At 62.7% G+C, this 55,706-nt stretch carries 57 protein-coding genes, 1 tRNA gene and 2 pseudogenes (1 of these 60 running past the window's edge); 43 read left to right on the top strand and 17 right to left on the bottom strand.

The window, feature by feature from the left end:
* From DCO49_RS00305 to DCO49_RS00215, 19 genes and pseudogenes are all read left to right on the top strand, one after another.
* Positions 1–115: the 3' portion of a flagellar basal body L-ring protein FlgH gene (locus tag DCO49_RS00305; protein ID WP_116862266.1), read on the top strand. Its footprint begins 479 nt before the window's first position; 115 of the gene's 594 nt are visible here — the last part of the coding sequence; the start codon falls outside the window, past its left edge; its stop codon occupies positions 113–115.
* A 2-nt stretch (positions 116–117) separates the two neighbouring features.
* Entirely contained in the window at positions 118–1,233 is a 1,116-nt protein-coding gene (locus DCO49_RS00300) for a flagellar basal body P-ring protein FlgI (protein ID WP_243402592.1), read from the top strand.
* A 14-nt stretch (positions 1,234–1,247) separates the two neighbouring features.
* Complete coding sequence (locus DCO49_RS00295) at positions 1,248–1,616, top strand: hypothetical protein (RefSeq protein ID WP_133249364.1); 369 nt, start codon at positions 1,248–1,250, stop codon at positions 1,614–1,616.
* Between the two features lie 2 nt (positions 1,617–1,618).
* Entirely contained in the window at positions 1,619–1,993 is a 375-nt protein-coding gene (locus tag DCO49_RS00290; protein ID WP_116862263.1) for a flagellar basal body rod C-terminal domain-containing protein, read from the top strand.
* On the top strand, positions 1,993–2,286 hold the full coding sequence (gene fliE / locus DCO49_RS00285; RefSeq protein WP_116862262.1) for a flagellar hook-basal body complex protein FliE: 294 nt from the start codon (positions 1,993–1,995) through the stop codon (positions 2,284–2,286). The genes DCO49_RS00290 and fliE overlap by 1 nt, the downstream gene beginning before the upstream one ends.
* 2 nt (positions 2,287–2,288) lie before the next feature.
* Positions 2,289–3,680, top strand: a complete 1,392-nt coding sequence (gene fliF / locus DCO49_RS00280) for a flagellar basal-body MS-ring/collar protein FliF (protein ID WP_116862261.1) — start codon at positions 2,289–2,291, stop codon at positions 3,678–3,680.
* Complete coding sequence (locus DCO49_RS00275) at positions 3,677–4,126, top strand: hypothetical protein (protein WP_133249363.1); 450 nt, start codon at positions 3,677–3,679, stop codon at positions 4,124–4,126. The genes fliF and DCO49_RS00275 overlap by 4 nt, the downstream gene beginning before the upstream one ends.
* A gap of 226 nt (positions 4,127–4,352) precedes the next feature.
* Positions 4,353–4,799, top strand: a complete 447-nt coding sequence (locus tag DCO49_RS00270) for a FliH/SctL family protein (RefSeq protein WP_165835648.1) — start codon at positions 4,353–4,355, stop codon at positions 4,797–4,799.
* A complete protein-coding gene (locus DCO49_RS00265; protein WP_116862258.1) occupies positions 4,796–6,127 on the top strand; it encodes a FliI/YscN family ATPase in 1,332 nt (443 codons plus the stop codon). The genes DCO49_RS00270 and DCO49_RS00265 overlap by 4 nt, the downstream gene beginning before the upstream one ends.
* Complete coding sequence (locus tag DCO49_RS00260; protein ID WP_116862257.1) at positions 6,124–6,576, top strand: hypothetical protein; 453 nt, start codon at positions 6,124–6,126, stop codon at positions 6,574–6,576. Before DCO49_RS00265 ends, DCO49_RS00260 begins: the two co-directional genes overlap by 4 nt.
* The gene (locus tag DCO49_RS00255; protein ID WP_116862256.1) at positions 6,573–7,268 is read left to right on the top strand and encodes a hypothetical protein; all 696 of its coding nucleotides are present in this window, start codon (positions 6,573–6,575) and stop codon (positions 7,266–7,268) included. The genes DCO49_RS00260 and DCO49_RS00255 overlap by 4 nt, the downstream gene beginning before the upstream one ends.
* A complete protein-coding gene (locus DCO49_RS00250) occupies positions 7,258–7,686 on the top strand; it encodes a flagellar hook capping FlgD N-terminal domain-containing protein (protein ID WP_116862255.1) in 429 nt (142 codons plus the stop codon). The genes DCO49_RS00255 and DCO49_RS00250 overlap by 11 nt, the downstream gene beginning before the upstream one ends.
* Before the next feature lie 15 nt (positions 7,687–7,701).
* The gene (gene flgF / locus DCO49_RS00245; RefSeq protein ID WP_116862254.1) at positions 7,702–8,880 is read left to right on the top strand and encodes a flagellar basal-body rod protein FlgF; all 1,179 of its coding nucleotides are present in this window, start codon (positions 7,702–7,704) and stop codon (positions 8,878–8,880) included.
* Positions 8,880–9,617: a FliM/FliN family flagellar motor C-terminal domain-containing protein gene (locus DCO49_RS00240; protein WP_116862253.1), complete on the top strand. Its 738-nt coding sequence runs from the start codon at positions 8,880–8,882 to the stop codon at positions 9,615–9,617. The genes flgF and DCO49_RS00240 overlap by 1 nt, the downstream gene beginning before the upstream one ends.
* A 14-nt stretch (positions 9,618–9,631) precedes the next feature.
* A complete protein-coding gene (locus DCO49_RS00235; RefSeq protein WP_116862252.1) occupies positions 9,632–9,931 on the top strand; it encodes a FliM/FliN family flagellar motor C-terminal domain-containing protein in 300 nt (99 codons plus the stop codon).
* On the top strand, positions 9,928–10,281 hold the full coding sequence (locus DCO49_RS00230) for a hypothetical protein (protein ID WP_133249362.1): 354 nt from the start codon (positions 9,928–9,930) through the stop codon (positions 10,279–10,281). Before DCO49_RS00235 ends, DCO49_RS00230 begins: the two co-directional genes overlap by 4 nt.
* Positions 10,268–11,029 (top strand): flagellar type III secretion system pore protein FliP, encoded by a 762-nt coding sequence (gene fliP, locus DCO49_RS00225; RefSeq protein WP_116862250.1) that lies wholly within the window; start codon positions 10,268–10,270, stop codon positions 11,027–11,029. The genes DCO49_RS00230 and fliP overlap by 14 nt, the downstream gene beginning before the upstream one ends.
* 6 nt (positions 11,030–11,035) lie before the next feature.
* Complete coding sequence (locus tag DCO49_RS00220) at positions 11,036–11,791, top strand: sigma-70 family RNA polymerase sigma factor (RefSeq protein ID WP_116862249.1); 756 nt, start codon at positions 11,036–11,038, stop codon at positions 11,789–11,791.
* A gap of 287 nt (positions 11,792–12,078) precedes the next feature.
* Positions 12,079–12,207 (top strand): annotated as a pseudogene (locus tag DCO49_RS00215) (IS3 family transposase); the annotation flags it as partial.
* 756 nt (positions 12,208–12,963) lie between these two features.
* On the opposite strand, the gene DCO49_RS00210 reads toward DCO49_RS00215, so the two are convergent.
* Positions 12,964–13,209, bottom strand: a complete 246-nt coding sequence (locus DCO49_RS00210) for a helix-turn-helix transcriptional regulator (RefSeq protein WP_116862248.1) — start codon at positions 13,207–13,209, stop codon at positions 12,964–12,966.
* Between the two features lie 93 nt (positions 13,210–13,302).
* On the opposite strand from DCO49_RS00210, the gene DCO49_RS00205 reads away from it, so the two are divergent.
* The 8 genes from DCO49_RS00205 to DCO49_RS00165 all read left to right on the top strand — a co-directional run bounded on the left by DCO49_RS00205 (position 13,303) and on the right by DCO49_RS00165 (position 22,894).
* Positions 13,303–14,103 carry a hypothetical protein gene (locus tag DCO49_RS00205; RefSeq protein WP_133249361.1) on the top strand — a complete coding sequence of 267 codons (801 nt, stop codon included), beginning with the start codon at positions 13,303–13,305 and terminating at the stop codon, positions 14,101–14,103.
* Between the two features lie 82 nt (positions 14,104–14,185).
* Complete coding sequence (locus DCO49_RS00200) at positions 14,186–14,623, top strand: NIF family HAD-type phosphatase (protein ID WP_116862246.1); 438 nt, start codon at positions 14,186–14,188, stop codon at positions 14,621–14,623.
* 120 nt (positions 14,624–14,743) lie between these two features.
* Positions 14,744–15,274, top strand: a complete 531-nt coding sequence (locus DCO49_RS00195; RefSeq protein WP_243402591.1) for a hypothetical protein — start codon at positions 14,744–14,746, stop codon at positions 15,272–15,274.
* 1,098 nt (positions 15,275–16,372) lie between these two features.
* Positions 16,373–17,011 (top strand): metallophosphoesterase, encoded by a 639-nt coding sequence (locus DCO49_RS00185; protein ID WP_207776441.1) that lies wholly within the window; start codon positions 16,373–16,375, stop codon positions 17,009–17,011.
* 946 nt (positions 17,012–17,957) lie between these two features.
* Complete coding sequence (locus DCO49_RS00180; protein WP_116862244.1) at positions 17,958–19,463, top strand: SAVED domain-containing protein; 1,506 nt, start codon at positions 17,958–17,960, stop codon at positions 19,461–19,463.
* Positions 19,464–19,473: 10 nt separating this feature from the next.
* Positions 19,474–20,607, top strand: a complete 1,134-nt coding sequence (locus tag DCO49_RS00175) for a hypothetical protein (RefSeq protein ID WP_116862243.1) — start codon at positions 19,474–19,476, stop codon at positions 20,605–20,607.
* A gap of 444 nt (positions 20,608–21,051) precedes the next feature.
* Entirely contained in the window at positions 21,052–22,398 is a 1,347-nt protein-coding gene (locus DCO49_RS00170) for a ThiF family adenylyltransferase (protein WP_165835647.1), read from the top strand.
* The gene (locus DCO49_RS00165) at positions 22,370–22,894 is read left to right on the top strand and encodes a Mov34/MPN/PAD-1 family protein (protein WP_165835646.1); all 525 of its coding nucleotides are present in this window, start codon (positions 22,370–22,372) and stop codon (positions 22,892–22,894) included. Before DCO49_RS00170 ends, DCO49_RS00165 begins: the two co-directional genes overlap by 29 nt.
* Positions 22,895–23,147: 253 nt before the next feature.
* Here the strand turns inward: DCO49_RS00165 and DCO49_RS20405 are convergent.
* The 3 genes and pseudogenes from DCO49_RS20405 to DCO49_RS00150 all read right to left on the bottom strand — a co-directional run.
* Positions 23,148–23,249, bottom strand: a pseudogene (locus DCO49_RS20405) (transposase); the annotation flags it as partial.
* A 150-nt stretch (positions 23,250–23,399) separates the two neighbouring features.
* On the bottom strand, positions 23,400–24,122 hold the full coding sequence (locus DCO49_RS00155; protein WP_116862239.1) for a DUF4136 domain-containing protein: 723 nt from the start codon (positions 24,120–24,122) through the stop codon (positions 23,400–23,402).
* A 73-nt stretch (positions 24,123–24,195) separates the two neighbouring features.
* On the bottom strand, positions 24,196–24,501 hold the full coding sequence (locus DCO49_RS00150; RefSeq protein WP_116862238.1) for a hypothetical protein: 306 nt from the start codon (positions 24,499–24,501) through the stop codon (positions 24,196–24,198).
* A gap of 469 nt (positions 24,502–24,970) precedes the next feature.
* Here DCO49_RS00150 and DCO49_RS00145 point away from each other — a divergent pair, with 469 nt between their 5' ends.
* From DCO49_RS00145 to DCO49_RS00135, 3 genes are all read left to right on the top strand, one after another.
* Positions 24,971–25,399, top strand: a complete 429-nt coding sequence (locus tag DCO49_RS00145; protein ID WP_116862237.1) for a hypothetical protein — start codon at positions 24,971–24,973, stop codon at positions 25,397–25,399.
* A 1,089-nt stretch (positions 25,400–26,488) separates the two neighbouring features.
* On the top strand, positions 26,489–27,040 hold the full coding sequence (locus DCO49_RS00140; protein ID WP_064539810.1) for a 3'-5' exoribonuclease: 552 nt from the start codon (positions 26,489–26,491) through the stop codon (positions 27,038–27,040).
* A 92-nt stretch (positions 27,041–27,132) separates the two neighbouring features.
* Positions 27,133–27,235 (top strand) — tRNA-Ile (locus DCO49_RS00135).
* A gap of 3 nt (positions 27,236–27,238) precedes the next feature.
* Here the strand turns inward: DCO49_RS00135 and DCO49_RS00130 are convergent.
* Both DCO49_RS00130 and DCO49_RS00125 read right to left on the bottom strand, forming a co-directional pair.
* Entirely contained in the window at positions 27,239–27,865 is a 627-nt protein-coding gene (locus DCO49_RS00130) for an SEC-C domain-containing protein (RefSeq protein ID WP_081275030.1), read from the bottom strand.
* 42 nt (positions 27,866–27,907) lie between these two features.
* Positions 27,908–28,960: a DNA-binding protein gene (locus DCO49_RS00125; protein WP_064539822.1), complete on the bottom strand. Its 1,053-nt coding sequence runs from the start codon at positions 28,958–28,960 to the stop codon at positions 27,908–27,910.
* Between the two features lie 276 nt (positions 28,961–29,236).
* Between DCO49_RS00125 and DCO49_RS00120 the strand changes: the two genes are divergently transcribed.
* From DCO49_RS00120 to DCO49_RS00090, 7 genes are all read left to right on the top strand, one after another.
* Positions 29,237–30,817, top strand: a complete 1,581-nt coding sequence (locus DCO49_RS00120) for an AAA family ATPase (protein ID WP_074058986.1) — start codon at positions 29,237–29,239, stop codon at positions 30,815–30,817.
* On the top strand, positions 30,795–31,889 hold the full coding sequence (locus DCO49_RS00115) for a UvrD-helicase domain-containing protein (protein ID WP_074052279.1): 1,095 nt from the start codon (positions 30,795–30,797) through the stop codon (positions 31,887–31,889). Before DCO49_RS00120 ends, DCO49_RS00115 begins: the two co-directional genes overlap by 23 nt.
* A 115-nt stretch (positions 31,890–32,004) precedes the next feature.
* Positions 32,005–32,352, top strand: a complete 348-nt coding sequence (locus DCO49_RS00110) for a metalloregulator ArsR/SmtB family transcription factor (protein WP_074058985.1) — start codon at positions 32,005–32,007, stop codon at positions 32,350–32,352.
* A complete protein-coding gene (locus tag DCO49_RS00105; protein WP_074058984.1) occupies positions 32,349–32,879 on the top strand; it encodes an arsenate reductase ArsC in 531 nt (176 codons plus the stop codon). The genes DCO49_RS00110 and DCO49_RS00105 overlap by 4 nt, the downstream gene beginning before the upstream one ends.
* Positions 32,880–32,886: 7 nt before the next feature.
* Positions 32,887–33,303, top strand: a complete 417-nt coding sequence (arsC, locus tag DCO49_RS00100) for an arsenate reductase (glutaredoxin) (protein ID WP_202975289.1) — start codon at positions 32,887–32,889, stop codon at positions 33,301–33,303.
* Complete coding sequence (arsH, locus tag DCO49_RS00095) at positions 33,300–34,025, top strand: arsenical resistance protein ArsH (protein ID WP_074058983.1); 726 nt, start codon at positions 33,300–33,302, stop codon at positions 34,023–34,025. Before arsC ends, arsH begins: the two co-directional genes overlap by 4 nt.
* Before the next feature lie 17 nt (positions 34,026–34,042).
* The gene (locus DCO49_RS00090; protein ID WP_074058982.1) at positions 34,043–35,347 is read left to right on the top strand and encodes an arsenic transporter; all 1,305 of its coding nucleotides are present in this window, start codon (positions 34,043–34,045) and stop codon (positions 35,345–35,347) included.
* Between the two features lie 31 nt (positions 35,348–35,378).
* Here DCO49_RS00090 and DCO49_RS00085 read toward each other — a convergent pair whose 3' ends face one another.
* The 7 genes from DCO49_RS00085 to DCO49_RS00055 are packed head-to-tail and all read right to left on the bottom strand — an operon-like array spanning position 35,379 to position 44,090.
* The gene (locus DCO49_RS00085) at positions 35,379–35,657 is read right to left on the bottom strand and encodes a hypothetical protein (RefSeq protein ID WP_074058981.1); all 279 of its coding nucleotides are present in this window, start codon (positions 35,655–35,657) and stop codon (positions 35,379–35,381) included.
* Positions 35,654–38,851 carry a CusA/CzcA family heavy metal efflux RND transporter gene (locus DCO49_RS00080; protein ID WP_074058980.1) on the bottom strand — a complete coding sequence of 1,066 codons (3,198 nt, stop codon included), beginning with the start codon at positions 38,849–38,851 and terminating at the stop codon, positions 35,654–35,656. The genes DCO49_RS00085 and DCO49_RS00080 overlap by 4 nt, the downstream gene beginning before the upstream one ends.
* Before the next feature lie 8 nt (positions 38,852–38,859).
* Positions 38,860–39,807, bottom strand: coding sequence for an efflux RND transporter periplasmic adaptor subunit (locus tag DCO49_RS00075; RefSeq protein ID WP_074058979.1), 948 nt, complete (start codon positions 39,805–39,807; stop codon positions 38,860–38,862).
* The gene (locus DCO49_RS00070; protein ID WP_116862236.1) at positions 39,804–41,081 is read right to left on the bottom strand and encodes a TolC family protein; all 1,278 of its coding nucleotides are present in this window, start codon (positions 41,079–41,081) and stop codon (positions 39,804–39,806) included. Before DCO49_RS00070 ends, DCO49_RS00075 begins: the two co-directional genes overlap by 4 nt.
* A gap of 55 nt (positions 41,082–41,136) precedes the next feature.
* A complete protein-coding gene (locus tag DCO49_RS00065) occupies positions 41,137–41,493 on the bottom strand; it encodes a hypothetical protein (protein WP_012480228.1) in 357 nt (118 codons plus the stop codon).
* Positions 41,490–42,107 (bottom strand): cation transporter, encoded by a 618-nt coding sequence (locus DCO49_RS00060; RefSeq protein WP_005413376.1) that lies wholly within the window; start codon positions 42,105–42,107, stop codon positions 41,490–41,492. The genes DCO49_RS00065 and DCO49_RS00060 overlap by 4 nt, the downstream gene beginning before the upstream one ends.
* Before the next feature lie 24 nt (positions 42,108–42,131).
* Entirely contained in the window at positions 42,132–44,090 is a 1,959-nt protein-coding gene (locus tag DCO49_RS00055) for an FTR1 family protein (protein ID WP_116862235.1), read from the bottom strand.
* 90 nt (positions 44,091–44,180) lie between these two features.
* Here DCO49_RS00055 and DCO49_RS00050 point away from each other — a divergent pair, with 90 nt between their 5' ends.
* The 3 genes from DCO49_RS00050 to DCO49_RS00040 are packed head-to-tail and all read left to right on the top strand — an operon-like array spanning position 44,181 to position 48,880.
* Positions 44,181–44,594, top strand: coding sequence for a helix-turn-helix domain-containing protein (locus DCO49_RS00050; protein ID WP_064539840.1), 414 nt, complete (start codon positions 44,181–44,183; stop codon positions 44,592–44,594).
* The gene (locus DCO49_RS00045; protein ID WP_081275033.1) at positions 44,591–45,862 is read left to right on the top strand and encodes a site-specific integrase; all 1,272 of its coding nucleotides are present in this window, start codon (positions 44,591–44,593) and stop codon (positions 45,860–45,862) included. Before DCO49_RS00050 ends, DCO49_RS00045 begins: the two co-directional genes overlap by 4 nt.
* Positions 45,863–45,886: 24 nt before the next feature.
* Entirely contained in the window at positions 45,887–48,880 is a 2,994-nt protein-coding gene (locus DCO49_RS00040) for a Tn3 family transposase (protein ID WP_064539842.1), read from the top strand.
* A gap of 695 nt (positions 48,881–49,575) precedes the next feature.
* Here the strand turns inward: DCO49_RS00040 and DCO49_RS00035 are convergent.
* Complete coding sequence (locus tag DCO49_RS00035) at positions 49,576–49,941, bottom strand: hypothetical protein (protein ID WP_116862234.1); 366 nt, start codon at positions 49,939–49,941, stop codon at positions 49,576–49,578.
* Positions 49,942–50,256: 315 nt separating this feature from the next.
* Between DCO49_RS00035 and DCO49_RS00030 the strand changes: the two genes are divergently transcribed.
* The 3 genes from DCO49_RS00030 to DCO49_RS00020 all read left to right on the top strand — a co-directional run bounded on the left by DCO49_RS00030 (position 50,257) and on the right by DCO49_RS00020 (position 51,928).
* Positions 50,257–50,805, top strand: a complete 549-nt coding sequence (locus DCO49_RS00030; protein ID WP_243402589.1) for a response regulator transcription factor — start codon at positions 50,257–50,259, stop codon at positions 50,803–50,805.
* Between the two features lie 125 nt (positions 50,806–50,930).
* Positions 50,931–51,422 carry a hypothetical protein gene (locus DCO49_RS20085; protein WP_133249359.1) on the top strand — a complete coding sequence of 164 codons (492 nt, stop codon included), beginning with the start codon at positions 50,931–50,933 and terminating at the stop codon, positions 51,420–51,422.
* An 11-nt stretch (positions 51,423–51,433) separates the two neighbouring features.
* Complete coding sequence (locus tag DCO49_RS00020) at positions 51,434–51,928, top strand: Hpt domain-containing protein (RefSeq protein WP_116862231.1); 495 nt, start codon at positions 51,434–51,436, stop codon at positions 51,926–51,928.
* 1 nt (position 51,929) lies between these two features.
* Here the strand turns inward: DCO49_RS00020 and DCO49_RS00015 are convergent, their stop codons facing one another.
* The 3 genes from DCO49_RS00015 to fusA all read right to left on the bottom strand — a co-directional run bounded on the left by DCO49_RS00015 (position 51,930) and on the right by fusA (position 55,328).
* On the bottom strand, positions 51,930–52,685 hold the full coding sequence (locus tag DCO49_RS00015) for a SapC family protein (RefSeq protein WP_116862457.1): 756 nt from the start codon (positions 52,683–52,685) through the stop codon (positions 51,930–51,932).
* 111 nt (positions 52,686–52,796) lie between these two features.
* Positions 52,797–53,069 carry a hypothetical protein gene (locus DCO49_RS00010; protein ID WP_079221882.1) on the bottom strand — a complete coding sequence of 91 codons (273 nt, stop codon included), beginning with the start codon at positions 53,067–53,069 and terminating at the stop codon, positions 52,797–52,799.
* Positions 53,070–53,291: 222 nt separating this feature from the next.
* Complete coding sequence (fusA, locus tag DCO49_RS00005) at positions 53,292–55,328, bottom strand: elongation factor G (protein ID WP_116862230.1); 2,037 nt, start codon at positions 55,326–55,328, stop codon at positions 53,292–53,294.
* Between the last annotated feature and the right edge of the window lie 378 nt (positions 55,329–55,706).

Here is a 55,706-nt window from a genome sequence, read left to right as displayed (position 1 = left end):
GTGGTCGCACCGGATCGCCAATGCAGAGATCGAGCTGGACGGCGTGGGCGATGTCAGTGCCTCGCAGCGCCAGAGTCTGATCTATCGCACCTTGAAATGGTTGAGGTTGCTGTGACCGTGAACCGACTTCTGTGCATGGCCTTGTTGGTGGCGATCGGACTGGGCGCCAATGCCATGGCCGCTACCGTTAAGGTCAAGGACATTGCCCGCGTGGCGGGCGTGCGCGAGAACCAGCTCACCGGTTATGGCCTGGTGTTCGGCCTTTCCGGCTCCGGCGACTCCAGCCGCAACCGCGCCACTGTCCAATCGGTGGCCAACACGCTGCGCAACTTTGGCGTAAATGTGAGCGACCAGGACGTGGCGAGCCGCAACGTCGCAGCGGTGATCGTCACCGCCAAGCTGCCGGCGTTCGCCGAGCCCGGCCAGTTGATCGACGTCCAAGTGGCCTCTTCGGGCGACGCCCGCAGCCTGACCGGCGGCACGCTGATGCTGACGCCGCTGCGCGCGGCAGACGGCCGCCTGTACGCCATGGCGCAGGGTGCGCTGTCGGTGGGTGGATACCAGTTCGAAGGCATGACCGCCTCCCTGCAGCGCAACCATCCGACCGTCGGCTGGATTCCTTCTGGTGGCAGCATTGAGCAGGCGTCGCCGCTGCAGATGGACAGCGACGGGCGCTCGCTGGCGATCGTGCTGAACGAACCGGACTTCACCAATGCCACCCGCATTGCCGAGGCCATCCGCAGCATGGGCGAGATACGCTCAGCGCGGGCAGACCACGCCGGCAAGGTGAGCGTGCAGTTCGACGTTCCGCCCGACGACCTCGTAGCACTCATTGCCCGGCTGGAGAACCTCACTCTTGAGCAACAGCGCAAGGCGCGCGTGGTGGTCAACGAGCGTACCGGCACGGTGGTGGCGGGCGGCGATGTCCGCCTGGGCCGAGTGAGCGTGTCTCACGGCGGTCTGAAGGTGGAAATCCGTACCGAGTTCAAGGTATCGCAGCCGGACGGAGTCTACTACCGACCAGGCAGTGGCATCGCCTCGGTGGTTACACCCTCCACGCGAATCGACGCAGAAGAAGGCGTGGCACCGCTGGTGCAGGTGCCGGAAGGTGCATCCGTTGCCGACCTCATCAGTGCACTGCGCACCGCGCGCTTGAGCACCAGGGACGTCATTGCGGTGCTTCAGTCGATCAAAACCGCCGGCGCGCTGGATGGCGAGCTGGTGATCCAATAACAAGGGGACGATTAATGGAAGCGTCAACACTGGACGCCGTGCGGCTGTCGATGGGACTGCAGCAGCTGCGAGCCGAACTGGCCAGCGGCAATATCGCCCGCGCTGGCACGCCGGGAGCACGGGCGCACACCATCGATTTCTCGGGCATCGAGGGGCTGTTGGCCGCTTATGGCGATGGGCGCGCCTCCGGGTCGGAGCTGCGCCTTGGGCTGGCCGAACTGACCGCGTTGGTACCTCGTGAAGGCAACGAAGAAGCCGCGTCGCTCAGTCTGGACACGCAGGTCGCGGAGATGTCGGCTGCATCGATGAACTACCAGACCCTGGGTGAAGCGCTCAGCCGGCAGTTCGGCCTGATGCGCCTGGCCGTGACGGGAAGGAGCTGAGCATGGCGATTGACAGCATTCTAGATACCGTGCGCGCCGGCATGGCGCAGGAACGTATGCGACTGGATGCGGCCAGCCGCAACATCGCCAATGCCAACACCGCACTGCCGGTGGGGGTGGAAGCACAGCGCTGGCAGGTGGACGTGGGCAAAGCATTCTCCACCCATCTGCAGGCGGTGCCGGTACCGAGCCGCGAGGTCAGTGACCCCGGGCATCCCTTGGCCGATGCCGATGGCTTCGTGCGCTATGCGCGAGTGGACACGGTCCAGGAGATGACGACCCTGATGACTGCCAGCCGTGGCTACGAAGCCAACGTGCGTTCTTTCAACCTGCTGCGTGGCATGACCCTGCGCGCGCTTGAGATCGGAGCCAAGTAATGGCCATCGAAGCAATTTCCGGACTGGACACGCTGCGCGCGACGCAGTCGTTGCAAGCAACCGCCATCGCGACCACCGACTTCGGTACGGTTATCGGCCAGGGGCTGGGACATCTGGACGCGCGACTTCAGGCCGCGGACGTAACCACCCAGGCGCTGGCCAGCGGCAAGGATGTGCCGGTGCATGAGGTAATGATCGCCATGGAGCAGGCTCGCATGGAACTGACGTTCGCGGTGGAAGTGCGCAACCGCCTGCTTGAGTCTTATCAGGAACTGGCGCGGATGCAGCTCTGACCATGAACCTGCCGTCTTTCTACAAATCCCTCTCCGCGCCCGCGCGCACCGGCCTGGTCGCCGGTGGCGTCGTGGTGCTGCTTGCCACACTGGCGGCACTCTACTGGCTGCTGGCACCTCGCCAGCAGACCCTGTTCAGCAATCTGCGCCAGGCCGACGCGGCCGAGATCGTGCAGACGCTGGGCGAATGGAAGGTGCCTTACCGCTTGGCCGACGGCGGCACGTCCATCAGCGTGGACGAAAAGGCGGTCTATGACACCCGCATGCGCCTGGTCTCGGCTGGTATTCCCAAGGGTGGGCATGTGGGCTTCGAGCTGTTCAACGAGTCCGACTTCGGAGTGACCGAGTTCGCGCAACAGGTCAACTACCAGCGGGCGCTGCAGGGTGAAATCGAACGCACCATCACAAGCCTGCCAGGCGTGCTGGACGCCCGCGTGCACCTGACCATCCGCCGACAGGGGCTGTTTGCCGAGAAGGAGGATGGGTCCAAGGCCTCGGTGGCGCTCTCGTTGTCGCCCGGGCAAAGCTTGAACCGGCGTCAGATTGATGGCATCCGCAGCCTGGTTGCAGCATCGGTGGAAGGGCTCACGCCTGCACAGGTCTCTGTGCTGGATTCGGAAGGTGCACTGCTCTCCGGTGGCAGCGCCGTGATGGCCGCAGGCGGCGCCGATGAGGACGATCGTGCCGAACACAAGGCCCAGTTGGAGAAGGCGCTCGCCGCGCGCGTGGCTGCGCTGCTCGGCAAGACCATGAATGCTGGTGACTTTGCCATCTCGGTGGACGCCACCTTGAACTACGATGCGGTGCACGAAGTCAGCGAGCGTCCGGTGGCGCTGGGCGAGGGCGGCAACGGCTTGGTGCAACGTCGCCGAACCACAACCCAGGCGCAGGGCGAAGGAACGGGCAGTCCGCGCCAGGACGAGGATACCGAGTATGTGCTGGGCAGCAGCCGGCAGGAAGTCAATCGCGCACCCGGCCGCATGGAGCGTCTGTCGGTGGCGGTCGTCGTGCCGGCCCGGCTGAATGACGTCGAGCTGTTCCGGCTGCGCTCATTGGTGGCCGCCTCGGCAGGCATGGACTTCGAGCGCGGCGACCAGTTGGAGATCTCGCGCCTGGGGCAGGTTGCAGACGCCCTCGAATCACCGCCGGTCGCGGCGCCTGTGGAGCATGAGGCCGCAGCCACCACGTCACCGGCATCGGTTGCTGTGGGCGCGCCCGTCGCCGGATCACGCGCGTATGGCTGGCGAATGCTGGCGGCCACTTTGCTGGGCGTACTGGCCACTACCCTGTGGTTTGCTCTGCGCCGCCGCCAGCCAGCCCGCCTTACCGCGCAGGAGCGTGAGCAGGCACTACAGAAGATGCGTTTGTGGCTACAGGACGGCCGCACGCCATGAACGCCTTGAACGCTAACCCGGCACAACGCCGCTGCGCGCTGCTGATGGCCCCGCTGCACCGACTGGACCAGGAGCAGCTGCTGGCTGCGCTGCCTGTGCCCGACGCGACGGTGGTACGCACGCTGTTGGACGCACTGCGGACATCGAACCTGCCGGTCGATGCGCTTCCTGCCGGCTGGCTGGAAGCCGAAACCCCATCAACGGCGATGCCGTCGCAGCGTCAGTCGCCAATTGACTGGAGTGCGATGGCGGTACAGAACTCGCCAGTCTGGGTGGCGCGCGCGTTGGCGTGCATGGAGGGAGCCGAACGCGAGTTCTGCCTCGCCATGCTGGACCCGGCCGTGCGCGACGCAGTGAGCACCCAGTTGGCACAAGTGCCGACGTTACCGATCGCGCTGCAGGGTGCGGTGCGTCACCAGCTGCTGAACGTTGCGGAGGCTGGCTGAGATGCAGCGCGTTACTGTTTCGCTGGCCACACCTCAGCGCTTGTCACAGGCGCTCGCGGCGGCGCCGATGCCCACTGCGGCTGCTCCCGAGCAGGCACCCCCGCAACTGGCAGCCGCTGGTCCGACCTTGGCGCAGGAGCGCGAGCAGGTGCTTGAGGCCGCGCGCCTGGAAGGGCGACGCGAGGGCGAGGCTGAAGCGGCTTCGACTCTGCAGCAGCGGATACGCGTGGCACGCCAGGCACTGGATGATGCGCACGCAGAGCGGATACAGGCATTGGCACAGCAGCAGCAACAGCTGGCAGACCTGCTGGCGTCCCTGCCAGCGGCCCTGGAAATAGTGCAGGCCCGCGTACTTGAAGATGCTGCCGTGCTGGCTTTCGAGGCGGTCATCCGCCTTCTCGGCGATGCTGCAGCGACCGACATGCAGACGGTGTGCGCGAAGCTGCTGGCAGAACACAGCGAGCGGCCGGTGACGCTGCGCGTGGCACCGTCGCACCTGGCGGCAATCGGCGCGCTGGCTGGATCGCAGGTACGGATCGTGGCCGCCGCCGGATTGGCGGCAGGGCAGGTACAGCTGCAGACCGCTACCGGCGTGATTGATGGCGGGCTGGACGTGCGCTTGGACTCACTCCGCGCGGCTTTCGTCACTGCCCTTGGCATAAGCGACAGATGAGCACGTCACCTTCACTCGCCACCGTGGTCGAACACCTGCGTCGCGCACCGATGACGCGGCGGCTGGGACGCGTGGAGTCGTTCAACGGCCTCGTGGTGGAAGCGCTGGGTCCGGACGTGGTGCTTGGCGAGCGTTGCCTGATTGAGGGAGTTGCGGGACACCAGGTCGACGCGATGGTGGTTGGCTTCCGCGCCGGACTGACCCAGCTCATGCCTTATGGAGAGCTCACCGGGATTGCTCCGGGACACCTGGTCCGCGCACTGGGACGCGGGGTTGACGTGGGAGTGGGCGAGGCGCTTCTGGGCCGGGTTGTCAACGCTCACGGCACGCCACTGGACGATGGCCCGGCGCTGGTGTTGACCGAACGCTATCCATTGGCACGTCCCACAATCAATCCGCTGCACCGTTTGCCGATCGAGCGAGTACTTGAGACGGGCGTGCGCGCCATCGATACCTTGCTGACCCTGGGCGAGGGTCAACGCATGGGCATCATGGCCGGCAGTGGCGTAGGCAAGAGCACCTTGCTGGGCGCGCTGGCACGGCAGGTGGACGCCGACGTAACCGTGCTTGCGCTCATCGGCGAGCGCGGGCGCGAAGTGCATGAATTTCTGCAGCATTCGCTAGGCAAAGAAGGTTTGAAGCGTTCAGTGGTGGTTGTGGCCACGGCCGACGAGCCGGCGTTGATGCGTACGCAAGCTGCGCATGCGGCTCACGCCGTGGCCGAGTACTTCCGCGATCAGGGCAAGGCGGTACTGCTGGTGGTGGATTCGATGACACGCTTTGCGATGGCGCAGCGTGATATTGGCCTGTCCGTTGGCGAACCCCCTACGTTCCGTGGCTACACGCCCTCGGTGTTCGCCCAGTTGCCGCGCATGCTGGAACGCTGCGGGCGGGTCCGCGGGGGGGGCTCCATCACCGGCATCTACAGCGTGCTGGTCGAGGGCGATGACATGAACGAACCGATCACCGATCACATGCGCGCCATTCTTGACGGTCACATCATTCTGGATCGTGCACTGGCAGCACGGGGTCACCATCCGGCTATCGATGTGCTGCACAGCACGAGCCGGCTGATCAGTGCGCTTTCCACTGTGACCGAGCAGGACGTCGCGCGCCAGGCGCGACGCGAGCTGGCAGTTTATGAAGGCGCGCGCGATCTGGTCGATATGGGTGCCCACCAACCTGGTGCCAATCCGGAGTTGGACGGCGTGCTGGAGCGCCGTGCCGTCCTGGAGGCCTTTCTGCAGCAACGGCCAAACGAACGCAGCGCCCGTTCCGCGGCGCTGGCGCAGCTCGGGCGCGCCCTTGCCCGTGAGGACCGCGCATGAGCCGCCGCGAACAGGCGCTGGCGGCCATATGCCGCCTTCGTGATTTCGAGCACAGTCGGCAGGCGCTGGTCCATGCGCAGGCGCAGCAGCAGGCCCATGCAAGCGGTGAGGCGCTGCGCCGTGCCCACGCTACGCTGGCCGAAGGGCTGCGCCTAGCGGGCAGCGCCGCGTCCGGCGAAGTGCTGCAGCTGGAACGCGACCAGGCCGCCAGGAAGCTGCTGGGCCACCTGCATCGCGGTACGCAGGTGCAGCAGGAGGTACACGACGCTGCGCTGAAAGCACGTGTTTTGGCCGCGGCCGGCCACCTGGCCGCGCAGCACCGCTGCGACCACGCGGCTGACCAGCTGGCGGTTGAGCGTACACAGCAGCAGTTTGTCCGCGATGTACGCGACTACGACGCGTGCAGCGATCTGTTGCTGGCACAGCGAATGGCGTGGCCCCGCCCATGATCAACCTGCTGCTGGATCCCAATCAGATTCCGCTGGTACGTGCGCCGGAGCGTCGCGCCGTGTCCGCAGTCGGCACCGACTTTGAACAGGCTGCTGGTCTGCCGTCATCCCCGGACGTCCTGGCCGTCTTCGAGCTCGAGGTGCAGGATGCGCGCGGGACGGAACACCGCATCGCACTGCCATGGGGGCTGGCGGCCAACGACCGTCTTTCGCAGGAAACGTCGGCGGCGGGCTGGGGCACTCAGGTATTCCTGCTGACCCAGCCAGCATCCAGCACCGCCGTACCGCCATCGGGGATGCGTTCGGCCGCTGCGCCGATGCTTGGCTGCTCGCCTGCTTCGCTCGAATTGCCCACGTCAACGACGCAGCAGATACAGCCCGCGCAGAGTGCCGCGCTGCGCCTCTCGGCTGCGGTGATGGAACCAATCGACGCTGCGCCACCTGCGCGGTCGGCCGTCGAAACCGGTTCGCCGTGGCAGGCACGTTGGCAGCAGTGGCTGCGCGGGCAAGGCGAGGACCTGAAGGTCCGCCTTCGCGACTACCGTCTGCAGGAAGACGACTATCCGCAGTTGATCGCGCAGCTGCATCGATTTGCCCGTGACCAAGGACTGACCATGACACGCTTGACGGTCAATGGACGCGAACTATGGCATCTCCCCACTTCAGAATCAGGACATCGACATGGCCGTTGACGCGATCGGCAGCACGCTGGGTACCCAGCAAACCGAGCTGACCAACAACAACACGATCAACCAGGATGACTTCATTCGCCTCTTCCTGGCCCAGCTGCAGTTCCAGGACCCGATGGAACCCGTGGACAACCGTGAATTCCTGGCGCAGTTGGCGCAGTTCTCGGCCCTTGAACAGTCGCGACAGCTCAGCCAGAACACCGCAGATCAGCTGACCATGTCGGCCGCTAGCCAAGCGGTGAGCCTGATCGATCGCGAGGTGGAGATCGTCGGTGCCGGTGGCAACAGTGCGGGCCGGGTGATCGCCGTACAGTTCGGTGCCAACGGTCCGGAACTGAGTGTGCGCGACAGCAGCGGCCAGGTCAGTACCGGCGTGCGTCTTTCGCAGGTGTCGCTCGTTCAACCGACCAACACGCCCTGATCGCAGGAGACATGTATGTTCCAGGCACTATTCACCAGCCTTTCCGGTCTTTTCAGCTTCTCGCGAAGCCTCAATACGGTCTCCAATAACGTCTCCAACATGAACACGCCTGGCTTTCGGGGCAGCGATTCGTTCTTTGCCAACATCGAGGGCAACCTGGGAACAAGGATCGTGGGCGAAGACCTGCGCACTGTTGCCGGCGATGCGCGCCAAACCGGCAACGCCACTGACTTGGCCGTCGATGGCGATGGGTACTTCGTGCTGCGCGACCCACAAGGGGCACTGCACTACACACGTGCTGGCCAGTTCCGCTTCAATGACGACGGTGTGCTGGTTGACAGCGTCAACGGCTACGAGGTGATGGCGCTCGGCAGCAACGGCGCGCTGAACCCTATCTCCATCGAAGGATTGCGCACGGTGGGTGCTGTGGCCACCACTGGCGTTCACATCAGTGGCAACCTGGTACCGGTGAACACATCCGCCACGGTCCCGGCCACGCCGGTGGACCTGAATTCGATCACCGTGTACGACGCCAGCGGCACTGCCCGAGTGCTGAAGATGCAGTTCACCCGCAGTTTGAGCCAGATTCCAGGCAGCTTCGACGTGACGGTCATGGACGACACGGGTGCCTCGCTGGGCACAGGTGAAGTCCGTTTCAGCGTGCAGGGCTTACCCCAGGCTGGCTACAGCACCATGGACGTGGTGCTGAGCAGCGCCGCAGGCGACCAGACCATTACCTTCGACTTCGGTACGCCGGGAGCCTTCAACGGCATGACCTCTCAGTCGGGCACGCCTTCTGGCTTGAGCGCCAAGGTTGACGACGGCCATGGCGTGCTGCCGATCATCAGCATGAAGTTCGATGAGAAGGGCGTCCTGCAGCTGGTTTACTCAACGACGGAAAAGCGCAGCGGCGGACAGGTGGCGTTGGCGCTGTTCGCCAATGAAAGCTCACTCAAGCTCAGTGGTGGACGGCTGGTGTCCGGCGTGGACCCGTCCCAGCGCGAGCTGGGCAATCCAGGATTGGGGCGCTACGGCAAGATCGCCGGGTCCAGTCTGGAGATGTCCAACATCGACCTCACGCGGGAGTTTGCCGACATGATCATCATCCAGCGCGGCTACCAGGCCAGTTCGCGGGTGATGACCGTGAGCAACGAAATGATTGAACAGCTCTACAACAGCACGCGGGGCGGCTGATGACCGGTCTCGTTCTTCGTTGGCAAGGACCCACCCGGCGAGAATTCCTGCGCCTGAAGGTGGAGAGGCTTGTACAGGAGTGGCTGGAGGCTTGGGCTATCTCACCGGGTACTGTTGCCGTGGTACCGCTGGTAGCGGACGCGCCCCGCGATGCAGGCTGGCAATGCGCGATGGGCGCGGCCGGCGGCCAAGTATTGGCCGGGCTTCAACGTGCATCACTGGCACAGCTAGGCGGCCTGCTGGCCGGTGCGCCGCTGCAGGCTGCCGCCGACTTCAATCACGCTCTGGCCGTTGGCACGGCAGCGGGGCAGGCTTTGCTGGGCAGTCTTCTGGGGGGCGCGCCGGCCCACCATCCATGCGATGAGGCGCCACGCGGTGCCTGGTCCGAACGCCACGGCTGGGTGGGCGTAGAGGTGCGATGGGCCGGCCTCACTTTTGAGATATTGCTGGACCCGGTGTTGTGCGATCGACTGGATCCGCCGGACCATGCACCGGTTGCATTGCAGTCGCGTCGCGCTGCGCTTGCCCACTCCACGGTGGCTCTGGACGCGCGCCTTGAACTGGGCCACGTAGATGTTTCGCTAATCAGTGCGTTACGCCCGGGCGACGTGCTGCGCACCGGTATTCCGCTCGATTCGCCAGTGGCGCTTGCCGCCGGCAAGGGCGCGGCGGTCGCCTCCGGCCGTTTGACGATCGTGGACCAGCGCATGGCCATCACGATCGACTCCTCTCGTTGACAGGTAGCTATTCCATGAACTCCCTCGTATCGGCCGTTCCGGCCACTGGTCTGGCCGAAGAATTCTCAGGGCTGGGTACGTCTCATCCCGCACTGGCCCTGGTTGGCCATGTTGAAGTCAAGATGACTGCGCAGATAGGTTCGCTCACGCTCAGCATCGAGCAGCTGCTTGCCATGAAGCGTGGCGATCAGCTCACCCTCGACCAGCTGCTGGATGCGCCTGTCTCGTTGCTCCTCAATGATCGCATGGTCGCCAGTGCAGAACTGATGGCGGTCGACGATCACTACGCCGTGCGCATCCTGGAGCTGCTGTGACCACACCTGCAGAATCGGTGGCGGCCACTGCGCCAATCGCCTTCCGCGAGGAAGGTGGCGGCAGTGGTGCCGACGCTGCGCAGGCACTTGGCATGGCGGTATTGCTGCTTGCTGTGATGATGGTGGGTCTATATGCCGCGCGTCGCAGAGGGTGGTTGCAGCGTTGGCTGGGTGCCGCCGTGCTGGCACGGCCCGCGGGGGAACAGGATCTCCGCCTCGTGCATACCCTGCGGCTTAGCCCACGCACCAGCGTGCACCGTATCCAGAGCGGCCACGAGGCGTTTCTGCTGGTGGAGTCCAACGCACAGGTGCAGCTGCAGCGCGTGGAGGTTGACGATGCAGCACCGTAGTCGCTGCCACGTCGCACTGAAGGGCGTCGCCTGGCTAACGGTGGCGGTGCTGCTGACGTTCGCGCTGCAAGCGCATGCCGGTGCGCTCGACAAGGTTGCGGACGACGTCGCGCGCCAGGACTTTACTCCGGTGCTGCGGAATTTCGTATTGCTGAGCCTGTTGTCGTTGCTGCCAGTGATGATGATCGCGATGACTTCGTTCACGCGCATCGTCATCGTGCTGTCGTTGCTGCGGCATGCGCTGGGACTGCCGCAGACACCGCCCAACAGCGTGATCATTACGCTGTCGCTGTGCCTGACCTGGTTCACCATGGCGCCGGTGGCGGGCAAGATTGACCAGGATGCGCTCACGCCGTACCTCAGCCAGCAGATCACTGCCAGCGAAGCGATCGAGCGTGGCAAGGATCCGTTGCGTCAGTTCATGATTTCACAAACGCGCGAAAGCGATCTGAAAGTCGTGCTTGAGATGGCCAAGGCGCCGATGCCCACGACGGCGAAGGATGTAGCGTTCTCGCAGCTTGTGCCAGCCTTTCTGCTGAGCGAGCTGAAAACCGCATTCCAGATTGGCTTTGTAATCTTCCTTCCATTCCTGCTCATTGATCTGGTCGTCAGCGCCATCCTTATGGCGTTGGGCATGATCATGCTGCCGCCCACCACCATCAGCCTTCCCCTGAAGATATTGCTGTTCATCCTCATCGACGGCTGGGTATTGACGGCCAAGGCGTTGCTCGGGAGCTTCTGGAACTGACCCGCCATGGCGATCGATCACGTGGAACTGGACCTCTGGCGGGCACAACAGCAGGGTGACAAGCTCGCCAAGGCGTCGCTTGTTGGTCGCTATCTGCCATGGTCCGAGGCGCTGGCCGACCGAATCCACCGGCGCGTATTCAGTCTTGGCATTCCACGTGAGGATCTCCGGCAGAGTGCTTCGCTCGGGTTGTTGGAAGCCATGTCCAGGTTCAATCCAGAACGTGGCATTCCGTTTGCAGGGTACGCCATTGCACGAGTGCGCGGTGCGGTGTTCAATGCGGTGCGCGAATCGACTCGCCATCCGAGCGGAGCTGAGGCAACTGAGCGTACCCATGAGCGACTGCATTCGGTGCGAACCCGAGCGATGGATGACTCCGATTCCCTGTTTGATCAGGTGGTCGATGACATTGTTGCACTAGGCATGGGCTTCTTACTGGATATCGAGGCAGCGCAACTGCAGGCGCAGCCGTGCACCGTACAGGAGTACGCCGAGCGGAGCCTGATGAGTCGGCGCCTGCGACAGGCGATGCTACAGTTGCCGGAGCGCTCTCGGCTGTTGATCGAGGCCCACTATTTCGAACACCTGCCATTCAAGACCCTCGTCGAGCGGCTGGGTGTCAGCAAAGGGCGCGTCTCGCAATTGCACCATCGTGCCCTGTCTGATCTTCGCGCAGCCTTGTCGACACAAGCAATCACGCGATCGGAGGGGCAGGGCCCGTCATTGCTCAGGAGTACGCCCGGGCCGGCGGCTGCCGCTTGAGACTCAGATCGCCGCCCCGACGCGGTTTCGCTGCGTCGGATTGCAGCATCCTTAGCCATCTCCTTCATCGCGGTTGTCGTCGTAACCGCGTGAGTTGCGGCACAAGAGAGGCTCGCCCCTGTCTTCACGGAAACTTACGAGAAGTCCGAACTAGGCAAGAGGGACTTTTCATGTCAAAGAGTAGGAAGCTCAGTGCCGAGTTCGAGCGCGTTGCAGTTGAGCAGACGGGCCAGCCCGGCGTTACGCGTTGCCGCGATTAGTTTTCAACCAGTCTGACGTGCCGGGGTGCCAGCTTGAACCGGGTCGCGCGTCTGATGGCGAACGACGGCCTGCAGGGCTGATCCTGGCGGAAGCGTCGCGGGGTGCGTGGCATCCCTAGCGTAACGCCAATGGACGTGGTCAACCTACAAGAAAGAAGGCGAGCAGCACTGTTCTTGCTCTCGCGTCCTCATGGTGGCTAGAGCGATTAGCACTTCATTCAATTTCAGATCGGGGTGGGCGAGTTAGGGGTCATCAGTTAAGCATCGTAAAGAGGCTGGCATGCACAAGGCGCATACCTGGCACACCCTCACGGAGCATGTGCGCCAATGCTGAAGTGCCCGCTAAACGTCCGGACACTTGCGCTCGACCAACCCAAGCGTTGGCCTGGCTTGGGTCACTAAAAACGGTGTGCAACGCTCGGTAAATGCCCAACAGAAATGAAATTCGAATTAGGACCTCGCTGTTAACGAGATCCAGATCACCGCGTCGCCAAAGTGCAAGTGCAGCAGCGTCTGGCTCTCCAAGGAGAATGGACTGATCACGCTCAGAAAGAGACCATTCTTGGGCCAGGCGAAAGAATGTCCGCAGCGCCGGGCCCGCCAGCTCTTCGTAGTCTGTCATACCCATCTCAGCTCTAGTAAGAACGGGCCATCAGCCACGGCGCAAATGCAATTTGGCCGCATTCATACGCAGTCCGCGCAAGCATCTGTCCACCCGCCGCAGCGATCCAAGCGCAATGAAACGGCACCACTGGTGCGCACTGACGCCCGCACAAATTCTGAACAGGGTACTGCTTGTTCAGGGCAATGAATAGCCGATGCCAGGGCGTCAACAGGAAGGGAGGTTTCGCCACACCTGGGGTGTGAGCCTACTGGTACGGCGCAGGCATCCGGCAGGAAAGGGGGCGGTCGTCAGCTCTTGATGCGCCGTTCAAAGTCGGCGATGAGCTTTCCCAATGACAGGCCAGTCAGCCGAGCAATGTCACGTAGCTCCACGACGTCGATCCTGCGCTTGCCCGTCTCCACGTCACTGATGAACGACTGACTGCGCCCTAGCTTCTGTGAAACCTGGACTTGAGTCAGTCCAGCAGCCACGCGAGCTTCCCTGACGGCCTCAATCAGGGCAGCGTATTCCTTGCGATGGATGGACTTGGCCATGGCCGCAACGTCGTTGAGCGGCCTCAGAACCTATATCCAGTTCTCAGATATCTAAAAACCCGATATTCTGAGGGCTTCATACAAGGGGGATCCATGAACCAACAGCAGCAACGCCGCAAGGCGCTAGCCGGAGGCCGACTTGGCCTTCTTCTTGGAGTGGCGGCTCTAACGACAGCCTGCGGCGGCCCGGCAGACAAGAAGATGGTTACCAACGGAACCCAGCAAGAGTACCGAGCGTCAATCGATGCTATTGAGGCAGAACTGACTTCTCACGAGAGAGAGGCCTTTAACTGGGCGGTTGCCGGACTGGACTTGGAGAAGCTCAACCAGAGATATCCCAATGCATCCGTCAGGGACGTAGTACGGAGTCAAGTGAAGGCTACGAGGGAACAAAGCCCCAAGTCGATTCAGTCCTTGCGAGATCAGGCAAAGGCGCAGGAGCCAGTGCTCCTAGAGCTAGGCAAGATCAAGACCAGTGACGAAAAATTCGCGATCGAGAGCAGCTTCTTTGGCCCCACACCGATCATTGAAGCGCGTATCGCCAATGCATCATCACTGCCTTTGAGCGAAGTCAGCTGGCTGGCAAAGCTCTACATAGATGGCCAACCGCAGCCAGTTGCGCAATCGCGGGTGCTAAGTGACTTCCGCACTATTGATGGCCTCAAACCGGGCCACCAAGTGACTGCTCGCTTCAAGGTGGGCTTCGTAAAGGGAGATGAGACCTGGACGACGTTAGCCATCCGCCAGGCAGCTACGACGCGCGTTGAACTCAGTGTAGTTCCTGATTCCGCGTTGGACTTCAGTGATAAGCCCTATCTGAAGGTAGATCATCAGAAGGCAATCGAGCAGCTGGAGAACCAGCTGAAGCAAGCTGACGGATTCGCAGACATCTGAATCAACGGAGCCCGGTCACTGACAGCGCGCAGTGCTACCGGGCCGACTGCTGACAATTCCCCTCACGTGGAATCTGCTACCTATGCAACCGAGCATCCTTGCGCTGGACCTAGAAGGCACGCTGATTTCGAATGCGGTCAGCCAGATTCCCAGGCCCGGACTCTACCCATTTCTTGTGGCGGTCAGGGAACGATTTGAGCGCTTGGTCATCTATACGACCGTTCCCGAACCAGCATTCCGGAAGATTGCTTGGCTTCTTGTGACAGAAGGCTCAGCTCCCGATTGGTTCGCCCAGCTGCCCTATGTCGAGTGGAGAGGGGCGACAAAGGATCTGCGAAACGTCTCTACCAATCCTAGTCAGGTACTTCTCTTGGACGACCATCAAGCGTACGTCCACCCTGGCCAAGAGAAATGCTGGATTGAAGTTGAGTTGTTCGGCGCTCCATACAAGCCGAGCGACCGCGGCCTGGTTGCCGCCCTTGAAAGGATCAAAAAGCGCATGGAAGCGCCACTTAGCTAGCGAGCTTGAACACCTGCAAGAGGGGGAGGGCAGGCGGAGGAGTGACGCGCCGAAGCACCCATCCCAGCCACGGCGTAGAACACACGTACACCCTCAACCGTGTCACGACAAGGTGGCCTTATGAAGCGTCGCAACCTGCCCCCAAAGGACTGGCCACCAGAAGCCAAGGTCGACAGAGGTGTCACTCCTGCAGTCGAAGTCACTTCGGAGCAAGCGGTGCAGATCCTTCGCGACGCAGCCATGCAGCGCGAGGCGCTAGCGGCGCAGGCGCTTAGCGCCGCTCAAATCAACACAATGCTCAGCTCCCTTTCTGTCACTCTACGCGGACGGGTCGGCCAGTTGCGCCGCGAGGGCCGGTTGTTGGGCGTGTACATCACTTACCCGACGCCGAGCTATCGCTACCCACGTTGGCAGTTCCATTCCGATGGCCACCCCGCGGATCACTTAGCCGAGATCCTGGGAATCCTCCGCGACTTTGGACCGTTCCAGCGGGAACCGCATGGCCTGCGCCGCACTACCGGCTGGGGGGAGCTCGAGTGGTTTATGTCCCCGCACGTTCTGCTCGCCGGCCTCCCGCCGGCTGAAATTCTACTCACCGATCCACGACGTGTCTTACACGCTGCCCGTGTTGAGTTTGAAGCGTCTAACTGAGTGGCAGTCGCTTGCCGCTCCGGTTGGGCCTCAAGGAGTGGGCGAACCGTCCTGAGATGGTCTGCCCGCCTTGGGCCCCGCACTGGAGATGGCAGCAACGACGAGCCACACATCTTGTTCTACGCACTAGAGCCGCCAGCTATCGACAGGTTCCAACCAGTACCGTCTGCCCAATGGCAGGAATGTCTCCATCGCAACGTCCAGCATAAGCGGCTGGCGCCAGCCATGGCCTGGCAGGAAGCAAAAGTCGGTGGATGCTAGCGATCCGGACTGGGCTCGACCAAGCAGCCACCAGATCGTCTTGCTGATCTCTCGATCAAGCACACGACGGGCGAACTCTCCGTCCATGTCTGCTTGCAGGAAGTCAGGCGAAGCGTTTCGCATGCTAGCCCACAGGACGTATCTCTTTCGACCGAGGCTCAGCGCCTCCCACTCTGCCAGCCGAGTTGATCGCAAGGTATCGGCCAGTGACGGATCCAGGCGTTGCTTTCGTAGAAGGTTGGCAAGGTAGGCCCGAGCTTCGCTCCTACCAAGGGAAGCGCCCAAGCTGCGCTTTACGGCAGAGTGGCACTCTCCAGCCCATCTCGTGAGCGAACCTGTTATCAGCGCCTCCAGGTTCGCATCTGGTCGGGACCAGGATGACTGATAGCTCCAAGCCAAGGGCTCATACAATGATCGGGCTTCGGACCCAGGATCTTCAACTGGATTGCGGCGCAGCACTTGGAGCGTTGCAAGAGTGTCCAACGCATCGGAAGCCAAGGTTCCTGAAGCGACCGGCGAGCTTATGCTTCGTGAACGCTCCAGCGCACACCAAGCGCATGCGAGGAATGGGCCAATTGAACGAACAAATTCGTCCAGTTCTGGCCAAGGCGCAATGAGGGTCGGTTGGTGAACGACATAGGCCACAGAGCCCTCAAATCGCGCTTCCAGTTGTCAGGATATCAATCTGCCCATAGGCTGTCTATCTGACTTTCAGATATCCGGGGCATCAAATTGACCGCGCTCGGACCTTCCAATTCAGCCTGATTCGTTGGATGACAGGCTTGTCAGGGCGTTCCCAGTGAAGTTGAGCCCACCTAGAGCATTCAGAGCAAGCGCATGCGCATCCTCGTCCTCTCCGATCTTCATCGCGAACTTTGGAGCGCGTCAGACGCGAGCAGGAGGCACTTCCTGGAACACTCTCAGCCAGACCTGGCGACCTGCAAGCCAGACGCAGTAGTCCTTGCAGGCGATATCGACACTGGAGACCGAGCGGTTCAATGGGCAGCCAAGAGCTTTTCTGGCACGCCGGTGATCTACGTGGCAGGCAATCACGAGGGTTACGGTCACAGCATCGACAGGGTCGAGGGGAAGATCAGAGATGCCTGCTCCAAGAACCCTGGCGTCCACTTCTTGAATGGAAACCAGGTAGTCATCGACGACGTTCGCTTTCTAGGGGCCACTCTCTGGACAGACATGATGCTGCACGGCCGCGACCACTACCCAGATGTATTCCGCGCGGCGGGCCAGCAGATGAATGACTACAAGCGCATCCGGATTGGATCAGCCGGCTTCAGGAAGCTCAGGCCAGCCGACACCTGTCTTTGGCACGCCCAACAGCGGAGTTGGATAGAGCAGCGCTTGGCAGAACCGTTCGAGGGAAAGACAGTCGTAGTTACCCATATGGCACCCTCCGCCAAGTCCATCCCGACCACTACCAGCAAGAACTACTGTCTGCCGCATACGCGTCCGACCTAGAGACAACAGTCTCCACCGCAGATCTTTGGATCCACGGGCACGTGCACGACTCGGTCGACTACACCATCGGCAGGTGTCGGGTGATATCCAACCCCTTGGGCTACCCCCTCACCAACGGCCCAAGCGTCACGGCCCAGAACTCTCGCTTCAATCGAAATCTTGTGGTGACCGTCTAGCTCCAGAGCTGACGGACACAGGAGGGTAGGGCGTGGCCAGGTCGAGCCTAGGGCGGACATTAGGACGCCTGTGCTGCCTGGGGCTAAGGTCCTCCTTACCCCCAAAGCACAACCTGGCACTCGGGACTCGCGACTCGCGGAAGCGCGCTGTTGCTGAGACCAGCTGTTGATTTGATCAGTGAGGCGTGGCCGACATAGCGCACGGCGGCGAACTAGCAGGCCGGTCGAGGTACCCAACTGATCCACTTGCGTCGCCCGGATGTCCGCTTATGGCCGGAAGCAGACATCAGCACTGCGTAGGCATTAGTCCGGTGCTATTCTCCGCTTTCGACCTGAAGCGGACATTGGGCAGGGGCGCCAGGGATATCAATGGACACTCTCGTAGTAAAGGCGATCCAACGTTTCGGCGATTCAGCGGAGGTCGGCCGGGCTGGTAGAGGTTCTCGGATTCGTACTGGAACTGGACGAAATGCCCTGCACAGGCTTCGTGGAGTTCGAGTGCGCACGTCTCAGCATCTGGGATTCTTGACTGCGGGAACGTCCGCTCTTGGCCGAAAGCGGACATGCGAGCGCGGTCCATCTTCACGCCGGATCAAGCAATTCGGCGTTGGATTGCTTAGACGTAGCGGTCGAGCACGTCATCCGGTCCTTGGTCTCGTTAAATCAACAGGTTAGCCTGCATGGCCAGCGCGGCTGGACGGGGTGCAGTCGACGCGCGGCTGAGCTAATATTGTGACCGAGCGCACGGATTGCACCTTTGGGAGAGACACATGGCAAGTGCAGTAGAGCCCCGATGGCATGGCGATAGCTACCAATCTCGTTTTTTCTGGACCCATGCCGCGTTGCTGCTGGATCCCTATCAACCCCATGTAGTTGAGGTTACTTTCGAGGCCGATGGCCCCAAGGCCTTTGACGATGTTGTCGTCCGGTACAACCCTGGCCGTTCAAGGCGCTCCGGTCCGGGATACGTCACCGCCGACTATCATCAGATTAAGTGGCATGCCAACAAGGCCGGCCGGTTCGGGTTTTCCGACTTGATCAACCCCAAGTTTATTAATGCCACTGCGCATTCCATCTTAGAGCGGTTGCGAGATGCCCAAAAGATGGCCGGCGAAGGTGCGGCGTTTCACTTGGTAACCACTGATCGCATCGCCGATGGAGATCCATTGGGCAAATTGGTGGGCGGCCACGACAGCTCGTTGCGACTTCAGGCGCTCAAGGAAGGAAAGACCGACAACAGCGAAATGGGAAGGGTGCGCAAGTGCTGGCGTGAGCATCTGGGCTTGGCCAGCGACGAGGAGCTCTATGCCATTTTGGATCGGTTTTACATCCATGATGGTCAGCCTGACTTGGAAAAAATGCGTCATCAAGTAAGCACTCAGTTCCGTCTGGTGGGCTTGGCCGGTCACGAGAACGAAACTGTATTTCTCTACGACGATGCCGCCAAACAGCTGGTGAGCAAAAAAATCAATTGCTTCGACCGGGCTGGTTTCCACCAGTGGTGCACCAACGAGAAGTGGTATCTGGGTTCCAAACCGAAGCCTCGCAGAAGTGTGGCCATTGCAACCTATGACCCACGGTCGACGCCGATGCACATGGCAGACGCGGAGCCGGACAACACCCTGAACTTGGTTGACCGGTTTTCGGGTCGATGGCTAAAAGATGGACACAGCTGGGAGGAGGTGCGGGGGCAGGTGAGCGCATTCCTCAAAACCAAGCTGGCGCAGACCCCGTCCATGCGCTTGTTTCTGGAGACGCATTCGTCCATCGCCTATCTGGCCGGAGCGGCGCTACGTTTCAAGGAAGGCGCCGATGTTGAGATTGTTCAGCGCGGTGACAGGAACCCCGGGATCGTGTGGGATGCGCAAGACGGTACCGCAGGGCCGGAGCCACTAGTAGACGTGCAGATCCTGGGGGAGGGTGGCGACATCGCAGTCGCTGTTGGTCTGAGTCAGGATGTGAGCCAGAAAGTTGGAGACTTCGTCGCCGCCTATCTGCCACAGGTCGGCACGCTGATCGGCGTATCGCTTGTTGACGGCGCTGGCCCCATGACTATTGCCGGTGGCCAGCATGCTGCAGCTATTGCCCAGCACATTGCCGGGCTAGTGAAAGATGCCCGCAAGCCGGGCAACACGACGCACCTTTTCCTAGCCACCCCCAACGCTTTTGCCTTCCTTCTGGGCCAACACATCGACGCGATCGGCCGCTGCATCCCGTATGAGTACGACATGGCTGGCCAGATAGACGGGAGCTACCACTCAACTTTTGCCATTTAAGGATATCGGCATGGAACTTCGTCCCCAGTTTTATGAATTTTTGCAGGACATCCGCCCCAGCGAGAGAAATCGCGAGGAATGGAAGCGTGGCTCGAACACGCTGCGCACCCGCCTGATGGCTGACGCGGAATTGTCGCCGATCATTACGGCTACCTTCCTGCAGGGTAGCGTGCGCCGGTCCACGGCCGTACGCCCGACCGGTGGCAAACGCTCGGATGTGGATGTGGTCATTGTTACGACCATTGACTACAGCCGGGAAACGCCCTTGGTGGCGATGAAGCGATTTGAACCCTTCTTGGAGCGACACTATCACGGGAAGTGGGCGCAGCAGGATCGTTCGTTCGGTATCGAAATGTCCTACGTCGACCTGGACCTGGTAGTGACTGCGCTGCCCGTAGAGAATACCGCTCGCGCCGCATTGGAGTCGTTGTATCGAAGCCAGGCAGTGCAGCTGGATGAGTCCTTGGAAGAGCGCAGCGACTGGGTGCTCAACAAGGGGTGGGACCCTCAGCGTGCCAACGGCGGGTTGATGAATCTTGCTGAAGAAGCCTCTACCTGGCGCGATGAACCTCTGATGCTGCCTGACCGTCCTGTGCAGAAGTGGGGCCCCACCCATCCGCTGGCGCAAATCCAGTGGGCGGCAGTTAAGAACCGCAACTGCAATGGTCATTTCATCAACGTGGTGCGGTCCATCAAGTGGTGGCGGCACGAGCATGCCGACACGCTACCCAAGTATCCGAAGGGCTACCCGCTCGAGCACATGATCGGCGCGGTCTTGCCCGATCGCATCCAGAGTGTTGCGGAAGGCGTCACCTTGGCGCTTGAAGGGATTCGTGACACCTGGGCCGGCCATGCTGAAGCGGGCGTCGTTCCGTTCCTCGCTGACCACGGTGTGCCTACCCATAACGTCTTGCAGCGCCTGGGAAGGGCGGATTTCCTCGCCTTTATGGTCAAGGTAGGTGAGGCGGCCGAGCTTGCCCGACGTGCATTTAACGAAACCGACAAGGATGCAAGCGGGGCACTGTGGCGAGAGCTGCTGGGCAATAGCTTTCCCCTTCCTGGCTCCGGTGGCGGTGATCGTGGACGCGGATTCGCCGCCCCGGCCGCCCCTGCCGTGCCTCGGCAGTCTGGGCGGTTTGCCTGACCCATGCTCACCCGCTTCGAACTGGATACAGCTGTTGCCGGCTTTCCCTACGATGCCCGCCTTCAAGTACTAGGACCATGGCAACAATGGTCTGAGGATGAGTGGTCACTTCCCCTGGAGGCGCAGCTTTGCTGCGCTCCAACCCAAAATCTACCGGAGTGGACCCGATGGCACTTGGTGGTGTCTGGATCGGCGATTGATCCAGCCATTGGAATTTTTCCCGACGTTAACGGCGGCATTCGGGTTACTTTTCCTCACCAGGACCTCAACGTAAAGCTAGCCGAAGGCCGGCCTTGGCGGCTGGGTAAGCCATGTCTGGTTAGGCCCGCCTCCGTGTTTCAGCGAGCTGGATGGGCAGGGGAGCCTGAAGAGCTGCCGCAGCGGCTGAGTTGGCATGTCGGTCGGTTGTTGGAGTGGATCCAAGCGGCCGGGCAGGACACCTTGATGATCAAAGGGGATGCGCTGGAGCTGCCCACGCAGTTCGTCACGCCGCCGAGAACGATGCTGGGGTTTTCTGAGTCCGTCCACGAAATGGGGTGGATTGATGGCCTTTCGCACCCTTGGGGCTTTGCCACGGTCACGCCGGTCCAGGGGGCGTTCGATACCGCCGTTGTCAGCCGCTTCATGGACAAGCGCCTGCGCTCACTGCGGGACATCTGTTGGTCCGAGGCGATTCCCCGTCGCGATCTGGTGCCGGACGCGGTCTGGATCGCATTGCCGTCCCTGATCGTGGTAAAGCCCTGGCAAGCTCCCACAACGTGGGATCAGCTCACCGAGCTGTGCGCGCACGCCGGGCTTGATCTTCCTTCCATTCTTGCCGAGGCCGGCGGGGTGCTTCGGCGTACGCAACGCCCCAATCGCCCCTTGCCGGTCACTCTACTACTCGGTTTTCCGTTAGCCGAACTCGTAGGTGGGCCGCTGCAGCGTCTACACTGGTTGGCAGTGCGAAACATGCAGTTGTGCGGCAGGAACGAGGTCCGAAATGGTTTCCGAGCGACCTTGTCTACCCGAGGAAAATGGGATCGAGAAGCGGCGGGCGCAGATCGGCCGCTGAATTGGCGACGCACCGCAAACTGGGCGCCGGACCAGCTACGCAAGCGTGGCCAGGCCGAGCAGGAAGTTCGCGAAAAATCTATCCTCATTCTGGGGGTGGGAACCCTTGGTGCGGCAGTTGCCGAAAATTTGCTCCGAATGGGGATGAGTCGGATGGCGCTGCTGGATGAGGATACCTTGACGGTCGGCAACCTCAGCCGCCACCTGCTGACACTCTCCGATGTAGGGCAGTCCAAAGCCGAGCGCATGGCAAAGCGCCTCAATGCAGCCATGCCGGATGCGCGCGTGAAGGCGATGAACTTTTCGTTTCCACCGCTCAACGCTGCAGACGCCAGAGAACTGTCCAGCTGGGACGTCGTCGTGGATTGCACCGCATCCGATGCCGTACTTAAGGCGATGGAGGCTTTTGACTGGGGCATGGGCCGGACCTTTGTAAGTCTGGCAATGACCTGGCAGGCACAAGGGCTCTTTGCCTACGCCGCTACTGGCACCAGGTTCCCGGCGGCTGAGGCACTAGCGAAATTTTTGGCGGTAGCGCCCCCTGGAGACTTGGAGGGCTCTGGCGAAATGGAGGGCATTGGGTGCTGGCATCCGGTCTTCCCCGCCACTGCAGGCGATGTCAACCTGTGGGCGGCAGTCGGCACCAATTTCGTAAGGCGTTCCATCGTGGATCGACAAACGGTGGCGGCGCTGTACAAACAGCATGAGGATGGAAGCGTTGAACGTACCGACGCTTGAGCCGCAGGAATTCATCGCTACCGGAGACGAGGGTGCCTCGGTATGGCTAGGGCCTGCGGCCCTTCAGGGCATGATTGCGGCAGCCTCAGCGGCCGGCAAGAAGGAAACCGGTGGCATCCTCATTGGCCGCTATGGACCCATCGGATGGGTCGCTGATGTTCTGGAGGCCACGCCCCAGCCGGAGGGGTCGCTGGCAGGATGGGCATGGTTTCAACGTTCCGGCCAAGGACTGGCCGAGCTCTTGCGCCAGCGGTGGGAGGCTGGCCTGCATTACCTGGGAGAATGGCACTACCACCCTGATGCATCGCCTTCGCCAAGCCATTCGGACCTGCGCGCCATGCAGGCAATCGCAAGAGATAGATCCTATCTCTGTCCTTCGCCACTGCTGGTGATCATCGGCGGATCGCGCGCAGGCTGGCAGATTTCGGTTACTTTGTTCCGAAACGGCGCCACCACGGCATTGGTCAATTCAGGAGGCGCATTGCCTGCGGGTTGAAGCAAACGGGCAGCTTTGCACTTGTTCAAAAAAGCGACGCAAGCTTGGTCGTCCATGAATGCGAACCTCGCCCTCACCCTTCGAAAAGTAAGTAGCCGCTTTCTTTGGAAAGTCGTGTTACGCGGCCACGCGCTCTAGCTCGGCCTTCAGACCCCGGACATCAACTGATGTCGCGATTGCGTGCGTCTGCACTGGAAGATGGAGCGTCGACATTGGCCCTCACGTCTACACCCAGCTGTACATCGTGTTTCGGGATGCCAATGCGCCCCGCCCAACCCACCACCGTGAAGCCGCGCTTGATCACCTGCTTGATTGCCTCGGCCTTGAACTCAGCCGTGTATTGCTTGCTCGCCATAGACACCTCTCTCGTTACCATTGATTATGGCTCTGAGTTGTCTACGAAATCTTGGCAGATCCATCCTGCGGCCAGAAGCGGAGGTTCAACGCCTGAATTAAGCCGAGCCGCGAAGCGGATGCGCCTTGAATGAGTTGTTAGGCGCGTGTCTCATGTGATGGCCCTCAGCGCTGCAATCAGTTCTGGACCAACATCTTGCACAAACGCAATTTGAGCCGAGGTCACTTCTTCGCCGTGGATCGCGGGCGTGCAGACGGAATAGACCTCTCGAATAGCGCTTGCCATCGGAGACTCTAGCAGCTCGGCCTGGATGAGTGCACGAATGAGATGATGCAACGGCATCGGACGACGCGCCTCCGCCGTGAGTTGTCGTGCCTCACTGATACGGCGAAGCTCCTTTTCTAGGTTGTAGCGAGTGGCGAACAAGAGCGCCACATCGTTAGATACAGAAATTTGAGCTGGCGGGGGCGGCTGCCGAATCCCGTGCTCTGCCAACGCATCCGAGACTGCCGACTTGATGCGTCGCTCTATTTCGGGAAGCTGTGCGTCAGCTGCGGGCGCAGGGATGTTGAAGTGTGGACTGAACGTGGCACGGACATCGACTGCGTTCCTAACCTCGCTCTTTACTTCCGTGATCTGGTTTGCGACGTGTTCTTTAAGTTCGTCAATCTGCTGCTTGAGGGTGACCCCGAGTAGCGACACCTCGTTGAACAGCGGAGCTAGCAAAAGCGCGACCCAGATGACAAATACCACGATGTCTGCTGGAACCGCACGACCGAGCGCTAGCTCTGGGTAGCGATGCAACAAGAACGCCGATAGTAGGCCGACTAGCAGCAGCCACCAGGCGATCTTGAACCAATTTGGTAGCTTCAAAGCCTATTCCCCGTTGAGCGCCTAAAACCTGAGTTAAGCCGCGCCGCGAAGCGGGCTCGGCTTGAATGCACTGTCAGCCGCGGCCGCCAATAACTGAAGCATTTGGATTGACCTCGGTGTTCCCGCTGGGCGAGCGCAACGATCCCACGATTGTCCCCAGTACCTGAAGGTATCCTCCGTCATTGACGACATGGCCACTGACCATGCCGTAGATAATGGCCTTCCCGCCTTCTTGCACGGTGAGGTTGCGACCGCAAACGCCGTAAAGGTGCAGCTCGCCACCGTTAGTTACGACAATATTCCCCGACGCCTGTCCGTAGAGAGCGAGACCGTCCGTAAGAGTTAGATCACCCTCGATTTTCTTCTTCTCGGCACGCATATGGTCTCCTTTAGCGACAAACTATTGATTAGATGGTGATCGGACGGATCCGCAGATCCGACTATTCGCCTTACCCACAGACCATAAGATGATGTCGCGTACTGTTGACGCGGCTCGATTTTAGGGTGAGCGGCTCTGGCTAACAAGCTGACGCGTAAACGGACCGAGTGGTGGGCTCGGAGGCCGATCCAGCCATCAGCCAACAGGCGTGCAAATGTCTGCTTTTGGCCGGGAGCGGACATCACCACTGCGTAGTCGTTAGTCCGGTGCTATTCTCTGCTTTCGACCCGAAGCGGTCAGTGGTGCGGCCGCCGAGCCTGGCGCTGGGTCCGGTTATACGCCGGCTTATCAGCCGGACCCAGCGGGCCTAGGATCGAGCTGTATCAAGGACAAAGCCCCACCATAGAGTGCTTTGTGGATAAGTCGTATAACCGGACCCACGGGTCCGTCCATTAGGTAGTTGGACCGCATGACGGATCTCTCCGGCTTCAAGTACATCTGGGATGGGACTGATCCGGGCTGGGTCGTCCATCGCCGCACAGAGGATCGCGAGCACCTTTCGATAGTGTTTCCTGACGGAGCTGATCTCCTGGACCTGAAGGCCATGAGGGCCGTACTGCCGGAGCTGGCTGCTGCTTCCGCAGTCAATGTAATGGCACTGAAGGGGGCGTTGAGTTTTGACCTTGGAGAGCACGAGTCTTCCATTGCACGCCGCCTCAAGGAAATGTGCGCCTCTCGGCAGCTTACGATTCGTTCGGAGGCCCAACGATTCGTCCGTTACGGAGTTCTCAATGAACTGCGGCGGGTCTACTGCCTTATCGAAGACGATGAACTGAACCGAGCAGTGGCTGAGCATGCAATCCACCAAGGAGTGCCGGTTCGCGAGTCAACCGTGTAGGCTGCGTCCTAACAATTCATTCAAGCCGACCTCACTGCGCGAATCGGCATGATTCCGCATGCGCGACCGTCCGCTCCTGGCCGACTGCGGACGTTGATTGCGGGTGGCGCATTATGTCTGGAGGCGAATCATCTTGATCCGGACCTGTAGAGATTGCTTAGAGCCCCTCAATGGCGATCGTTGGCTATTGCAGTAGCATCAGGCGAGCTCTTAATGCGTTCGTGAGGGGGAGGGCTGTAACAGATAGATTTGACCGTAACCGGCACGTGTTACGGTTAAAAATCGATGTTACGGTCGCTTGTATGGACGACTTCCTCGCTACAAGACCATTCCGTCGCTTGACGAACGAGGCCACAGATCCCGGGAACAGGGTAGGGCAGACCCGCTCTCTCCAGACGGGCCGTAGCATTGCCCCCCCCCGCTGATTTTTGTGGCCCGCCTCAGGATAGGCTTACGCGGCGTCGAATCCTCCGTTACATCCGCCCGCTGGGTCTTGGAGCATTCCAAGCAAAGATGCAGCCGTGATCGCCGGCCTTGCGCAGGTCGCACACATCCGCAACCTCGATTTGCCTGCACCGGCGCCTGCAACTGGCAAAGCGAAGGCAGAGGAGGGCACGGTCACGCAAGCCCTCCAGACTTTCATCGCCGGTCCAAAGCATGGTCTCAAGCTTGGCCCGAGTGGTCGCGGACTTCGTGGTTGGTCACTCACCAAGCTTGACCGCCGCAGTCGGAGTCCGGCTGAGCAGGCTACGTACGCTGGGCAGTTCGCACGGGTTGGCCAAGCGCTTGAGCTTTCGAGTGTGGTGTTCCTCGAGGCCCACAGGACTCAGTCTTCACGGGGATGTCCTGAACGTCACGAAGTGGTTTTGCCGTTTGCTGGCTCTCTAGAACCAGGGGCGCCTAGAGCTTCTCTACAAGCTTCTTCATGTAGCTATCGGTAGCTCCAAGACATACCCAGACTGAGGGTTGGCAGGGAATCGTTACGAACACGGCCAGATCTTCGCTAACCGATTGATGGATCGGTGAATTCTACCCTCGGCCGCCCTTGCAGGGTCGGACCTCCCCAAGGAGCTGTGGCACCATTCAATCATGGCCACCACGTACTACTTCTTGGACACCGAATGGGCCGATGTAACGGGCAGTGAGCTAGTGAGTCTGGCGCTGGTGAACGAAGGTGGAGACCGCCTTTTCTATGCTGAGCGAGCCAGCCTGCCCGAGGCTCCCACCGACTTCGTTCGTCAAAGCGTCTACCCGCTGCTAAACCGCGGCGACGCAGCCCTGCCTGATGCCGCCCTGACTACCGAGCTGCGCGCCTTCCTCAGCGAGGTCGACGCGCCGGCAGTGATCGCGGATTTCCCGAACGATCTTCAGCTGCTGCGGTATGCCCTGGATGGGTTTGAGTTACCCGATGACCAGGTTGCCGCGTGCGGGCCCCGGCCGGCCCCGGTCATGACACGCATGTCGAAGGAAGGCCTTCCGGGATTACTGGTGGAAGATTGGTTCGCGGCCCATCCGGAACATAGGGCCAGGCGCCACCATGCCTTGGTGGACGCGCAGGCCTTGCGGATGGCTTGGCTGGTGGCGACCGACCGCATCCCTGCTCCGGCGTGGGCCCACTCCTACCGCCGCGCCCGGGGATAGCGGCATGGCGTCCATCCCCGGTATGCTTGCCCCATGAACCGCCTGAGCCAGCTCGACCCTCGAATACCGGCGTGATCGCATCGATCGATCACGCCCCTGTTGCTCATGTTGGTCAGAGCGCCGGCCTTATACCCCGGTGAGAGCACGCGCCAGATAAGCGCGTACACGTCGGTTCGATTCCGACCAGGGGCACCACCGTCAACGACGGAAGAATGCCTCTACTTGCGCGCCATGACAGCGCTTGTACTTGCTGCCGCTGCCGCACAGGCACGGCGTATGCTCGCGCAGTCCCGCACCGAGTGACTGGCCCAAAAAGTCCCTGGCTTGCAGAAGAGGCTGGATTTCATTGGCCGGCACGCTGACCTCGCCATACTGGGACGCTCGCTCGCCGCGGTTCATCACCTGGACAATCGCTTCGGACATCTGGATGAAGTGCTTGATCAGCAGGTCATCGCGTAATGGCATGCGGACGTTGTCGATGGCCAGGCCCTCGTAGCGTCTTCGTGGATCCGGCAGAAAGAGAATGCGCTTCTCGCCTTCAGGCTTTGGCGTGATGTCGATCATTTCTCCTTCGGGGCTGATCCACACCGCGTGGAATTCCGCTTCCACCAGCACGTGCGGCCATTCCCACAGCTGCCACCCGCATAGCATCTGACCACCGTCGCGCGCGACCTTGGCCTGCACGTTGGGAAAGCATTCGTGCACGATCGCATCGGCTTCCGGCTGCACATCGAGGTACACCGGTTCTGCACCGCGCACGACCGAATCGGTCAAGCGCCGCACCGCACGGCTGATTTCCGGGGGTGTGGTGGTGACTACGCTCATGACAAAGCTCCTTGCGATCGTGGCGGATGTTCCGTTTCTAGGCTATGACCCCGGCGTCTCTTCCGATGAGATCCGCTTGGTGCCTTTGCCGCCGGCACTGGCTGGCTGCAGCTGGGCCAGCAGCGGCTCCAAGGTGCTCAGGCGGACGGTGGCGCGCAGGGTCTCCGCCTCGGCGTGCTCGCGTCGTTCGCGCTCCTGGACCAGCTCGGCCCGGGCTTTCGCGAGCTCTTGTCGAGCATCTTCCAAGGACTGAGTGTCTTGGCCCCAGCGCACCTGCAGCGCCTGGTATTCGGCCGCCGTCAGGCGCAGCGCATCGAGCTCGCCCTGTTGCGTCTGGATGGTTTGGCGCAGCTGCGCCACCTCCCTTTCCAGCCGGGTGTGGCGTTCCAGCCACTGGCCGTTCTCCCGGTTGAGCTGCACCAGGTCGTGGTTCTTGGCGTTCAATACTTCGTTGGCCTGGCGCAGAGCGACCTGCAGTTCCTGCACTTGGTGCTCGTGCCGGCGTTGCTCCTGCTCACGCTGGTCTTTGACCGAGGTGCGGTAGTGCTCAAGTGCTTCCCTGGCATGCTCGTGCTTCTGCTCCAGGGAGCGTGCGTGGCTTTCGTGCTCTGCCAGCCGCGCCGTGAGGCCTACAATGCGCTCCTCCAGCTGAGCCTGTTCGGTGGTGCGGCTGGCCAATTTGCCCCTGGCGGCTTCGCCGGCCTTGCGTTCTGTCTGTAGCAGCGTTTCGGTGTGCTGAAGCTGCACACTGAGGTTGCCGGCCTCTTGCCGGGCCTGTTCCAGGGCTTGGGTGCGCTCGTGCAATTCGACCTGGAAGCGCTCTTGCGCTTGGGCGACCACGGTTTCGGCCTCGGCATGCAGCCGCTCGGCCAGACGAGCCACCAGGTCCTGCAGGGCGTCGCTGACCGCGATCTTCGCGCCCACGCCTTGCCCTTCCTCCTCTTCCAGCTCCTTCAGGTAGCGGTGGATGGTGGTTTTGGACCCGGTATTGCCCAGTGCCACGCGTACCGCGTCAACCGAGGGGTTCTTGCCTTCGGCCCGGAGACTGTCCCGGGCCCGTTGCACATCGCTTTTGTACAAGCCAGAACGCGCCATCTGCCCTCTCCCGTGTACTTCGTAATGTATTACATAACATGTAATTACGTACTACTCAACGGCCGGACAGGCCCGGCCAGGGACACCAGTATCAGGCGGGATAATATTGAATTATCCCGCGTGATCGGCGTTTCGGCCATTTCCAGCCGCCAAAACAGTACGAAACCGCCCAGGGCGGCGATCGCTGGGTAGTATGGCCCAGCGCGGAACGGAGACCTGCCAGTTGGTGCCGGCAGGCCCCCGCCACCGAACTCGTTGGCCATCAAAGGACTGTGCATGCCGATCGAACGTATCGTCATCGACAACTTCAAGTCGTTTCGCCATCTGGACCTGCCCCTCAACGCGCACATGAACCTGGTGGTGGGCGACAACGAGGTCGGCAAGTCCACCCTGCTGGAGGCCATCCACGCGGTGGTCACCGGGCAACTGCATGGGCGCAATCTTGCCTACGAGCTCACGCCCTACCTGTTCCACCAGCCCACGGTGCAGGAATATTTGGCGACCCTTGCTGCAGGCACGCCGGCTTCGCCGCCACGGATCTCCATCGAAGCCTACTTGGGCGCAGACGCCGCGCTGGCGTCGTTGCGTGGCACCAACAACTCCCTGCGCCTGGATACCGCCGGCATCCGTCTGCTGGTCGAGCTCAACGACGACTACCGCGAGGAGTTTAACGCCTACCTGCAGCAGCACCAGGGCGCGGTCAGCCTGCCGGTGGAGTACTACACGGTGCGCTGGTATTCCTTCGCCAACAATGGCGTCACCGCTCGCAGCATTCCGTTCGACTCGACCATCATCGACACGCACGGAATCAAGACCTTGTCCGGTGCTGATCGCTATATCGCCGGCATCATCGAGCAGGCATTGACGCCTGCGCAACGTGTCTCGCTGTCGCTGAGCTTCCGCCGCATGCGGCAGAGTTTTTCCGAAGAAGCGGACGTGGCGGCAATCAATGCGTACCTCACCGAGCACACCGGGGACATCAGCCACCGGGCGCTGACGGTGGGTGTGGACACATCGCCGCGCTCAACGTGGGAAACCAGCTTGTCACCTTACCTGGATGAGCTCCCGTTCACCCAGGCCGGCAAGGGCGAGCAAAGCGCGGTGAAGATGAAGCTGGCGATGCACGCGGCCGGAGCGGCCCACGTGCTTCTGATCGAGGAGCCGGAGAACCATCTGTCCTATTCCAGCATGACCCAGCTGATCGACAAGATTGCGGCCCTCTCCACCGCCCAGCAGGTGATTATCGCCACCCACAGCAGCTTTGTGTTGAACAAGCTGGGCGTGGACAACGTGATCCTGTTCAGTGCGCAGGGCCAGATGAAGCTGGACCAGCTGCCGAGCGACACGCACGACTATTTCATGAAGCTGCCTGGTCACGACACGCTGCGGCTGATCCTAGCCAAACAGGCGATCCTTGTTGAAGGGCCATCTGATGAGCTGATCGTGCAGCGTGCTTACAGCGACCACCACGGCGTGGCACCGATGGCCCATGGCGTGGACATCATCTCGGTCAAATCGCTGGCATTCAAACGCTTCTTGCAGATTGCGGATCGGCTGAAAATTCAGGCCAAGGTGATCACCGACAACGATGGCGACATCGCGGTTGTGCAGGAACGCTATGCCGAGCACCTCACCGCGATCTACTACGATTCCGACGAAAGCGCCCCATCGCTGGAAGAGCAGCTGATCAAAGCCAATTCGCTGGCTGAGCTCAACACCGTGCTCGGCAAGACGTTTGCCGATGAGGTGGCGCTGCTCAAGTACATGAAAGGCCATAAGACCGATACGGCCCTGGCGATCTTCAACAGTCCTCACTCGATCAGGTTCCCGGACTATGTCCAGCGTGCCATCGCCTAACCGGGTACTGCTCTCAGCGGCAGGCTCGGGCAAGACCACGCTGCTGGTCCGGCAGGCCTTGGAGCGACATGGTCGCCGCATCGCGATTGTCACCTACACGCTGGAAAACCTTGAAGAGATCCGGCGCTCGTTTGAGGTCCACGCCGGCGCGGTGCCCGCGCATGTCACCTTGCACAGCTGGTATGGCTTTCTGCTGCGCCAGTGCATCCGCCCGTACCAAGCTGCGCTGTGCCCTGAGCCTCGCATCGAGACCATCCTGTTCGTGGAAGGTGTTACCAACAACCGCGCCCCACGCACCCAGGTAGCGCGCCACTACCTGGCAGGCAACCGGATGTATTCGGACCGGGCGGCCGACTTTGCTGTGCGCTGCGATGAGCTGACCCAAGGTCAGGTCGTGGCACGCTTGGCGGCCATGTACGACGAGCTCTACATCGACGAGGTCCAGGACCTGGCCGGCTACGATCTGGATCTTGTCGAGCGGCTGCTGAAGAGTGATATCGCCATTACGTTGGTAGGTGATACGCGCCAAGCGACGTATGCCACCAACTATGCGCAAAGGCACAGCCAGTATCGTGGCCCCAATCTGGCAGCGCTGTTTCAGATCTGGGAGTCGGATGGCTTATGCCAGCTGGATCACCGCCTCATCAGCCTGCGCTGCATCCAGGCCCTGTGCGATATGGCTGACACGCTCTATCCGCAGATGCCCCGGACTCAATCAGGCAATGGCGAGGTCACCGGGCACGATGGCATCTACCTCGTCGCTCCAGGGGATGTTGCGGCGTACATGCAGGAGTTTGCCCCCACCGTGCTTCGGCATGACCGGCGGCAAGCCTGCGACGGACGGCCTGCGGTGAACTTCGGGCAGTGCAAGGGCCGCACCTATTCCCGGGTCCTAATCTTCCCCAACGGGCCGTTGACGCAGTACCTGCGCACGGCAGATGCGGCGCGTATCACTGCGCCACCGAAATACTACGTGGCCTTTACCCGGGCGCGGCAAAGCGTGGCATTTGTGTACGCCGGCGTGTGTACGCTGCCGGGGCATCAGCTCTATGTCCCCAGCGCAAGCACATAGAGAAGCGTTGGATCTTGTGGCATTCGGGGTTACCGGAGCCTAAGCAATACGTGGCTTGATAGGTGCCGCCACCCGCCATGATTGCATCCTACAAGGATCGTTGTAGAATCGGCGAATGAACGATGACTCTGCCGTCTCAGCGCTGTCTGCGCTTGCCCACTCCGACCGCCTGGCCGCATTCAGGATGCTGGTCCGAGCAGGTCCCAACGGCATGCCGTCGGGTGAAATCGCCGAAGCCCTCGCGATTCCGCCACCGCGCATGAGCTTTCATCTTGCGACCTTGGAGCGGGCGAGCCTATTGCGCTCTTGGCGCGACGGGCGGCGTGTCCTATACGCCGCAAGCTACGAGGACATGCGCCAGCTTCTTGAATTCCTCACCGAGGACTGCTGTTCCGGAAATCCGGACATCTGCGGCGCCCTCAATAACCTCGTCACTCCTTGTACCGCGGAGACCTGCGCATGAGCTTTCCTCAGCCGTTTAACGTCCTATTCCTATGCACCGGCAATTCAGCGCGCTCGATCCTGGCCGAGAGCGTCCTTCGCAAGATCGGCGATGGCCGTTTCAATGCGTTTTCCGCCGGCAGCCATCCAAAGGGTGAGGTCCACCCGCTGGCAATCGAAACGCTGCGTCAGGCCGACTACCCAGTCGAGGGGCTGCGCTCCAAGGCGTGGGACGAGTTCGCAGTGCCAGACGCTCCAGCGATGGATTTCGTTTTTACCGTCTGCGATCAGGCTGCCGGCGAGGCCTGCCCATTGTGGCCAGGACAACCGATTACCGCGCATTGGGGTATCCAAGACCCGAGCCGTGAAGCACGCGGGGACATGTGGCAGCGCGCCGCCTTTCGGCAGGCGCTGGTGTACATGGAAAACCGTATCAAGGCGTTCGTCGCACTTCCGATCCCCACGCTGACCCGGACGAGCTTGGCCGCCCAGGTAGGCGAAATCGGGCAGCTCGACGGCACCTCATCGTCGCGACCCGACGTGGCGTAAGGGGATCATGATGACACTGACGATCTACCATAACCCTGCCTGCGGCACGTCCCGGAATACCTTGGAAATGATGCGCCAGTCCGGTGAACACCCGGTGGTCATCGAATACCTGCAGACGCCCCCAACGCGCGAGAAGCTGGTCGAGCTGATCGTCGCGATGGGCATGGCGCCGCGTGAACTCCTGCGCGAGAAGGGAACGCCGTACGCGGAGCTGGGCTTGGATAATCCCGCGCTCACCAACGAACAACTGGTAGACGCGATGATGGCGCACCCGATTCTTATCAACCGTCCCATCGTTGTTTCCAACCGGGGCGTGGCCCTATGCCGACCGTCCGAGAAGGTGCTCGCGCTGCTGGACAACCCGGTGTCCTCGTTCACCAAGGAAGACGGCGAAACCGTGACGGTAGCCGGAGCGTCGACGTGATCGATCGCATTGCCGCAGATCTGCCGAGCATCGACGCAACGCAACTTGCACCGATCGACGTTGACGCACTAGCTGGGCCCGGCGACCCCAGGCACCCGCCCCGGATCCTCATCCTCTATGGCTCGCTGCGGGAACGCTCTTATTCCCGGCTGCTGGCAGAGGAAGCCGGCCGACTCTTGCGCTGGTACGGCTGCGACGTACGAATCTTCGATCCGCATGACTTGCCACTGCCTGACGGAGCCACCCCGGATCATCCGAAGGTCAGCGAGCTGCGCGAGCTGGCGTACTGGTCGGAAGGCATGGTCTGGGTCAGCCCGGAGCGCCATGGCGCCATGACCGGAATCATGAAGGCACAGATCGACTGGATACCTCTGGCCGACGGTGCCAAGCGCCCGACACAAGGCAAGACCCTGGCCGTCATGCAGGTTTCTGGCGGCTCGCAGAGCTTCAACGCGGTGAACCAGCTGCGCGTACTCGGCCGGTGGATGCGCATGGTCACGATCCCGAACCAATCGTCCGTGGCCAAGGCGTTCCAGGAATTTGATGAGGCGGGGCGCATGAAGCCGTCGGCCTACTATCAGCGGGTCGCTGACGTATGCGAGGAGCTAGTGAAGTTCACCTGGCTGGTGCGTGGCCGCTCAGCCTACCTGACCGATCGCTATTCCGAGCGCGTTGAGAACGCCGAGGAACTGTCTAAGCGCGTGAATCAGCGCTCCATCTAACCCTGTCGGAGCGCTGCATGCTTGCCCTCGCGATCTTTATCGTCACCCTTGTATTCGTCATCTGGCAGCCGCGCGGATTCGGCATCGGTTGGTCGGCACTCGCCGGCGCCGCAGTAGCGTTGCTCACCGGCGTCGTCGGGTGGGGTGACGTCGCCACGGTGTGGGGGATTGTCTGGGATGCGACGTTCACTTTCGTCGCACTCATCATCATCTCGCTCATCCTAGACGCGGCCGGCTTCTTCGAATGGGCTGCCCTGCATGTGGCCCGCTGGGGCGGCGGCAATGGTCGGAAGCTCTTTCCGCTGATCGTCTTGCTTGGCGCTGCGATCGCGGCAGTGTTCGCCAACGATGGCGCGGCTCTCCTGCTGACGCCGATTGTTCTTGCCATTCTGTTGCGCTTGAACTTCCCGCCCGCGAGTGCGCTCGCGTTTACTGTGGCCTGCGGTTTCATCGCTGATACGGCCAGCCTGCCGCTGGTTGTCTCGAACTTGGTCAACATCGTCACCGCGAACTTTTTTGACGTCTCGTTCGGGCGCTACGCAGGGGTCATGGTGCCGGTGAATATGGTGTCGGTCGGCGCCACGCTGATCGTCCTGTGGCTCTGGTTCCGCCGCGACATTCCCCGCAACTACCCGGTCCACGATCTTGAAGCGCCGCATGAGGCGATCCGCGACAAGGCGGTCTTCCGCGCCGCCTTGCCCCTGCTCGCATCACTGCTCCTTGCCTACTTCGTGACCGGGCCTTTGGGCGTCCCGATCGCCTTGGTGACGGGTGTGGCTGCGCTGGTGCTGATGGCAATTGCGGGTCGCTGGGCGACAGGCGGCCGAGGCGCCACCATGGCCGTGACCAAGATTCTGCGTGGTGCGCCCTGGCAGATCGTGCTGTTCTCGGTTGGCATGTATCTGGTGGTTTATGGGCTTGGCAACGCCTGGCTGACAAAGGGTGCAAGTGCGGTGCTTGAGTGGCTGGCGGCGCAGGGAACCTTTGTGGCCACGATCGGCACCGGCTTCGCAGTGGCGGGCCTCGCTTCGATCATGAACAACATGCCGGCGACGCTGGTGGGCGCACTGGCCATCGACGGGGCCAATCTTCCGGCCGCCACCCGCGAATTGATGATCTATGCCAACGTCGTGGGCAATGACCTTGGCCCCAAGCTCACTCCGATTGGGTCGCTCGCGACCCTGCTGTGGCTGCACGTCCTTGCCGGCAAGGGCCAACGGATAACGTGGGGGCAGTACATGAAGGTGGGGCTGATCCTCACGCCCCCCGTTCTGTTGGCCACGCTCGTCGCCCTCTGGATCTGGCTGCCGCTCGCTCAATGACGCTGTCGGCGCACATGGTCGCCGGCAGCGATCACATCTTTTTCAAGGGTGCCGCAGTGGGTGGCGGCGACACCGGTCCTGGGTCGTTGAAGCACAGCATGACTTGATCGATGCCGAATTGGTCGGCCAGCACGCGGGCGGTCACCGCATGCACCAGGTCCAGGTCGACCGAGGGCGCAGCGACGGTGATGGTGGCCGCGATCGCACGGCCATGTTCTTTGCCGGGGACCAGGCGTAGATCGTCTACCGCCTTCACGCCCGGGTCGGTAAACATCGCCGCGCGGACCTGTTCCATGTTGATCTCGTTCATGATGTCGAGGACTCCAAGGCAGTGCGACCGGCACGGGGAGCTCGCTCGCGATGCAGCCAACGATAGAGCACCGGCAGCACCAACAAGGTCAATGCGGTGGATGAGACGATGCCGCCGATGACGACGGTGGCCAGCGGCCGCTGCACCTCCGAGCCAGCACCGACATTCAAGGCCATGGGCAGGAAGCCCAGCGAGGCTACCAGAGCGGTCATCAGCACCGGTCGCAGGCGGCCAAGGGCGCCGTCGCGCACAGCGTCGTCCAGCGGATCGCCTTGCTCACGCAGGCGGCGGATGAAGGCGATCATGACCAGCCCGTTGAGCACGGCCACGCCCGAGAGCGCGATGAAGCCCACGCCGGCAGAGATCGACAGCGGAATCCCGCGCAGGGCCAGTGCCAGCACACCGCCGGTCAGCGCCAGTGGCACGCCACTGAACACGATGGTCGCATCCTTGGCCGACCCGAAGGCCATGAACAGCAGAGCGAAGATCAACGCCAGTGTCACCGGAACGACCACGCCGAGGCGTTGAGTGGCCGAGATCAGCTGCTCGAAGGTACCGCCGTAATCGATCCAGTAACCCTCTGGAAGCGTGACATCCTGGCCGATGCGCGTGCGCAGCTCGCCGACAAACCCACCTAGATCGCGTTCGCGCACGTTGGCTGTGATCACCACGCGCCGCTTGCCGTTCTCGCGATTGATCTGATTGGGCCCGCGCTCCACCTGGATCTTCGCCACTTCCCGCAGTGGCACCGTACGCGGCCCGCCATTGGCGCCGGCGGCCAGACGGCTGGACTCATCGACACTGGTGCTTGCCGGCAGCGGAATGGGCAGATCTGCCAGCACGGCGGGGTCTTGGCGCTGCGATTCCGGCAGGCGCACCACCAGGTCGAAGCGTCGGTCGCCCTCGATCAACTGGCCGGCGACACTGCCGCCAATGGCGGTGGCCACCGTTTCCTGCACATCGCCCGGGTTCAGGCCATACCGTGCCAATGCCGCCGGATCTGGCGTGATGGTCAACAGCGGCAGTCCGGAGACCTGCTCGGCCTTGACGTCTTCGGCGCCGGGGACGCTACGCATGACCCGCTCAACCCTACTGGCAAGGCGCGTCAGCTGGTCCAGGTTGTCGCCGTAGACCTTGACCGCCACGTCCGAACGGACGCCGGAGATCAACTCGTTGGTGCGCATCTGGATGGGCTGGGTGAACTCGTAGTTGCTGCCCGGAATTTCCTTGGCCGCCGCCTCCAGCTCTTCCACCAGCTCGGCCTTGGGCTTGCGCGGATCGGGCCACTGGTCGCGGGGCTTGAGCATGAGGAAGGTGTCGGCCATCGACGGCGACATCGGGTCGGTGGCCACCTCGGCGGTGCCGATCTTGGAGAAGATGTTGGCCACCTCCGGGAACTGGGCCAGGCGCTTCTCCAGCGTTTCCTGCATGGCCACCGACTGCTCCAGGCTGGTGCCGGGGATACGCATGGGCTGCAAGGTGATGTCGCCCTCATCCAGGCTCGGCACGAACTCCGAGCCCAATCGGGTGGCCGCCACGCCACAGCCCACCACCAGCACGGCCGCGCCTGCCAGCACCACGACCCGGCGCCGCAGCGCCCAATCCAGCAGTGGCGTGTATCGGGCGCGCGACCAGCGCATCAGGCGGTTGTCGTGCTCCGCCACGCGGCCGCGCAGGAAGGTGGCAATCGCCGCCGGCACGAAGGTCAGCGACAACACCATGGCACCGGTCAGAGCCAGAACCACCGTGATCGCCATCGGGTGGAACATTTTCCCTTCCACCCCGGACAGGGCGAAGATCGGCAGGTAGACCGCCGCGATGATGCCCAGGCCAAACAGGCTGGGACGGATCACCTCAGCCGTGGCCGAGGCGGTCAGGTCATAGCGCTCTTCATCGTTGAGCTGGCGGCCCAGCGCGTGCTGCGCCTCCCCGAATCGGCGCAGACAGTTCTCGATGATGATCACCGCCCCATCCACGATCAGGCCGAAGTCCAGCGCGCCAAGGCTCATCAGGTTGCCGGACACGCCACCACGCACCATGCCGATGATGGTGAACAGCATCGCCAACGGAATCACCGCCGCAGTGATCAACGAGGCGCGCACATTGCCTAGCAGCAGGAACAGCACCACCACCACCAGCAGCGCGCCCTCGATCAGGTTCTTGGACACCGTGCCGATGGTGCGGTCCACCAGCGCGGTGCGGTCATAGACGGCCTTGGCATGTACACCGGCAGGCAAACTGGCGTTGGCAGCGTCCAGCTTGGCCGCGGCCGCCTGGGAGACTTCCCGGCTGTTGGCGCCAAACAGCATGAAGGCGGTACCCACCACGACCTCATGGCCATTCTGGGTGGCCGCGCCCGTGCGCAACTCCTTGCCTTCGCCCACGCTGGCGACATCGCGCACCCGGATGGGCACGCCGTCGCGGCGGTCCAGCACGATGTTGCCGATCGCCTCCAGATTGGCTAGCTGGCCCGGCACGCGCACCAGGAACTGCTGTCCGTTGCGCTCGATGTAGCCGGCACCAATGTTCTGGTTGTTGCGCATGACCGCCGCGACCACGTCGTTCAACGTGAAGCCCAGCGCCACCAACTGGGCCGGATCGGGAGTGATGTGGATCTGCCGCTCGAAGCCGCCGATGGTGTTGACCTCGGTGACGCCGGGCGTGGTGCGCAGCTGCGGCCGGATCACCCAGTCCTGCAGGGTGCGCAGGTCCGTGGCCGTGTACGGGGTGCCGTCGGGCTTGCGAGCGTTGGGCTCGGCCTCCACGGTGTACATGAAGATCTCGCCCAGCCCGGTGGAGATTGGCCCCATTTCCGGGTCCAACCCTTCGGGCAGCTGGGAGGCGATCTGCTGCAGGCGCTCGGCGACTTGCTGGCGGGCAAAGTACAAGTCGGTGCCGTCCTTGAACACCACGGTGACCTGCGAAAGACCGTAGCGCGACAGCGAGCGGCTGTAGTCCAGCTTGGGTAGGCCGGCCATGGCCGTTTCGATGGCGAAGGTGACCCGTTGCTCGGCCTCCAGCGGCGAGTAACCCGGGGCCTGGGTGTTGATCTGGACCTGGACGTTGGTGATGTCCGGTGTGGCGTCGATGGAAAGGTGACGGTAGCTCCACACGCCCAGCGCAACCAGCGCAGCGGTGAGCACCAGGGTCAGCCAGCGATGGCGAATGGACAGCCCAATGAGGCGTTCGAGCATGGCGGGCCTCATTCCTCTTCCACGGTGGACTTTTCGATGTCGGCCTTGATCAGGAAGCTCTGGGCCACCACCACCTGTTCACCGGCCTTGAGGCCTTCCAGCACTTCGGCGCGTTCGGCGTCGCGGCGCCCCAGCTTGACCGGCCGGGTATGGTAGGTCTCGCCCTGCTGCACGTAGACCACGTCCTGGTCTTCTGCGGTTTGCAGCGCGGTGATCGGCACTACCAGCGCCGCCGATTGGCGATCCACGGTGACCCGCGCTTTGACCGCCGAACCCGGCCGCCACAGGCCATCGGTGTTGGCCACCGTGGCGCGCGCAATGGTGCTTTGGCTGGCGGTGGCAGTGCCGGGCAGGACGCGCTCCAAGGTGGTTTGCGCCGTGACGCCATCGCTCAAGCGGGTGACCGTCACCGGTACGCCGGCACCGATGTGCTGGACGTCGGCGCCGAAGATGTGCAGGTCCACCCACAGCGTGGAAAGATCGGCGACCTCGAACAGCGGTGCGCCCTCAGCGGCCGCCATGCCCACAGCGGCCGTACGCGCCATGACCACGCCATTGATCGGCGCGGTGACGGTGTAGGTGGTCAGACTCAGGTTGCTCTCCACGGTTGCCAGTGCCTGGCCGGCACGCACCTGATCACCCACGCCCGCTCGCACAGAACGGACCGGTCCGGGGAAGCGTGCAGTGACCTGCGCGATGCGCCCATCGATCGGGGTCAGCAGCCCTTGCACCTCATGCTCGTCAGCAATCTCACCTGGACCCGCCGGCGCGACCTGGATACCCGCCGCCTGCGCAGCTTTGGCGGCGATCTTGGTTTCCAGCGGCGCTTCCTCGTGCTCGCCGTGCTCTTCGCCCTCAGCGGCGGCGGCGCCCTCAGAGGCTTCGTTGGGGGCCGACGCGTTGCAGGCGGCCAGCATCAGGGCCATGCCCAGTGCGGTCCAGGAAAAGCGATTCATGGGGTCTCTCCAATGGAAGTGGCCGCCGGCGGCGTTACAAGCGCCTGGCCGGTCAGTCGTTGAATTTCGATCAGGGCGCGCTGCGCATCGAGCGCCACGTCCAGCTGCTGCTGGGCCATGGCCGTGCGTTCGGATTGCAACTGTGCCCATTCCAGGTAGCTGATCGCGCCGGCGCGATAGGCGCGCTCGGCAGCCTGCTCGGCCCGGGCCAGCTTCGGCAGCACGTCGCCTTGCAGCCGCGCCACCTCGGCCTGCGCCACGGTATAGCGGCCGTGGGCCTCGACCAGCGTGGAGTACAGCGACAGGCCCTTGGCCTCACGCTCGATCGTCAGGACCTCCAGTTCGGCTTCGCCGGCGCGGATCTCCGGCTGTGCGCGGCTGCGGCTGCCCAGCGGCATGGACAGGCTGGCCACCAGCGCGGTGTCGTCGGTCTCCTGCAGGCGGCGCACACCGAGCTGCCAGGACAGGTCCGGCGAGGCCGCCGAACGCGCCAGCTGCAGTCGTGCCTGCGCGATCCGGCGGGCATCGACAAACTGCGCCAACTCGGGAGTGCGCTCCAATTCCTCGGCCAGCGACTGCATGGACGCGATCGCCGGCAGGGCCATGGGATCGGCCGCGGCCACCTCGAAGCTCGGAGCACGTTCGCCCCAGAGGGCAGCAAGGTGCTGTCGGGCGGCAATGCGCTGCTGCTCGGCCCGATCACGGGTCAATTCTGCTCGCGCCAGTGCTGCTTGTGCGGTGAGCACCACCGATTCGGGAGACGCGCCAGCCTGCAGGCGCTGCCGGGCAGCGGCGACGGTCCGCTGGCGCTGGCCGACATCCATGTTCGCCAGGCTACGTTGCCGGTCGGCACCGACAACGGCCAAATAGCGCTGCGCCGTCTCGGCGAGCAGGTCCAGCCGCCCGGTCTCGCGCTGCACGGCCAGTGCATCAATCCGGCTTTGGGCCAAGGTGCGGCGGGCGTCGAGCTTGCCGCCGCGCTCCAGGACCGAGCTCAGGCTCAAGGTCAACTCCGCGCTGTCCAGGCCACGGGCCGCGCCCGTGCCCAGCGCATTTTCAACCTCCGCCCCCAACGTCCACGGTGGCCGCTGCACAGCCTGGTCCCGCTCGGCCGCAAGCACGGTGGCCCGCGCATCGACCAGGCGCAGCTCGGGGTGGGTTTGGGCCACGCGTGCAAACGCGTCGTCCAAGGTCATCAGCTCTTCTGCTGTCGCCGGCGTTGCCGCCGCGCTCAACAGTAGCCACGCGGCCAGGGCCGCCAATCGCACATGCATGAAGTACTCCAGAATTTTCGATAGCCAACAGGGATCCGGCGCACGCCGGCGCGCATCACCCTGCGATCGGCGGCCGGAACGGCGCGAGCAGGTGCTCATGCCGATATCTGTCCGCATGGGCTGTCGCCGACGGCCAATGCCGGCCGATATGAGCAATGGCCAACACTATTTCTGGAGCCGGCGCGGCCTGGCTACAGCACAGCACCAGCTGCTGTAGCCGGTGCAGCGCGGCGTCTACGCCACGCTCGGAAGCTGGTGATGCCACTGCCGGGTCATGGTCGGCCGCGGCCAGATGGGTTTGAGCATGGAGCTCGCCAACCACTGCCAGCACCGGCTGCGTCACAAGGCCCACGGCCAAGTGCGCCAGCAGCAGCCAGCGCAGGCCACAGCTCAGCCGGCCAAGCGCTGTCATGCAGGCGTTTTGCGCGCGTCGGCACGCGCCCGGCGAGCATCACCCAAGATCTCGAAAGCCTCCTTGATCACATACAGGCCGATCAGGGCGCCGATCACGAAATCCGGGTAGGGGCTGGCCAGCCACCACACCAACAGGCCGGCCAGAATCACCCCAACGTTGGCCACCACATCGGCGCGGGTAAACAGCCAGGTCGCTCGCAGATGCACTTCGCCGGACTTCAAGGGGGCGAGCATACGGAGCACCTTCAGGTTCACGGCCAGCGAGACCAGAGCGGTACCGATCATCCAACCGCTGACCGGCTCGGCGCCGTACATCACCCGGCGGCCGACTTCGACCAGCACGCCTACGCCCAGCACCAGCAGCACGCTGCCACTGACCCACGCGGCGTTGGCCTTGAAGCGCGCCGTGCGCCCGATAGCGACCAGGCCAATGGCATAGGCGGTGGCGTCAGACAGCATGTCCAGCGCGTCAGCCAGCAGCCCGGTGGAATGGGCAATCCAGCCGGCAATGCCGCCGATCACGGCCATCGCTGCATTCAGCACCAAGGCGATCCAGAGGATGCGCCGCTCCTCCTTGTTCTTGGCTTCGTGGTGGCACCCGCAATCACTCATGTCCTGGTCCTCTGCTGTGTTGTTTCATTGCTTGTTTGCGCCTGGCTGTCTACGCACACCGGAACGGGCATTGGCGAGGAACCCCACGATAGCGGCGGTGCCTACCAGTACCTGCGCCAGCAGCGACTGCCAGGTGGGATACAGGCCGATCCATTCGATGCGCGGCAACGCGAGCGGCGTTTGAGAGATCCAGCCCGCTTCCTGCAACGCGGCCACGCCTTTACCTATCAGGATGACCGCCATCACCGCGATGAGAATCGAGCTGATCGAAAAGAACCGGCCAATCGGCAGTCGCCTGCTCATGCGCAGCATCCAGTACGCCACCGCAGCCAACACCGCGATTCCCGCCACCAGGCCTGCGAGGATGGCGGTGGACGCCTGATCGCTCCACATCGCGATGTAGAACAAGATCGTCTCAAACACCTCGCGGTACACCGCGACAAAGGCCAGCATGAACAGGAAAACAGCCGAGCGCCGTGTCAGCGCAGTCGTCAGCTTGGCGTGCAGGTACTCCTGCCACCGCCCTGCAAGGCTCTTTTGGTGCATCCAGATGCCTACGCTGAGCAGGACAGCGGCAGCGAACAAGGCCGAGACGCCCTCAGTGACTTCCCGGTTCGCACCGCTGATATCAACAAAGTAAGTGGCCACTGCCCAGGTAGCTGCGCCTGCCAACAACGCGCAGATCCAACCCGCATGCACATACGGCAACACATCAGACCGCTCGGCTTTACGCAAGAACGCCACGATACCAATCACGATCAGCAGCGCTTCCAGTCCTTCGCGTACCAAGATGGTAAAGCTGCCTAGAAACGCGGTGCTGGCGCCTATTCGGGTGTCCTGCAGCGCCACGTCCGCGCGATCAAACAGCTGGGCAATTTGCGCTGCCTGCCCGGCAACGTCAGCCGCGGGCGCATGCTGATCCAGCTGCGCGCGGTAGCCTGCCATGGCCGTCTCGATCTCTCGCAGCAATGACGGATTGCGCGTGGCCAGCGTGGGTTCAAGCGGCTCTACACCATCCAGATAGGACGAGAGCGCAAGCTTTTTGGCTTGAGCCAGGTCCTCATCAGCGTAAGCGCGCTGGCTGGCGGCCAGTCGCTGCCGCGCCACCGCAAAGCGATCGGCTCCTGGTACCGCTTCGTTTACTGCCTGTGGCTGCGAACGCAGGTAGGCGATGATCGCGTTTGCCTGATCGGCGGGCATCGTGGTGGCAAGATCGGCCTCTCGCGTGCGTGTCAGCGCTTCGAGCGAGGGAATGTGCGTATGGGCCTCGGCACTGGTGCGCCATAACGCCTCACCTTGAGCCTTGGCTTGCGAGGAGTACCCCAAGCTGCCCACATAGAATGCCAACGCCCAGCGATCACTTTCTGACAGCCCAGAGAAGCTGACCATGCTGGTACCCGGCACACCCTGGGAAATGACCTCGTACAACGACAGCGGCGTTCGCTGCGCGGCGCGAGTGGCATCGGTGAACGCGATCGGCGGCGGACTTAACGCTTGCGCGGCGGGGCCATCACCGTGACCTGTGGGGCCGTGACAGGCCGCGCACTGCTGGCTGTAGATGGACGCGGCCTGGGAGGTCTTCGGCGGGCTCGCCGGAACAGCGCCGATCGGGTAGCGGGCCAACAGCGTCGTGCCGAGCCCGCGCGCCAACGTTGCCACTTGCGCCGGGTCGGCCTTCTCTGCCACCGCCTGGACCAGGCGGTCGGCCTGGGCCGTCAGCTCCTGCTGGTTCTGGCCACCGGGCAATGCTGCCAGCTGACTGCGCACGGCGCCGGCAAACTCGCTCATTTCGGCGTATTCGTTGGGGGCAATTACGCGGCCGGCCTGGACCGCGCCGGGGTAGTCGACCGCGATGTAATCGAGCATCTGCCAGGTTTGGCGCAGGTCTGCTGCGGCAGGCTCCCCCTGAGCAGAAGCGGGCAGAACCCAGCCGATCAGCAAGGCAATCAGGCAGGAGCGAATCAAGGCGATGGGCAGTGGCATGGTCGTCACATGCAGCGCCGCGGCCGGAGTGGCGGCGGATACGGGTTCAGCGTAAAGTCCGTAGCTACTACGGAGTCAAGCGTACTACGAATGAAAATCAGTCAGGCTGCCGACGCCAGCGGATGCCACTTGGAGACGATTCGCTATTACGAGCGAATCGGGCTGCTGCCGCGCCCGGGGCGCACGGGCAACGGCTACCGGGTCTATGGTCCGGCCGACATCGAGCGGCTGCGCTTCATTGCGCGTGGCCGGGACCTGGGCTTCAGCCTAGAGGAGGTCCGCAGCCTGCTGCAGCTGGCCGGCGATGAGGAGCTTTCGTGTGGGGACGTGGACCGGTTGGCCCGCAGCCATCTGGCCGACGTGCGCGCCCGCATGGCCGACCTGCAGCGCATGGCCAGCGAGCTGGAACGGGTGATTGCCAGTTGCCATGGCGGCCAGCGGGCCGAATGCACCATCCTGTCGACCCTGCGCCAGCCGACCTCCGTGGAGGCCACGCGCCAGTGACCGAACTGGACCGCTACCTCGATGCGGCCACGCGCCAGAACACGGTGCGCAGCTATGCGTCGGCGCTGCGGCACTTCGAGGTTGAATGGCAAGGCCACCTCCCAGCGACACCTGACAGCGTGGCCCGGTACCTGGCCGCTTATGCGCAGACCTTGGCGGCCAGCACCCTCCGCCAACGCCTGGCGGCCATCGCCTCTTGGCACCGTGACCACGGATTTGTCGATCCCACCCGGTCGCCGCTGGTGCGCAAGGTCCTCAAAGGCATCCAGACCCTGCACCCGGCCCAGGTCAAGCAGGCCGCGCCGCTCCAGATTCGGCGGCTGGTCGAGCTCGATGACTGGCTGGCCGCGGCGATCGCTGCGGCACATGCCCGGGGCGACGGAGCCGCGGTGCTGCGCCATCAACGCGACCGAGCGCTGGTGCTGCTCGGGTTCTGGCGGGGCTTCCGTGGCGATGAACTGCTGCGCCTGGACGTGGCCCATCTCACGCTGGTGCCGGGACAGGGGATGACCTGCTTCCTGCCACGCAGCAAGGGTGATCGGCAGGCAGCCGGCGTCACCTACAAGGTGCCGGCGCTGTCGCGTTTATGTCCGGTGGAGGCGACCCAAACCTGGCTGCAGGCGGCTGACCTGCAAGAAGGGCCGGTGTTTCGTGCAGTCAACCAATGGGGCCAGGTAAGCGCCGAAGGTCTCCATCCCAACAGCCTGGTGCGCCTGCTGCGCGAGCTGCTGGCCAGTGCGGGCTTTGCGGATGCGGGGCTCCACAGCAGCCATTCGCTGCGCCGCGGCTTTGCCAGCTGGGCCAACGACCAGGGCTGGGACATGAAGGCCTTGATGGAGTACGTGGGCTGGCGCGATGTGCAGTCGGCCATGCGTTACCTGGACGGGCGTGACCCGTTTGCCCGGGACCGCATTGAAGCAAGCCTGCCCAGTCCAACCGTGCCGGTACCGGCGATGGCACTGCCGGCGCCGGAGGGCAAATCGGCCCTGCAGCTGCGCCTGCGCATGGTGCTGACCCCGTTTGCCCGCACGGGCCGCGGCGCGGCCAAGGCCCGAGGCCGAATTGAAGAGATCTGCTTGGCCCCGTTCCAAGCGGTGCGGCTGAACACCGCCAGCAGCGAGTACCAGTTGACTGCTCCCACCGATCCCGAAAGGGATCTGGATGAAATCCTGGCCACGTTGCTCGATGACATGCACCGCATGGCCGATACGCACCAGTGCTTCCTGGAAGCGTCGCTCAGTACAGACGACGGCCGGCACTGGGACTGATCCCCCTCACACCCTCCGGATCCAATGGCTACCCTTCACGAGACCGCCTACCCGCGACTGAAGCCTGATCCCACCGCCAAGGAACTGGAGGAGATCTATACCCCGACCGCCGCTGAGATTGCATTCGCCAAGCAGCTGACCACCCAGCCGGGTCCGCAGCTGGCGGTACTGATTCATCTCAAGCTCTTCCAACGCTTGGGCTACTTCACGGTGTTGGCCGACGTACCCGAGCGGATCAGGAAGCACATCGCCAAGGCCGCCCGACTCGGGCGCGTATTGGACACCGACCAGCTCGAACGCTACGACGCTTCCGGCAGCCAGCGCCGGCATATGCCGCAGCTTCGGCAATTCATCGGGGTACGTCCCCTGGATAAATCGGGCTTGGCTTGGCTGGACACCGTGGCCACCGGAGCAGCCCAGACCAAGCACACCATCCCGGACATCGTGAACGTCCTGCTCGAAGAGCTGGTGCACCATCGCTACGAACTGCCCGGCTTCCGCACCCTGGAGCTGGCCGCCATCGGTGCCCGCGAGCGGGTCAACCTGGGCTACTACCGCAGTATCAGCCACGCGCTGACGCCCGCCACGCGCACGCTCATCGACGAACTGCTGCGCGCACCGGAAGGGTCCAGGTTCACCGGCTGGCAATCACTCAAGCGCGAGCCCGGCCGGCCCACCAACAAGGAAGTTCGGTTCTACCTGCAGCACATCCGCATGCTGCAGCAGTTGGCCGACCAGCTGCCTCCCATTGATGTGCCGGTGCCCAAGCTCAAGCAGTTCCGTGCAATGGCTCGGGCCTATGACGCCAGCGAGCTGGCCGAACTGGCTCCGGACAAGCGCTATGCGCTGGCCACCATCTTCATTCGCGCCCAGCATGCCAAAACACTCGATGATGCAGCCGAGTTGTTCATCAAGCAGGTGCGCGGGCTGGAGAACACGGCCCAGCAGAAGCTGCTGGCCTACCAGCTCGAACATGCCAAGCGGGCCGACTTCCTCATCGGCCAGCTCAAGGAGATCCTGCAGGCCTATCAGCTCGACGGCAGCGATAGTCAGCGCGTGGATGCCATCGACAACAGCCTGGAAGCGGAAGTGTCGACCTTGCTGGCCGAATGCGAAGAACATATGGCCTACGCCGGGAAGAACTACCTGCCATTCATGCTGCAGCCCTATGGCGCGGTCAGGCCGCTGCTGTTCAATGGGCTGGAGCTGATGAAACTTCGGGCGACCAGCCACGATGCCGGCATGGAGCCGCTGATCGCAGCGGTGCTCTCGCTGCGCAACCAGCGCCGTGAGCTGATCGAGGTCGCCTCCCTCGGTTTGGACCCGGAAAAGGACTTTGACTGGATGTCCAAGCTCTGGCGTCAGCACGTGTTCGGCAAGCGGGCCAGTGCAGCCGGCGCCGGCTGGATGCACCGTAAGTACTTCGAGCTGGCCGTGCTGGTGCAGGTCAAGGACGAACTTAAGTCCGGAGATCTCTTCATTCCCAGCAGCGAACGGTTTGATGACTACCGTGAGCAGTTGGTCGATGAAGCCACCTTTGCCCAAGAACTGGAAGCCTATGGCCAGGTCTCAGGCCTGCCCACCGACGCCGAGTCTTTCGTGGCGGGATTGCGCGCACAATTGACCTCCCTGGCCGATGAGGTCGACGCGCGTTTCCCGGAGAACGTACATGCGGACATCCTGGATGGGCGCCTGGTGCTGCGGAAGGGGCAACGCGCCGAAGTCTCCAGCGCGATTACCACGGTGGATCGCCTCATCGCCGAACGGCTTCCAGAATCCAGCATCGTCGATGTCCTGATCGATGCCAGCCAATGGCTGGATCTGCACCGTTTCTTCCGCCCGATCGCCGGCACCGAGAGCCAGGTCGAAGATCTGCCCCGACGTGTGATCACCACGCTATTTTGCTATGGCTGCAACCTGGGGCCGACGCAGACGGCGCGGTCGATCAAGGGCTTCAGCCGGCGCCAAGTCGCTTGGCTCAACCTGAAATACGTGACCGAGGATGTGCTTGAGAAGGCCATCGTGGAGGTCATCAATACCTACAACAAATTCGACCTGCCTGGCTATTGGGGCAGCGGCAAGAGCGCATCAGCTGATGGCACGAAGTGGAGCGTGTACGAGGACAACCTGCTGTCGGAGTATCACATCCGCTACGGCGGCTACGGTGGCATCGGCTACTACCATGTGTCCGATAAATACGTGGCGCTCTTCAGCCACTTCATTCCCTGTGGCGTGCACGAGGGCATCTACATCCTCGACGGTCTGTTGGCCAACACTTCCGACATCCAGCCTGAGATCGTCCATGGCGACACGCAGGCCCAAAGCTACCCGGTCTTCGGCCTGGCCCACATGCTGGGCATCCAGCTGATGCCCCGGATCCGGAACATCAAGGACCTGACATTCTTTCGGCCCGAACCGGGTAGGGCTTATAAGAACATCCAGGCACTGTTCGGGGACAGCATCGACTGGCAACTGATCGCCACCCATCTCCACGACATGCTGCGGGTGGTGATCTCAATCCGATTGGGCAAGATCACCGCGTCCTCGATCCTGCGCCGGCTGGGCACCTACAGCCGGAAGAACAAGCTGTACTTCGCCTTCCGGGAACTTGGCAAGGCCGTTCGAACGCTGTTCTTGCTGCGCTACATTGATGACAATGAGATCCGCAAAACGATCCATGCTGCCACCAACAAGAGCGAGGAATACAACGGCTTCGTGAAATGGGTGTTCTTTGGCAGCCAGGGGATCATTGCTGAGAACGTCCAACACGAGCAGCGCAAGATCATCAAGTACAGCCAGCTGGTGGCCAACATGATCATCCTCCACAACGTGGAAGGCATGAGCCGGACCTTGGCCGAGATGAGGAAGGAGGGGATTGAACTGACGCCCGAGATCCTGGCCGGCCTGTCGCCTTATCGGACCAGCCACATCAATCGCTTCGGCGATTACCACCTGGATCTTGAAAGGGAAGTGGCGCCGCTGAGCTACACAGCCAAGGTGCTTGAACAGACCCCATAGATGGGTAGAACCTGCCCGAGAGACGAGCAATCAACCTGGAAATTCAGTCGCTTAGGCAGCTTTTGGCCCTGTACGTAATGATTCCCTGCCGACCCTCAGACTGCACGCACTAGGGCCTCGCACTGGGGCCGGACCAGCGAAATTGCTGAATGGGGCAGGGTAGCGACCAGGGCCTGTACTGCCATGGCGTGATCAGCAGACATCTGGCACAGTGCCGCCACCGCCGGTGATCGTCGGTCACCTCCATGCTCTATCTCAATCCAAGCGCCTCGAATTTCACCCAAGAGCTCCGAGGAGCCCCCCCCCCAGCAGAGATGCCAGATCTCGGTCAGCCAGTTGAGGCACAAGCCGACTGGGTTGCATCATCCGTGAGTCGATAATCTCTGCGTTGCATCATCCGCGAGTCGGTACTTTCTACGTCGCATCACTCGCAAGTCAAGATTTTCTGCAATGGACCGTGTTGCACTGAAATTTTCTACCTCAGAATCTGAAATCTCTGCAATGGCACACTAAGAATGTCTGCGATGAACACCCGGAGGCAAGAGCCGAGCCAGAGGCCCAGCCGTTGCCATGCGGAGGAGACGAAGGCCGCAACACGGGCCATCCACAATACACGGGCCATCCACAATTTCGCATAATGTATATTATGTTCTCAGCAGCGTGGGCCAAGACAGCACCTACAGCCTCCTGATCCCCTACACATAGATGATGCTCCCCGAACACCCTGAGCCCTCAACCTTCCGGTCCTTGATGTCGATCCACATGAGCCCGGCAACCAACCCCTGAGGCCAGTACATCAATGGCCCACTTACCATCACGCGCGTGTTCTGCCAACTCCGCCGTTGCTTCAACACACTATCTGGCAACGCCAGGTCAAAACACCGGCCATCATCCAGACTTATGGATCCCAGTGTCCGACCGCCCGGAACGATCGCCATGACGCCGACAACTTCGATGCGCTTTTCATCCAGAGCGTAATGAGCCTTCTGCGCCGATCCAGCATTGGAAAACGTCAACGCCATCGCCAGGACCGCAACACGCCACCGGATTGCGCTCCGCATGTCGCCTCCTCATGGACCGTCCAACCAAATGGCCGTGACGCGTCACATAAATAGCCAAAAATTCCTTGGATTCTGAGCGCCCATCCAAGGCCCTGACCTCCAGATTTCAAAACCCAAAACCCAGCAGGCAGACCTCCATTTAGGAATAGTCGCAAAAATCGTACGAATTCGATGACCGCCAGGATGACAGCGCCAGAATGAGCGCCACGCCTCTGGGCGACGATCACCTCCCTGCGCATGAATGGATATCCTGCACCGCGTCGCCTTCGACTGGCACTGCTCGACGATCATGATGTCGTCCGACGAGGGGTCGGCATGCACCTCGGCACCGATACGCGCTTCAGGATCGTCGCCAGCCATGGCCACAGCACGCCACTGCTGCAGTACCTGATGAATCACCCGGTGGACGTGGCCATCATCGACATCACCCTGGGCTTGGACGACCTGACCGGCCCAGAGCTGGTACTGAAGCTACGCGAATGCGCACCGCGGGTGCCGCTGCTCGCGTTTGCCGGGCACTCGTCGAACGCCGGCATCCATGTGCTGTTGGATGCTGGAATCAGCGGCTACGTGAGCAAATGCGAGCCGCTGTCCGAGCTGTCAGACGCAGTGATCCGGGTGTCCCAGGGTCTGTTCCGGCTTCCGCCCGGATGCAAGCTGCCGCCTACGCGTGAACCTCTCAGTCGCAACGAACGCGAGGTGCTGCATCTACTGCTGGACGGCATGACAGTGTCCGAAATCGCAGTGCAGCGCCACCGCAGCATCAAGACCATCAGCACCCAGAAGAAAGCCGCGCTACGCAAGCTGGGCCTGCGTAATGACGCCGAAATCTACGCGCTGCGCACCCAGTTGCAGGCGCTGTGATCGCGGTAATGGGGCTGCGCTTGGCGATTGCGTCACTCGCAGCCTGCCTGCTGACCAGCGCCACAATGGATGGCCCGCAATCATCCGGGCATCCGCAGCGGCCAGTGCGTGTCGCAACTGGACCGATGCTGCGACCATTTCCCGAGCAGGCACAGGCGGACGTGCCGCCCACCATTGCGCATGGTTATGCGAAATTGGTGGCGCAGCAATCCGGCCTATCGTTCGTCGAACAGCCGTATGACAGCACCCTCGCCGCTATCGCGGCCGTCTGCACGCGGCAGGCTGACCTGGTACTGGTGCAAGGTGCGGCAACCGACCTGCATTTGCCCTGTGCCAGTCTCATCCAGTCCCGCCCGTTTCGCGGTGGCGATACCGTATTTGCAGGCCCGCTGGGCACTCCCCTGCCCCACGATGCCAGCGGATTGAACGGCCTGAAGCTGGCCGCGGTAGAAGGCGACCCCTACCCTGACTGGCTGGCCGCGCGCCATTCGCAGGCGCAGGTTCTTGCGACGCCTAACATGCATGCGGCACTGGCGCTGGTCGATGCCGGTACGGCAGATGCAGCCATTGGCCCCAGCAGGCCGCCTCACCCGCGTCGGTCGTCCTGCTTGATATAGAACTGGACGCGATGGATGGCTATACGCTCGCCACGCAGTTGCGCGCGCAGGAGCTCGACCTGGCGAATCGGGCATGCCTGCTCGCACTGTCAGGGCACAGCGGCGATGAGTACCTGCAGCGCTGTCAGCGTGCGGGATTCGATGATGTACTGGTCAAGCCGCTGCAGATCGAGCCACTGCTGAAGGCACTCGACCTGGGCGGCACAGATTCGCTGTCCGCAACCGACGTGACGACGCAGCTGCTTGCGGACTACGATCAGGACATCCGCGCGGAAATGGCGTTGTTGCAGCAGGCCATGGGCGCGCGGGATGCACCGGCGCTGCGTCATCATGCCCACCGCCTGCAGGGCGTCCTGCAGATGCGCGGCGTCGCCGCCATGCGGGACGTGGCGGGTGAACTGTGGAGTGTGGGCAACGCCGCCGCCCCGCACTGGCCCGAAGCGCAGCGGCTGCTGCGGGTGTTGCGTCTCTGGCGCGGCGATCTTCCCGCCGCGCCAGAGTCCTGACTCAGGCTGCGTTGCGCTCGGCCTGGCGACGGGTCAGGTCGTTGAAGCGACCCAGCGACATCAGGTGCTGGTGAATCAGAGCCAGCCAGCCGCTGCGGTGCCATTCGACGACCGTGACGTCCGGCAGCGCGACGAACTTCTCCACGTCCACCACGAAGAAGCCATTGAGGTTGAACTCACGACCATCGGGCAGGCGGATGGTGGCGTTGCGTTCGACCAGCAGATTGTTTTCCAGCAGCGCCTTGGAGAAGGCCTGGGTCTGTTCGTGCTCGCGGGTGAACTGGCCGCAGAATTCCAGCGCCTGCTGCACCATGTCGGTAGCCTTGCCATCAACGAACAGCGGCTGGCCTTCTTCGCCGCCACGCACGATGCGCGGGCTCTCTTCGTCGATGCCCAGCAGGAAGTCATTGTCCTTGCCGGTATCGATGAAGATGAAGGGGTGGCGACGCAGGTAGGCCGGGATGTAGGTCTCATCCGCCCACAGGCCATCGGTGATGAACAGGTTTTCGGTGGTGATGCCGACGGCGGCCATCGGCACGGCGGTCGGGCCGGCGAACAGAATCGGGAAGTGGTGCAGCGCCAGGGAGAATTCGCCGAGCACCAGCGGGATCGAGTTGCTGCCTGCAGCGAACTCCAGCTTGCCCGGCAGGATGCGCACATCGGCATGCACGTCGGCCTGCAGCGGCACCGGACGGGTGTAGAACAGGGGCGCGCCGCTCTGTGCAGCTTCGGTGGTGGTGTCGCTGGTGGTGGTCATCGTCAAAGCCATGTCGAACATGCACGCCTGCCATCCCGGGCGCGCCAGCGGGAACAACCTGAACCCCGCATTATCAACAAGCCGGATGGCAAGAGCCACCCCGACGCGAATTTATTTCAGCTGCAGCGGGTAGCGTTGCCACAGCACGTGGACCAGGAAGCCGGCAAGCTCGGTGTCGCGGGCACTGACGGCCGCGCGGATCTTGTCCAGCAGCACCATGTCGCTGCACGAGCGCACATCGGCGTGGTTGGCCTGCCCTGCCCTGCGCGCACGGTAGCGCGCAGCCCGCTGCGCATCGCTCATTGCGTACCCGAACTTGGGTGGCCGACCGCGCTTGCGCGGCAGGGTCAGCTCCAGGGTTCCGGGGTCGTTGTCATCACGCATGGCGGGTGCGATCGGCAGCAAATCAACAGGGGGTGCGCAATTTATCGTGAGGCATCACTTTAATCCAGCTTTTTCTGCAGTTTTGCTGCATTGCAGCGCGGGCCGGCGCGCATCATCCCACTCGCACATTGTAGATCCACGCCATGCGTGGATGCGCATGACACGCGCAAAACACGCTCAAACAAAAGAGGAAGCCCGCGAACGGACTCCCTCTGCCTTGCATCACGCAGCGCGCACCGGCTCGTACCCGTGCAGATGCGCTTCACTGCTGGCGCGCCCCTGGCTGAGCGAGCGCAGCGATGTGGTGTACCCCACCAGGTTGGCCAGCGGTGCAAAACCACTGACCTCGGCACGACCTTCCTGGTCGTCGATGCGAGCGATGCGGCCGTGGCGACGGTTGAGGTCGCCCACCACATCACCAACCGAGGCCGACGGCGAATGCACCGTCACTGCCATCACCGGCTCCAGCAGCTGCGTACCGCCCGCGACCAGGGCGGCCTTGATCGCCTCGCCGCCGGCACGGTGGAAGGCCATCTCCGAGGAGTCCTTGGCATGGGTTTCCCCATCGACCAGGCTGATCTCGATGCCCACCACCGGATGCCCCTGCGGCCCGGACGTCAGCGCCGCACGCACACCCTTTTCCACCGCAGCGACGAAGCCGCGCGGCACCACGCCACCGACGATGCGGTCGTTGAACACGACCTGGTCGTCGTCGCGCGGCACCACGTCCAGCACCACATGGGCGAACTGGCCCTGGCCACCGTTCTGCTTGGAGACCCGGCCAACCACGCCGGACAACGCGCGCAACGGCGTTTCCTGGTAGGCCACGCGCGGCGCGCCCACGCCGACATCGACCTTCCATTCGCTGCGCAGCCGCTCGACCATCACCTCCAGGTGCAGCTCGCCCATGCCCCAGACCAGGGTTTCACCACTGTCGCGCTCGGTCTCCACCTTGAACGACGGGTCTTCCTGGGCCAGGCTGGCCAGGCCCTGCGCCATACGGATGAGGTCGGCCGCGCGTGCTGGCTCCAGCCGCCAGGCCAGTACCGGCGCCTGCGACTGGATGCTCTCCAGACGCAACGGCTGCCCTCGCCCGCTCAGCGTTTCACCACTGACGGCATCCTTCCAGCCCAGCACCGCGACGATATCGCCGGCCACGGCCTGCTCGATGTCGTGGGTCTGGTCGGCCTGCACGCGCACCAGCCGGCTGACGCGGCGCCCCTGCGGGTGATGCGAACTGGCAATGGCATCGCCCACCTTCAAGGTGCCCGAGTACAGCCGTACGAAGCTCAATGCGCCGTGCTGCTGGTGGGTGATCTTGAACAGCAGGCCCGCCAGCGGACCGTCCGGGTCCGGCGGCAGCGACACCTCAGCGTGTTCCGCTTCGGCAGTGACAGCCGGGCGATCCAGCGGCGACGGCAGGTAATCGACCACCGCGTCCAGCAGCGTTTCGATGCCTTTGTCCTTGAAAGCCGCGCCCGCCAGCACCGGCACGCCGGCACCGGCCAGCGTGGCCCGGCGGATCGCCGCGCGCAGCATCGCCGCATCGATCGCCGCACCCTCCAGCCACGCCGTGGCCAGCACGTCGTCATGGTCGGCCACGGCCTCGATCAGCGCCTGACGCTGCGCCTGCCACTGCACGCGCTCGCCTTCGCCCCAGGGGGTGATGGACGCCGCAGCGCCGTCCTGCCAGCGCAGCACGCGCTCGTCGACCAGGTCGACCCAGCCATGGAAGTCGCTCTCGCTGCCCAACGGCACACCCAGCGCCCACGGCCGCGCCTGCAGCTTGTCCTGCAGCTGCTCCAGCACACGCTCAAACGATGCGCCGACGCGGTCCATCTTGTTGACGAAGGCAATGAGCGGCACGCGATGCCGGCGCGCCTGGCGCCACACGGTTTCCGACTGCGGCTGCACGCCGTCGACGGCCGAGAACACGGCCACGGCACCGTCGAGCACGCGCAGCGAACGCTCGACTTCAATGGCGAAGTCGATGTGACCGGGAGTGTCGATCAGGGTCAGCCGATGCGGCGGCAGATCGCGCGGCGCCCACTGCGCCTGCACGGCGGCCGCGCCGATGGTGATGCCGCGTTCTCGCTCGATCGCCGAGAAATCGGTGGTCGCATTGCCGTCGTGCACTTCGCCGACGCGATGGATCTCGCCGCTTTTCCACAGCAGGCGTTCGGTCAGCGTGGTTTTACCGGCGTCGATGTGGGCAATGATGCCGAGGTTGCGACGGCGGGAAAGGACGTGGGTGTTCATGAGATAGGTTCCTGCAAAGCCAACTTCAGGGGCCGCGCACCCCGGTTGGCGACAGGGCGCGCGGCTAGCGTTCGGTATCGGCGATCTGGTGCATGGCACGTTCTCCTCGGTGTTACGGGTGGAATGAAATGGCGGAAACAAAAAGAGCGCCCCGAAGGGCGCTCTGTGGATGGTCCATCGATGGCCGGATCAACGGCCCCGTGGCACTCCAGGCAGACACGCCCGTTCCGCGCTTGCGCGGGTCAGGGTGAAAAACTTCAGGAGCGGCATCCGGTTCATGGGGCGCATTCTAGACCTGTGGTTCCTGTGCGCAAGTGGCTATTGCACGCATGGATGGAACGATGAGGCTTGATGGGGTCAGAGCCCTTGGCAAAGCCA

This window comes from Stenotrophomonas sp. SPM, assembly GCF_003105135.1.
Taxonomy (GTDB): Bacteria; Pseudomonadota; Gammaproteobacteria; order Xanthomonadales; family Xanthomonadaceae; genus Stenotrophomonas.
This window is presented reverse-complemented; position numbering and strand designations above follow the sequence as displayed.

Coding starts and splice junctions, on each gene's coding strand:
- DCO49_RS00295 (WP_133249364.1), top strand. CDS start 1,248: ATGGAAGCGTCAACACTGGACGCCGTGCGGCTGTCGATGGGACTGCAG.
- DCO49_RS00290 (WP_116862263.1), top strand. CDS start 1,619: ATGGCGATTGACAGCATTCTAGATACCGTGCGCGCCGGCATGGCGCAG.
- fliE (WP_116862262.1), top strand. CDS start 1,993: ATGGCCATCGAAGCAATTTCCGGACTGGACACGCTGCGCGCGACGCAG.
- fliF (WP_116862261.1), top strand. CDS start 2,289: ATGAACCTGCCGTCTTTCTACAAATCCCTCTCCGCGCCCGCGCGCACC.
- DCO49_RS00275 (WP_133249363.1), top strand. CDS start 3,677: ATGAACGCCTTGAACGCTAACCCGGCACAACGCCGCTGCGCGCTGCTG.
- DCO49_RS00265 (WP_116862258.1), top strand. CDS start 4,796: ATGAGCACGTCACCTTCACTCGCCACCGTGGTCGAACACCTGCGTCGC.
- DCO49_RS00260 (WP_116862257.1), top strand. CDS start 6,124: ATGAGCCGCCGCGAACAGGCGCTGGCGGCCATATGCCGCCTTCGTGAT.
- DCO49_RS00255 (WP_116862256.1), top strand. CDS start 6,573: ATGATCAACCTGCTGCTGGATCCCAATCAGATTCCGCTGGTACGTGCG.
- DCO49_RS00250 (WP_116862255.1), top strand. CDS start 7,258: ATGGCCGTTGACGCGATCGGCAGCACGCTGGGTACCCAGCAAACCGAG.
- flgF (WP_116862254.1), top strand. CDS start 7,702: ATGTTCCAGGCACTATTCACCAGCCTTTCCGGTCTTTTCAGCTTCTCG.
- DCO49_RS00240 (WP_116862253.1), top strand. CDS start 8,880: ATGACCGGTCTCGTTCTTCGTTGGCAAGGACCCACCCGGCGAGAATTC.
- DCO49_RS00235 (WP_116862252.1), top strand. CDS start 9,632: ATGAACTCCCTCGTATCGGCCGTTCCGGCCACTGGTCTGGCCGAAGAA.
- fliP (WP_116862250.1), top strand. CDS start 10,268: ATGCAGCACCGTAGTCGCTGCCACGTCGCACTGAAGGGCGTCGCCTGG.
- DCO49_RS00220 (WP_116862249.1), top strand. CDS start 11,036: ATGGCGATCGATCACGTGGAACTGGACCTCTGGCGGGCACAACAGCAG.
- DCO49_RS00210 (WP_116862248.1), bottom strand. CDS start 13,209: ATGGCCAAGTCCATCCATCGCAAGGAATACGCTGCCCTGATTGAGGCC.
- DCO49_RS00205 (WP_133249361.1), top strand. CDS start 13,303: ATGAACCAACAGCAGCAACGCCGCAAGGCGCTAGCCGGAGGCCGACTT.
- DCO49_RS00200 (WP_116862246.1), top strand. CDS start 14,186: ATGCAACCGAGCATCCTTGCGCTGGACCTAGAAGGCACGCTGATTTCG.
- DCO49_RS00195 (WP_243402591.1), top strand. CDS start 14,744: ATGAAGCGTCGCAACCTGCCCCCAAAGGACTGGCCACCAGAAGCCAAG.
- DCO49_RS00185 (WP_207776441.1), top strand. CDS start 16,373: ATGCGCATCCTCGTCCTCTCCGATCTTCATCGCGAACTTTGGAGCGCG.
- DCO49_RS00180 (WP_116862244.1), top strand. CDS start 17,958: ATGGCAAGTGCAGTAGAGCCCCGATGGCATGGCGATAGCTACCAATCT.
- DCO49_RS00175 (WP_116862243.1), top strand. CDS start 19,474: ATGGAACTTCGTCCCCAGTTTTATGAATTTTTGCAGGACATCCGCCCC.
- DCO49_RS00170 (WP_165835647.1), top strand. CDS start 21,052: ATGATCAAAGGGGATGCGCTGGAGCTGCCCACGCAGTTCGTCACGCCG.
- DCO49_RS00165 (WP_165835646.1), top strand. CDS start 22,370: ATGGAAGCGTTGAACGTACCGACGCTTGAGCCGCAGGAATTCATCGCT.
- DCO49_RS00150 (WP_116862238.1), bottom strand. CDS start 24,501: ATGCGTGCCGAGAAGAAGAAAATCGAGGGTGATCTAACTCTTACGGAC.
- DCO49_RS00145 (WP_116862237.1), top strand. CDS start 24,971: ATGACGGATCTCTCCGGCTTCAAGTACATCTGGGATGGGACTGATCCG.
- DCO49_RS00140 (WP_064539810.1), top strand. CDS start 26,489: ATGGCCACCACGTACTACTTCTTGGACACCGAATGGGCCGATGTAACG.
- DCO49_RS00130 (WP_081275030.1), bottom strand. CDS start 27,865: ATGAGCGTAGTCACCACCACACCCCCGGAAATCAGCCGTGCGGTGCGG.
- DCO49_RS00125 (WP_064539822.1), bottom strand. CDS start 28,960: ATGGCGCGTTCTGGCTTGTACAAAAGCGATGTGCAACGGGCCCGGGAC.
- DCO49_RS00120 (WP_074058986.1), top strand. CDS start 29,237: ATGCCGATCGAACGTATCGTCATCGACAACTTCAAGTCGTTTCGCCAT.
- DCO49_RS00115 (WP_074052279.1), top strand. CDS start 30,795: ATGTCCAGCGTGCCATCGCCTAACCGGGTACTGCTCTCAGCGGCAGGC.
- DCO49_RS00110 (WP_074058985.1), top strand. CDS start 32,005: ATGAACGATGACTCTGCCGTCTCAGCGCTGTCTGCGCTTGCCCACTCC.
- DCO49_RS00105 (WP_074058984.1), top strand. CDS start 32,349: ATGAGCTTTCCTCAGCCGTTTAACGTCCTATTCCTATGCACCGGCAAT.
- arsC (WP_202975289.1), top strand. CDS start 32,887: ATGATGACACTGACGATCTACCATAACCCTGCCTGCGGCACGTCCCGG.
- DCO49_RS00090 (WP_074058982.1), top strand. CDS start 34,043: ATGCTTGCCCTCGCGATCTTTATCGTCACCCTTGTATTCGTCATCTGG.
- DCO49_RS00085 (WP_074058981.1), bottom strand. CDS start 35,657: ATGAACGAGATCAACATGGAACAGGTCCGCGCGGCGATGTTTACCGAC.
- DCO49_RS00080 (WP_074058980.1), bottom strand. CDS start 38,851: ATGCTCGAACGCCTCATTGGGCTGTCCATTCGCCATCGCTGGCTGACC.
- DCO49_RS00075 (WP_074058979.1), bottom strand. CDS start 39,807: ATGAATCGCTTTTCCTGGACCGCACTGGGCATGGCCCTGATGCTGGCC.
- DCO49_RS00070 (WP_116862236.1), bottom strand. CDS start 41,081: ATGCATGTGCGATTGGCGGCCCTGGCCGCGTGGCTACTGTTGAGCGCG.
- DCO49_RS00065 (WP_012480228.1), bottom strand. CDS start 41,493: ATGACAGCGCTTGGCCGGCTGAGCTGTGGCCTGCGCTGGCTGCTGCTG.
- DCO49_RS00060 (WP_005413376.1), bottom strand. CDS start 42,107: ATGAGTGATTGCGGGTGCCACCACGAAGCCAAGAACAAGGAGGAGCGG.
- DCO49_RS00055 (WP_116862235.1), bottom strand. CDS start 44,090: ATGCCACTGCCCATCGCCTTGATTCGCTCCTGCCTGATTGCCTTGCTG.
- DCO49_RS00050 (WP_064539840.1), top strand. CDS start 44,181: ATGAAAATCAGTCAGGCTGCCGACGCCAGCGGATGCCACTTGGAGACG.
- DCO49_RS00040 (WP_064539842.1), top strand. CDS start 45,887: ATGGCTACCCTTCACGAGACCGCCTACCCGCGACTGAAGCCTGATCCC.
- DCO49_RS00035 (WP_116862234.1), bottom strand. CDS start 49,941: ATGCGGAGCGCAATCCGGTGGCGTGTTGCGGTCCTGGCGATGGCGTTG.
- DCO49_RS00030 (WP_243402589.1), top strand. CDS start 50,257: ATGCACCTCGGCACCGATACGCGCTTCAGGATCGTCGCCAGCCATGGC.
- DCO49_RS20085 (WP_133249359.1), top strand. CDS start 50,931: ATGCTGCGACCATTTCCCGAGCAGGCACAGGCGGACGTGCCGCCCACC.
- DCO49_RS00020 (WP_116862231.1), top strand. CDS start 51,434: ATGGATGGCTATACGCTCGCCACGCAGTTGCGCGCGCAGGAGCTCGAC.
- DCO49_RS00015 (WP_116862457.1), bottom strand. CDS start 52,685: ATGACCACCACCAGCGACACCACCACCGAAGCTGCACAGAGCGGCGCG.
- DCO49_RS00010 (WP_079221882.1), bottom strand. CDS start 53,069: ATGCGTGATGACAACGACCCCGGAACCCTGGAGCTGACCCTGCCGCGC.
- fusA (WP_116862230.1), bottom strand. CDS start 55,328: ATGAACACCCACGTCCTTTCCCGCCGTCGCAACCTCGGCATCATTGCC.